Raw genomic sequence first — 48,472 nt, 5'->3', positions numbered from 1 at the left:
AATGGTCGAGGTCTAGTACGAGGACAGATTTATAACTATACCGTTCCCAAGGTGAATTAGTTTCATCAACCATGCAAGAAGGCGTTATTAGACAACGCTAGCAGCATATTCGTTAGTAAAGGACAAGGTGTAGCTGATACAAGTGGGTAAGGCGATTTAAATTTGCCTGACCCTTAATACTTAGTAATTTACCTAGAGCGCTTGCTCTGTTCTAACGCTTTCCGCTTTTCTACCGCTAGTGAAGTAATACGCGCCTCTAAGTCTGGCTCTAAGCCAAACTTAAAATAGGCTTCCGCCATTAGAAATAATGGCCCAATAAGAAATTGACTTAAATCATCAACAAAAGCTGGCTTGGCTTTTTCATAATGATGCCCTAAAAATTGAATAATCCAGCCGATAACAAATAAAGCTAGTGCTATATAAAGTACCCCTTCAACACCCTTAAGTAACTGCGCGACCAACAAGTTAACTAAAATATACACCAACATACCCAGGGCTAATAATCTGTGCAAAGCGGTATAATAAATAGCGACGCCAGCAAAAATCACCATCGCTAGGGTAAAATGCAAGGTAAATTCAACATTGAAAAAGTCATCTATGGTTATTTCAAAAGCGATTGAACTTAGCAGTAATGTGACCGCCAAAACGATTAAGGGTACCCCCACAAAGTGAGTATTAATATTTTTGGGATTTAAGTGCACACTTTTATAACGTGCTAATTGCTCTTCAATTGACTTCATTTTTTACTCTTAGTTATTATTGTGCTAATGGTTATTTTGCCAATCATGGCCACTGGGGTGCTGAAAAATACGTAAATCAAACTGTGGAGCTATGGCAAAAAGGTGGTCAAATATATCGGCTTGGATGGACTCATACTCAAGCCAATTAGTTGTATTAGCAAAACAGTATATTTCTAAAGGCAAGCCAGTTTGCGTGGCGGTAAGCTGCCTGACCATACATGTTAGATCATCGCGAACATGGCCATTTTTCTGTAAATAGTTGGTAATATAAGCCCTAAATGTGCCTATATTAGTCAGCTGTCGGCTATTTAATGAATTAAGCGATTGGCTTACTTCATTGCTATTATTACCTGACTCACTTTGTGAAAGCTCATGTTGTTTATTACTAAGGTAATCTTGTAATAAATGAGCATTAGTCAGCTGGGTTATTTGCTCAGCGCTATAAAACTCAATACTGGCAATATCGATAATAATCGTGCGCTTGATGCGTCGAGCACCCGTGTGGTACATATTACGCCAGTTTTTAAAGGAATCACTAATGAGTGCATAGGTTGGCACTGTGGTAATGGTTTTATCAAAATTCTCTATTTTTACCGTACTAAGACCAATTTCAATCACATCACCATCAGCACCGTATTTAGGTAGTTCAATCCAGTCACCTGCGACCACCATTCTATTTGCAGAAATTTGAATACTGGCAACTAAGCCTTTAATGGTGTCTTGAAAAACCAACAGCAATACCGCGGTTAAGGCACCTAAGCCACTGAGTAAATAGACCGGTGAGCGGTCAATAATGAGTGAGATGATAACAATAGCCGTTACTAAAGAGAGTACTAGCTTTATCATTTGAATAATGGCATTAAGCGGTAAGAAACGCTGTTTGGCACTTTCTTGGTAAAGACCTCTACTGACATTTAACATAGCGCTAATACAGCGAGATATCTGAAAGGTGAGGAAAATTTTACTTAATAACATCAGTGCATTAAGGGTAAGCGTATTGGTTGTCAAAATAAGTGGCGATAAAAAAAGTATTAACACTAACGGTACTAGCAAGGTCATGCGAGTGAACACGTTATGCTCAAGTAGAGTGTCATCCCAAGTGTTTTTACTTTTAATAATTACCTTATGCACTAATCTTAATATTTGATGTTTGGCTAGGTAATAACTCAAACTGGCAATAAAAAATATTAAGCCGACGCCTACCGCTATTTCAGCGCTAGCTAAATACTGAGCCTTTAGCCCTTGCTCACTTAACCAAATATTGATCAGTTCGTTCATACACTTCTCATCTTATTGTCGGTGAGTGAATTTACTTCACTAGCCAAAGCCTTAGGTTTTATCGTTCACTCTCAGTGCTATATTTTTGGATCATTTTTTCAAGACGGACATCTTTGTCATGCCAAAATTTCATTAACCACTTTTGAAAAATAATTTTATCATTGCGATCCGAGAAATTAATATGTCCCAGCTCTTTAGTAATACTTAACGAACGCACTTCAATATGCACCGTTTCTACTCGCCCGGAAACAAAATCACTAAAGTTTGGAATACCATCCGGATAATGGATGGTGACATCAACAATAGTGGTTAAGTGCTCGCCCATGGCATCAAGCACAAAAGACATACCACCGGCTTTTGGCTTTAATAAATGTTGAAAAGGGGAATTTTGTCTATCATGTTTTTTCTGAGAAAAACGCGTACCTTCGATAAAATTCATCACACTAACAGGCTTGTGCTTAAACTTAGCACAGGCTTTTTTAGTTGTTGCCAGATCTTTACCACGTAAGTGTGGATTTTTCTTTAAAAACGCTTGGCTATAACGCTTCATAAAAGGAAAATCGAGTGCCCACCACGCTAATCCCAACAAAGGCACATAGATAAGCTCCCTTTTTAAGAAAAACTTCAAAAATGGAATATTGCCATGTAAAGCACGTTGTAAAACAACAATATCAACCCAGCTTTGATGGTTTGCTAAGACTAAATACCAGTCATCAATTTTAAGCTGCTCTAATCCGGTCACCACAAGCTTCGTTTTAGTAAATATCTTTTGAATAATAGTGTTGGTAGCTACCCAATTGCTTGCCATCAAATCGAGTAAATAACTAAATACCATTTTTGAAAAACGCAATGGAATTAATGCCTTAAACATTGAAAACACTAGAATAGGCATAAGCCAAAATATGGTATTAAGAATATAAAGAGAGAATGAGATAAAGCCGATCAGTTTGGCCGGTAAAAAATTTAGCATATATTGATAATAACTAATAATAGAGAAGTGACACGGGTAGCGTTATTTAATCACGATTTAAGCCATAATTATATTTTTTATTGTCGCCACCCTAAGCAATTAATTGCAAAGTACCATTATTAGCTAAAACCTTACTGGGTAAAAAACGATCGCTTATATTTTAAAAGTCATAATTTGCACTTTTTTTGCTAAAGAAAAGGTGTAAAACGGATAGTTACACACATATACTTAATGAAACGATTGAAAGTACACTTTTACCGCTAGCAAGCTTGGTATGATTCTTTTTACTAATGAGGTCTTTTACTTTATTGCATAGTTATATAAGCCTCAACACTGGAGATGAAATGGACTTTAATAGAGCCGTAATCAAGGTCGGTAGTGCCTTAGTAGCACCTACTCGCGATGGTTGCAGCGGCCAATACCTCTTAGCCATTGCGCAATTTATTACTAAATGCCAGCAACAAGGTAAAGAGATCATTCTAGTTTCCTCTGGTGGTGTCGCCGCTGGCAGGGCTGTTATTCAACATGGTTCACCTAAACTATCTATTGCTACTAAGAAAGCCATGGCCAGTGTTGGTCAAATGCAAATGATGGCCAACTGGCAACGTTTCTTTGACATTCCATGTAGCCAAATACTTATTACCCAAAGTGATTTAGCCGATAGAGAGCGCTATATTAGTATTCAACAAACGATTCGAATTCAATTAGCCAATGGTGTGCTCCCTATCGTTAATGAGAATGATACGGTTACCACTAAAGATCTTACCATCGGCGATAATGACAATATTGCTGCCTTAGTTGCCCAAGTATGTGGCGCTGACAGTTTATTTATCTTAAGTGATATTGATGGTGTTTTTACCAAAGATCCAAAAATTCATGACGATGCGGTATTGATCCCCAATATTGATAAGATCACTGATGAAATTTACGCCATGGCTGGCACAAGTCGCAACCCCTTAGCTAGCGGCGGTATGAAAACCAAAATCCAAGCGGCAGAAAAAGCAGTTGAACACGGTATCAATACTTATATTATTAACGGCACTAAAAGTGAGGTATTTAGCTCTCTTCTAGCAAAAGTGAATCCTGGTACCCGTTTTGCCGCAGATAAAGATATTATTACCGCTAAAAAACATTGGTTAAAACATACCTTAAAAAGCCGAGGCAAGATCGAACTCGACCCAGGTGCAGTTAATGCGGTTGTTAATAAAGGCGCGTCTTTATTACCGGCAGGTATCAAGTCAGTGACCAATAGATTTAATGCAGGTGACGCCATCGATCTCATTGATGCGCAAAATAATATAGTGATCGCCAAAGGCATCACTTTATATAGTCATCATGACTTAAAAAGAATTATGGGCAAACACAGTAATGATATCACCGCCATTTTAGGGCATGACTCTGGCGATGTTGTAGTGCACCGCGATGATATGGTTATCTTATAATCCAGATCATAGCCGGCATTATCATAACCGAGAATTACTTACCCTAAGCGGAATAATGAATGACTCCGTTTAGTATTTTAAAAGACTTCAAAGGGTAGAAAAATGACAAACTTTAATATCGTCACTGTGGCAAAAAAAGCTAAACAAGCCAGTAGAGTTGCCGCTCAACTTAATAGCAGTGAAAAAAACACCCTGCTAAATGCCATTGCCACAGCAATTGAAAAAAATAGCGCTATGATTATTCACGAAAATAGTAAAGATATCACCGCAGGTCGCGAGAAAGGTTTATCGCAAGCGATGCTTGACCGACTGGTTTTAACAGAGCAAGGCATTAAAGAAATTAGTTCGGCTATTCGCGAAATTGTTGCCCTTACCGATCCTATCGGGGATATTGATAAGTTATCATTACGGCCAAATGGTATTCAAGTCGGTAAAATGCGTATTCCTCTCGGTGTTATCGCCATGATTTACGAAGCGCGCCCTAATGTTACTGCCGAAGCTGCTGCTTTGTGTATAAAATCGGGCAATGCGGTAATTTTACGTGGTGGCTCAGAGGCGATTCACTCTAATTTAGCCATCGCTCAATGTTTACATCAAGTATTAACGGCGCATGATGTTGATGTAAATATTGTTAGTGTTATTCCTGATACCAGTCGTAGTGTTATTGAAGAGTTGTTAAAGCAAAGCGATACCATTGATCTCGTCATTCCTCGTGGCGGCGAAGGTCTCATTCGCTATGTTAGCGAAAATAGCCGTATCCCCGTGATTCAACACTATAAGGGTGTCTGTCATTTATATATAGATAAATACGCTGACTTAACTAAAGCTGTCGATATTTTAGTGAATGGTAAAACCCAGAAGCCCAGTGCTTGTAATGCCTTTGAAACAGTCTTAGTGCATGGCGATATCAGTGCTGAATTTTTGCCTTTAGCCGCTAAAGCGCTTGAAGAAGCTGCACAAGTTAAAATACATGCCTGTAAAAATAGTATTGGTTATTTTATTCATGCCGAATTAGCAACCGAGCAAGATTACCAAGCCGAGTATTTAGCACAAGAAATTGCGGTTAAGGTGGTAGCTAGCTTTGATGCAGCGATTAGCCATATCAATGAATTTACCTCAGACCATACCGAAGTTATTATCAGCCAAGATATTTCGCGCAGCCACGCCTTTATTCGCCAAATAAATTCATCCGTAGTCATGGTCAATGCTTCGTCACGTTTTTCAGATGGTAACCAATTAGGTTTAGGCTCAGAAATAGGTATCTCAACAAGTAAGCTTCATGCCTATGGACCAATGGGCTTAGAAGCCTTAACTACCGAGAAGTTTGTCGTTTTTGGTGATGGTCAAGTTCGCCTCTAAAGCTGACGAATCCCCACAAATATTAATGTAAGCAATGACCAGTTATTGTTCCGCATTACTGAGTATACAAGCGAGACACGTAAACCCATCCATGGGGCTTACACAAGCATCCATGCTTGTGATACTCACTTTTATTACTTCAGCAACGCATTACCTACCAAAGTTCGGGATTGCCAATCACCTAAAAGCGCTTACATGGCTGAATGAGAAGCAGAAGAAAAAAGCACCAAATCTGCGTGATAAAACCCTGAAATGATTGAAAGTGCGCAGGTGTTTTCATCAGGGATGATGAAAAAGCGGCGTGTACACGGACGTACATCAACGCGGCTCCTTAAAGCACTTGATTGAATGCAAGATTAGGTTTTATTCGTAGCGCCGGGAGAGTCCAGAGAGGGCTCGGCGATAGCCCTCTTTGGGTGTTGTCGCCACCGCGACGCTGAAGAAACAAAAAACAGAAGCTAAAATTATAAGCACGTACTTTGTAAAAAGTTGTGGAGATCCCTCAGCCTCTAAAGCCATATGTTTACGAAATTTTCATTAAGTATTGATAGGCCTCACTTAACTCATTATATACCGCTAAGTGAGACTCGCTGTTTCAGCCTGGCAATACCACAATCCCTAAACGTTCTAATAATTGCTCTTGTTGCCAATTACAAATTTTCACCCCGTCAAGATCTACCCGCCTGATGTTGAGACCAGTTAATTCTGTATGTGTTAAGTCACAACCTTGTATTTGAAATTGCTCCCAAGCATCTGCTGAAAATTCACTTCGGCTTAAGTCTGAATTTTTGAATGAGGCACTTTGCAGGCTAGCGCCATTCCACCGATTTTCAAATAAATCGCACTTTTCAATCCGTACACCCGCAAAGTTTGCGTAAGATAAATTACAGCCGGTGATGTATGCCAAACAAAAGTATGCCTGACGTGATACTTGATTTTCGAAACTCGCTTTAGCAAAGTTTGCTCCTTGCAAATCACAACGCCTAAACTCAATGCCTAAACAATTCGCGCCGATAAAACTCGACATAGATAGTTTACAGGCTTTGAAACTAGCATCACGTAAGTTTGCATAATCAAATCGGCAACCTTCAACGCTACCTTGTTCGACAAAGCTGCATTCAAAAAATTCTACATCGGTTAAATTAGAGCGATTAAAGTTACATCGATAGAAATTACATTGTTCAAAGCGCCTGCCGTGAAGGTCTTGGTTAGAGAAATCGTGATTGATAAAGTCTTTTTTAGTTGTCGGCATGGTCGCCCTCCAAATGATAGGGCGTGAAGACTAACATCTAGATGCTTAAAACATCTAGCAATTAAACATCATATAAATCAACGAATTAAAACAAGCTAAAACAGCGATTTAAAGGGGGTAAAATGACTATTTAAGTGCTATAAAAGTGTTTTTAGAGATGCGAGGTGGATGAAAAAAGTTTACCTCCTTAAATCAAGATATAGGAGCTAAGGGTTCTCTATCTGATTACAAGCGTTACTGGGTAAGGTTTTACCCTTCGAAATCGTTTAAATCAGGCAACTAAACAGTCGACAAAATACCATAGCGATTTTTATTGTGGTTTACGTTCTACAGTAATACTTGTTATGACCCTATAGTAGGCAGCGCAGCAGTGATGATTGGCGAGCGATTAGTCGCCACTTTATCTTGTAATTTCGAAGCTGCGCATAAAGTAAGCTGGTATTCATTGAACACTGGCGTTTAGTGTACCCGTCTTGCATTCGGTTTTTGTTTTACCACGCGCAAGGCTAATCGATCAGCCCATTCACCGCGATGCTGACGCTGACAAGCTTCTTCACTATCAAAGTGCACACTTTGTTTGATGTTTTTAACAACCACGCCGATTTTCAATAATTGCTTTTGAATACTGGTGCGTAACAGCACATCTTGCTTGGCTTCTTTCATTGCGGCAAGTTCTTCATCAGTATTAAACACACAGGTAATGACTAAGCTGGCAGGAAAATTAGTGTAATTGGCTCGATGTGTTAACCAAACAAAGCCGGCCACGTCATGTAAAGATGATTCACAAGCAATAGTTAATGCCTTACAAACGTTGTTATCGATTTTTTGGTTGGTTTTAGTTAATTTCATTATGAGGGCTCTTAAGCTTTCTAGATTATTTTTGCTATTTTAACTGTGGCCAAAACCGAACACAATAAAACGATTTATATAAAATTTTTCTGCTTACTGAAAAGAGCACCTTGAAGTCACTTGGCTATAAAACAACAAAAAATAAAATTCCATGACTAATGCTTGTGATTAGCTGAGTTACTGAGTATGCTACGCGACCTTTTTCTGGTAGGCATGCTCTAGGTATTAATGATGATAGGTTTCGATTACGGTACGTCCAATTGTGGTGTCGCCACCATGCGCAATGGCCAACCCCACATTATTCCTTTACTCGGTAACAAATTAGGTGATGGGAAATACATTGCTTCAAACCTATACGCGCCAAGCCGTGATGTTATTACTAACTGGCTTGCTCAACAGTTGCCTGCCAGCCAGCATGAAAGCTATATAGTCGAGCGTAAAAATCAACTACAAAAAGGTCAATCGGCACTGCGTGAGTTAAAGTTTGACGGTATCTCAAGTGAATTACTCTTTGGTAAAGCGGCCCTAACACAATACCTTGAAGATCCAGAAGAAGGCTATTACATCAAATCGCCGAAATCATTTCTCGGTGCTAGTGGTTTAGCAAAAACACAAATTCAATTTTTTGAAGATATTGTCGCTTGCATGATGAGCAATGTGAAAAAGCTCACCGAAGAAGCATTACAAAAAGAAGTAACACAAACCGTTATTGGCCGACCGATTAACTTCCAAGGTTTACATGGTGAGGAAAGCAACCGACAAGCCATTAGCGTATTAACTAAAGCGGCAAAACGTGTTGGTTTTAAAGATGTTGAGTTTCAATATGAACCCGTGGCGGCAGGTTTTGAATTTGAAGCATCATTAAGCCAAGAAACTCGGGTATTAGTGGTAGATATTGGTGGTGGCACCAGTGATTGTTCAATGCTACTAATGAGCCCACACTTCGCGAAATATGATAATCGTAACGAACATCTGCTAGCTCATACCGGTGTTCGGGTTGCCGGTAATGACTTTGATATTCAATTAGCCTTGCAAGGCATTATGCCAAGTTTGGGCATGAATAGTTTATTAAAGACCGGTAAACCTATGCCAACCAGTAGTTTTTATCAGGCACTAGCAATTAATAACATTAATGAGCAAACCAAATTTTACAGTGCTAAAAATAGACGTGAGTTGGTGCAATTGTCTCGTGATGCCAAAGAAACCGCTATGATTGAACGCTTATTAACAGTACATGACCATAAACTGAGTTATCAACTAGTCAATGCCGCTGAGCAAGCTAAAATTGGACTGTCTGAACACCAAGAGCAAACTATCTGCCTCAATGATATTCATGACTCACTTGCAGTAAATGTCACTCGGGCAACGTTAAAACAGGCAAATATGCGAACTCTCGCTCAGATAGCGCAGTTGATGACATCGGCAGTAGCAGAAGCGCAGTGCCAGCCTGATGTTATTTTTGTTACCGGCGGTACGGCAAAATCACCGGTACTAAGTGAATTTTTACAGCAACAAATGCCTGGCATCCCACTGATTGTAGGTGATCATTTTGGTAGTGTCACCTCAGGATTAGCGCGTTGGGCTGAACGTATTTATAGATAAATTGGTAAGATGATGATCATAAAAAAACCAGGACGAATCATAAAATTCGTCCTGGTTTATAGATGCTAATTTAAATCTATTCTGGTAGTAATTAGCTAGTCAATGGGCGCAACCAGCATAGTGGTTCCCGTAACCGCAACAATAGTACATTGGCTATTATTTTCAATTACCTCAATCTCAACATCATCAGCTAAACGCGCTTGCCAATTAATACCTGAGTAACGAATACTACCACCAGCTTTGGTAATATCATCACTAACCAGTACTTGCAAGCCGATCATATCGCTAGAATCATCGGTTTTGCTACGAGAGTTTTGCATCTTCTTTAACGGCTTCCACAGCAACAAGGTAATAACAGCAGATAATACCCCAACCACCAAAACTTCATTTTGCCAACCTTCAACAATGCCTAAGCTGATAAGCACCCCGGTGATTGCACTGGCAATAGCAAAGAATAATAATGGACCACTTAAGCCCATAAGACCTAACTCAAGAATTAGGCTAAAACCTGCTATGGCATACCAAATCAGTTGATGGTTTTCTAAGAATGTCTGCATACTAATATAATTCCTTAGCGCTAATATTGAAATTTATGACTGACACTAATTAAAGCTTTAAACTACTCGATACCGCAATCGCTTGGGCAACCGTATTAGCAATATTATCACCTGTTTTACCATCGGTTAGTACAATCGTACTTTCACTCGCTATAGCTCTATGTGCCGTAATAGCATCTTGCGCTAAGGTCAAGGTTACCGCCGCTTTACCTTGTTCAGTATTGGCGGCACTACCAACTACCTCTAAGGCATTGGCATCAGCATCAGCCACTAATCGTATTGCTTCTGCTTTACCTGTTGCTTCTAAAATTTGTGACTCTTTAGTGGCTTCGGCGGCTAATACTTGCTCCGCTTTTGCAGCTTCAGCATCAAGTACCCGAGCTTGTTTTAAACCTTCAGCTTCGGTAATGGCGGAGGTTTTAACCCCTTCAGCGGTTAAAATCACTGAGCGTTTTTCTCGCTCTGCCGTCATTTGTTTTTCCATGTCTTCACGTATAGTTTGCGGCGGGGTGATGTCTTTGATTTCATAACGCGTCACCATTACACCCCAAGGTGCTGTCGCTTCAGTCATCGCACCTAAAATTTGAGCATTGATGGCATCACGATTTTGGAAACATTCATCTAATTCCATCGAACCAATAGCATTACGCATTGAGGTCATGGCAAGTTGCACAACAGACGTTTTATAATCGGTAATGTTGTTTGTCGCCGCAGCGGCATCGGTAACTTTCATAAACAAAATACCGTCTATTTCCAAGGTAATATTATCTTTGGTGATAGCGGGCTGAGAGATTATTTCTAACGATTGCTCTTTTAAATTGCGATCAGCCGCCACCGTTTGCACGTAAGGAATAAGAAAATTTAAACCCGCCGATAGGGTTTTGGTGTATTTCCCCAGGGTATAAATAACGTAACCACGGTTTTGTGGCACAAAGTAAATGCCTTTTTTCAGCGTGTATAAAATAACAATTGTCAGCCATAAAAACGGGCTAGTGAGTAAGTTTGCAACGATATTGTCCATGAATTAACTTTCCTTCTAATGATATGAATTCAATTGAGAATTATTTCTGATAACACGTTAATTGACTGTTAACGGCAAAGCAAGTAATTAGTTGTGCTCGCGGTAAAATTAAGCCAACATAACCTTTCTTTTTCACTTTGATTACACTCTACTTATATGCGTTTTACCCTTGCTAATTCCTCTTCTGGCAGCATAGAGCTAAATTTAACCGCTGGCTTGATCATAAAAGCAGATCAAGAAATTAATGTCCGGGCAAAAACCTTATTGGTATTAAAATACCTGATTAAGCACAAAGATAAGATCGTTACTAAAAAAGCATTGCTTAGCGAGATTTGGCATGACGTAGTAGTGCAAGATCAAGTGTTAGTTCAGTCCATTAAAGAAATCCGTGACTTACTTGGCAGCCATGTTATTAAAACGTACCCTCGCCAAGGTTACCAGTGGACAGCCGAACTCAACGATATCAGCAAGCAACAAACCCTCTTTGGCAAATCAATTAAAAGAACATCGCTAGTACAAATGACAGTATTAGTCTTGGCCGTATTAATCGGCATAGTCATATACCCTTTTTTAGCCAGTAATAATCCAAGCCCTAAAGCGGTCAAGTTTACTGTCGCTTTCTTGCCGGTCATTAATGATATGCCTGATGACATCCATGACTGGGTTCCTTTACAAGGCATGGACTATTTAAGTGAAAGCTTACTGAAAAACAGTCAATTACAGCTGATTTCTAAAGCACAGCTACTGCAGTCAATGGCTTTCTCTAAACAAGAAAATTTACCAAGTACACTACACTCTAAACCTCAAAAATTACGCGCGCTTGCCCAAAGATTAAAAGTAGATTTATTAGTACAAACTCGACTGCGTGGTTATCCACAAGATTTTCAGCTAGATTATAGCTTCTACCTCGACCAGCGAGTTGAACAGGGGGTAATTTTATCTGCGAGCATTAGCACGGCTTTAAATCAATTAGTGCAGAAAGTAGCACAACGTTTCGACCCGTACGCTAAAGAAATTTCCCAGCCCTATATTAGCGATTTTAGTAATGAAGCTTTTGCCCGTGGTATGGAGCTCTATTTACAAAGAGACTATCTGCAGGCAAGTACATTTTTCTCTACTGCACTGCAAAGTAACCCTGATTTATTGGCCGCTCGCCGCTTTTTAGCTGCTAGTTATATTTACAGTGGTGATACCGAACAAGGTATCGCTTTAATGAAAGAAAACATAGCCCAAGCGCGGTACAAAGAAATGCATCGCGAAGAAATCCGTAGCAATTTAATGATAGGTGTTTTACTTATTCATCGCTATGAAAAAGACTCACAAGCTAGTGATGCTTTAGCCGAAGCTGAGCTTTATATTCAGTTAACGAAAGCACTAGCAGAGCAATACCAAGATAGCCTGTTTATCGCTTACGCTCTTGAAGAATTAGCAACAATAAAACGCCTACAACAAAAGTATCATGAGGCAATTCCTTTATTAGCAGCAGCAATGCAATACCATAAAGAATTCAAAGGTAGCTATGGGCAAACCCGAGCGCTTATCGAGCTAGCTTTGATAGCCTTTGCCCAAGGAAAAGAGCAACTGGGCCAAGGCTACTTCAGCCAAGCAACTACCGTTGCTAATAAAGATGGCGTTGCTACTAATAAAGTAGCAATCTTACTCGCTCAAGCGCAAGTCGCCTTAAATGCTAAGCAGCTAGAACAAGCTCAAGCTTATGCTGAGCAAGCCAATAGCATTGCAATAACAGCAAAAAATAAAGTTTTAATGACACAGGTAAGCGCTTGGCAGGATGATAACAAAAACTACTAAGTCAATTAATGTCATTGCTAAAGAGAGAACCGATAAGCCTTTTAATTCTCGCTGAGAGGGAAGAAACTTATTTGAATTGGTATTATCAACGAACGGCTAGGATTTCATCCATAACCCAACTAGTGTGTAACGCTGAAGAGCCATTTGATGGATGTTGTTGCTTATTTATTAGCTGCTGATAGATATTACCAACATGATGTAATTGAATATTTTCCGGGTTTTCAATAACAAACTCTGCTTTATTAGCACCTTGAGTTAAAATAATAGGTATTTCATCAAAGACGGAGAAGTGCAACTGCCCTTCACTGCCTACGATAGTGACTATATCCTGTCTTGCTGCAGCACCAAAGTTCCAACTGCCGACACCGGTAATACCATTTTCATGCTGCCAACAGGCAGTAACTGCATCAAAGGCTGAATATAGACCTTGCTGATTGGTTGCTATACCCGAGACCTGCTGAAAGTCACCTAGTAGAAAAGCAAACAAATCCAAACCATGGCTAGCTAAGTCATCAAAATAACCCCCTGCAGCAATATTCTTATCAGTGCGCCAATTATATTGACCCGATAAATCTATAACATTAGCCGGCTTACTTAACTGCCAGCTAATATGACGAATATGGCCTATCGCATTACTTTCTAATAAATTTTTTACTTTATTAAATCGTGGTAAAGAGCGGCGATAATAAGCGACAAACAATGGTAGCTTGGCTTTTTTAAAAGCTTGTTCAATAACGAGACTTTCTTGATAACTAGGTGCTAATGGCTTTTCAATGCAACAAGGTTTACCGGCTTTGGCAACAAGTAACGCATAATGTTTATGGCTATCGGGCGGTGTGGCAATATATATCGCATCTATATTGTCATCATTAATAATATCAGCAGCATTATCGCTAAATTTAACCACCTTATGACGCTGAGCATAGCTCTTTGCAAGCATTAGGTCTCTACGCATTACCGCAGCTAATTCAAAGCCCGCTGTTTTTTGATAGGCAGGACCACTCTTAACTTCCGTTACCGCGCCACAACCAATAATGCCCCAACGAATAACTTTATTTTTATCTGTCATAATCTCCAACTCTACATATATAAAGTCACGGCTCCGCTGATAGCCAAACCATGATTTTTCTTTCATTATAACTAGCTTGCGATATTACAAACCACAGTAACTATCAAGTTTAGGCTGCCAATGGGGCACGGTGTCTTGCTGTTTAACATTGCTTTCCCGTAATCGAGTTACTTCTTTTAGCACGTCTTTAGGCGATAATTTTTTATCGCCATTAAAGTATACCCAGTCCACCTCTTGATGGTATTGACGCATTTCAGTGCTTGCAACTATTTGCTCTGGAATAAACCACAGATTAAAGTTTACTGACATAGCTACTTCAGGGTAAACCTCGCTGCCATGCGAGGAAAATAAATGACCATTTATATAATATTTAATCTCATTATTAAATACTTGTAATACTAGGGTATTCCAACCTTGCAGGCTTTTCGAATAAGTATCAAAGGCATTGATCTTTGTCCAAGGTTCAAGCTGAAATGTTTCCCACGAGGTAGAAAACAATACATTTTCTTTCTCGCCCCAGCCACCATTGGCAAGGTATTCAAAATCCATTTCACTGTAATTCTTATCCATTGGCGCTTCGAGCGGACTTATGGTGTAAAAAGTTTCGACAATGCCATCGCCGTCTGGACCAAAATCAGGCCGGTCATTAAAATATACTCGTGCGGCATAAGTCCCTTCTAGATATTTTCGTTGATGACAGATTTGCGTATGACGAGTATTTTCTTGGCTACCATCTGTTTTTGACGTTAAGCGCATCACGGTATTATTGGCATTGCTTTGGTCTGGATGAAAACTAATGCCTGCTGACCACCAAGTTGCATCTTTAATGCCCGGATGGCCTATTTGAGTTCGAGGCACCCAGCCATTCTTTTGCGCATCCGCTAAAGTTTTATAGCTAAAATCATCAAACATAATTTTGTCAGTATTATCTGTAAGTTTCGCTTGGCTTAATGGACTACTTATCATGGCAATACTACCAATGAATATACTGGCTAGTGTCGTAGAGAACATCATTATTATTTAATTCCTGTCTAGATAAAAATTGCTGTAGTGAGTCGTTATTATTCTGCCCACCAATGAAACATCCAACAGATAGTTTTGCTAATTAAATAATATTAAAGATATGATTTTGACTTGTTAAATTTTATTAAAGCCTGATAACGGATAGTTCACAGGCTTATTTTAATGATTAGGGGGTTTTAACTAACTTATATTAAGTACAACAATAATCTACTAAGGTTTTCGCTTTAATTTCAAAAGCACTATTAGCCTCCACTTCAAAAGACTGGCAGGCGCTGATACTTTGCCAATCACTGGCTCTGGTTATATCTCAGAAGAAAAAATGCCAGCCCTCGGCTAGTTTTATTTAAGAGAAAACTCTATGATGTAGGACATCAATAAGCCGGAACTTAATACCCATGTCAGAAATTAATAAATATTCAAAAACAATCACTTTAGACGAATCACAACCTGCTTCACAAGCCATGTTATATGCCGTTGGTTTGACCGAAGAAGACATGAAAAAAGCTCAGGTGGGTATTGTTTCTACCGGATGGGAAGGAAACCCATGCAACATGCACTTAAACGACCTGGCTAAACAGGTCAAAGCCAGCGTAAAAAAAACTGATTTAGTGGGATTAATATTTCACACCATTGGGGTCAGTGATGGAATTGCCAATGGTACTGATGGCATGAAATATTCGTTGGTTTCCCGTGACATCATTGCAGATTCTATCGAAACGGTCGCTAGCGCTCAGTATTATGATGCCATTGTGCCGGTGGTTGGCTGTGATAAAAATATGCCAGGGGCTATGATTGCTTTAGCGCGTTTAAATCGTCCGGCCATCTTAGTTTATGGCGGTACTATCAAAGCAGGAAAATGGAAAGGTGAAGACTTGAACATTGTTTCAGCTTTCGAAGCTTACGGAAAAAAATTACAGGGCGTTATCTCTGACGAAGATTATAAAGGCGTCATTCAAAATGCTATTCCGGGTGCCGGCGCCTGTGGCGGCATGTACACGGCTAATACTATGTCTTCCGCCATTGAAGCGTTAGGCATGAGTTTACCCTACTCGTCTTCCAACCCCGCGGTTAGTGATGAGAAAAAAGTTGAATTAACTAAAGTGGGTGATGCCATCAGAAACTTGATGGAAAAAGACATCAAACCAAAAGACATCATGACCAAAAAGGCCTTTGAAAATGCCTTACGCATTATCATGATTTTAGGCGGTTCTACCAACGCCACTATGCACATGATTGCCATGGCGCGTGCTTGTGGTGTTGACTTAAGCTTAGATGATTTCCAGGTTATGGCTGACAAGACCCCCTTCTTGGCCAACTTAAAGCCCTCTGGTGAATACTTGATGCAAGATTTACATGCGATTGGCGGCATTCCTGCAGTAATGAAATATTTATTGGCTGAAGGCTTATTGCACGGCGATTGTTTAACTGTTACCGGTAAAACCATCGCAGAAAATCTTGCAGATGTCCCTGGTCTGCCAGCAGGTCAAGATATCATCAGACCTATTGATAATCCCCTCAAAGCTACCGGCCACTTACAAATTCTTTATGGTAATTTGGCTGCTGAAGGTGCTGTGGCTAAAATCACCGGTAAAGAAGGCGAAATATTTGAAGGTCCGGCAAGAGTTTATGATGATGAATTTGCCGCCATTAAAGGTATTTCAACCGAAGTGCAAAAAGGTGAAGTGATCGTTATTCGTTATTCTGGACCCAAAGGTGGCCCAGGTATGCCAGAAATGCTTAAACCCACTTCCGCAGTAATGGGTGCCGGCCTTGGCAATGACGTGGCTTTAATCACCGATGGTCGTTTTTCCGGTGGTTCTCACGGTTTTGTCGTTGGCCATATTACCCCTGAAGCTTCTGAAGGCGGCTTGATTGGTTTGGTAAAAAATGGTGACATTATCCGTATTGATGCTATCTCGAACACCTTGGAACTAAAGGTAGATGAGGCTGAAATAGCTAAGCGAAAAGCGGCTTGGGTAAAACCTGCTTATCGGGCAACCAGTGGAGTATTAAGAAAATATATTGCCACAGTGAAATCGGCATCACTGGGCTGTGTTACCGATGAAATAGACTAATCAGCGGGATATGTTTGCAGCACCTGATGCTTTAACGGCTCAGGTGCTCACCCTTGTCAGTCAAAATCAACAAATGCTGCGTTGCTTTCAATCGCAATAGCCCGGTATTAACTAACTTATATAAGTACAACAATAATCCACTAAGGTTTTCGCTTTAATTTCAAAAGCGCTATTAGCCGCCACTTCAAAAGACTGACCGGCGCTGATACTTTGCCAATCACTGGCACCGGCAAGTAAAATTTCACATTCACCGGCAGTGATTTCCATTAGTTCTTGTTCATTAGTAGCAAACTTATAATCACCTGGCATCATGATACCTAACGTTTTAAAACTACCATCACTAAAGGTAATTTTACGACTGGTGACTTTGCCATCGAAATAGACATTGGCTGCTTTGCTGACGGTAACTTGTTTGAACTCTGACATAGGTTTTTTCCTTGTTAAGATGTTTTAATAATCGGTAATTAATCTCTTAATACGAATTTTTTATACGCAAACATTAGGCAATAAAAAACGGCATTGACGTTGAATTCAGCTGCCGTTTTTAGTTACTAATACCCGCTCTACTTCAAGAGGCGAGTATTATTTTGCACTAGCAATTTTCTTCATATCTTTCATGTAACCACGCAATTCTTTACCAATCACTTCAACACCATGACTGCGAATAGCTTCGTTTACTTCAATTAAACGGGCATTATCGACATTGTTCGAACTGTCTTTGAACCCTTCGCCTAATTCTTCAAGGGTTAATTTTTGCGTGAAATCGGCAAGTAACGGTACTGCTGCATGCGTAAATAAGTAGTTACCGTATTCGGCAGTATCTGAAATTACCACGTTCATTTCGTATAACTTGTTACGTGCAATACAGTTAGCAATTAATGGTGTTTCATGAAGTGACTCGTAATAAGCCGACTCTTCAACAATACCCGCAGCAACCATGGCTTCAAAAGCAAGTTCAACGCCAGCTTTGATCATAGCAATGACAAAAATGCCCTTGTCGTAATACTCTTGTTCAGTAATTTCTGTTTCGCAATCAGCCGCTAATTCAAAGGTAGATTCAGCAGTTTCTGCACGCCATGTTAATAAGTTAATATCATCATTAGCCCAATCTGCCATCATAGTTTTCGAGAAGTGACCTTCAATAATATCATCCATATGTTTTTCAAATAACGGACGTAAAATCACTTTTAATTCTTCTGACATATCAAAGGCTTTGATTTTTGCCGGGTTTGATAAACGGTCCATCATGTTAGTGATGCCGCCATGCTTAAGACCTTCAGTAGTAGTCTCTAAGCCGTATTGTAATAATTTACGCGCATAAGCTGCGTCCATGCCTTGGGCGATTAGTTGCTTGTGACCTAAAACAGCAGCCGTTTGCAACATACCACAAAGAATAGTTTGCTCACCCATTAAGTCAGACTTAACTTCAGCAATGAAAGATGACTGTAGAACACCCGCTCTATCACCTCCAGTAGCGCTAGCGTAGGCTTTAGCAATCGCTAAACCGTTACCTTGTGGATCATTTTCTGGGTGAACGGCGATAAGCGTTGGTACACCAAAACCACGTTTGTACTCTTCACGTACTTCTGTACCAGGACACTTAGGTGCAACCATAACAACTGTGATATCAGGACGAACTTGCATGCCTTCTTCAACAATATTAAAACCATGTGAGTAAGAAAGCGTAGCGCCTTGCTTCATCAACGGCATTACCGCAGTAACAGCTGAAGTATGTTGCTTATCAGGTGTTAGGTTTAATATTAAATCGGCTTGCGGAATCAATTCTGCATAGTTGCCAACAGTAAAACCATTTTCAGTAGCCCACTGCCATGATTGACGCTTTTCGCTAATTGCTGCATCACGTAGCGCATAAGAAATATTTAAACCAGAATCACGCATGTTTAAACCTTGGTTTAAACCTTGCGAGCCACAACCAACAATGACAATGTTCCAGTCTTTGATGAAGTTACAGCCATCGCTGAATTCTTCACGTTGCATAAAACGACATTGGCCTAATTGACCTAACTTTTCACGTAAGCTTAAGGTATTAAAATAATTGCTCATGGACTTTCCTATAATTTCTTGAGTATTAATCGAGTCAGCTTGCTGACTGTTCTTTTAACAATATTTTTTTCAATGTAAACACCATACCCTAGATATCACGTTGCAAAAAGTGATATATTCGCACTACTACGTTGCGTTTTTTGCAATGAATGATATTAATCTATCTGCGCGATTAAAATCCCGCCAACGGAAAAATAATGGATCAAAAAGCATTATCTATGTTTACGCATTTGAGCCAAAGTTTGCATTTTGGTAAAACCGCGCAAGCACACCACATCAGCCCATCGACACTGAGCAGAGCAATCAAACGACTTGAAGAGGAAGTTGGCGACGAGTTACTGCATCGTGACAATCGTACTGTGGTACTTACCGATGTCGGCAAAAAATTCAAAGCCTATGCTGAACAACAGCTTGAGCAGTGGCATGGTTTTAAGCAATCACTTGCTGAAAAACAAGTAGAGTTAACCGGAAAATTACATATTTACTGCTCGGTTACTGCTGCGTACAGCCATTTACCACCTTTGCTGGAACGATTTCGTGTTCGCCATCCTTTGGTAGAGATCATGTTAACCACGGGTGATGCTGCTGATGCCCTTGAACAAGTACAAAATCAAGCGGTTGATTTTGCTATCGCTGCAGCCCCCGAGCAACTACCGCGCAGTGTCTATTTTCATCACTTAGACACCATAGCCATGGCGGTAATTGCACCAACAATGACCTGCAAGGTGCAGCAACAACTGAGCCAAAAAATATTAACTTGGTCTGAAATTCCGATAATTTTGCCTGAACATGGCGCTGCACGAAAACGATTTGATCTTTGGTATCGTAAAAAACAGCAAGGTAAACCAATGATCTACGCAACAGTTTCTGGGCACGAAGCATTGGTCAGCATGGTTGCTTTAGGTTGTGGTGTAGGCATAGTTCCGCAAGTGGTGGTGGATAACAGCCCAGTTAAAGACCGAGTGAGTAATCTCGATAATATCGGTGAAATAGAGCCTTTCGAACTCGGGGTTTGTTGTTTGAATCAATCAAAGGCGCAGCCGCTCATTAAAGCCTTTTTTAACTCAATATCTTAAAACGCATCGAGTAAAATCAAACGGAAATCGCACTCGTCAAATGACGTAAAAGTCTGTCCATCGCCCGATAAGATAACGCTTCGGTTAAGTGTTTACGGAGAATTTCTGGTGATTTTTCCATATCCGCTAACGTACGAGCGATTTTTAAAATTTTATGGTGTGCTCTGGTTGATAAGCCCAATTGTTCTACCGCCAACTCTAAGAATTCATTATCATCGGTACTTAGCTGGCAATATTGTTTCAGCTCGCGACTACTGATATGGGCATTGGATTTTCCTTGTCTTTGTAACTGAATCGTCCGGCAGGCTTGCACTCGCTGTTGTATTTGGACACTTGTTTCATTTTTTTGACTGCTCTGGGCCCAAGTACCGCGAGGTAATCTGGCCACTTCAATTTGAATATCAATTCTATCCAAAAAAGGTCCTGAGAGCCGATTCAAATATCTTAGTACTTGCTCTGGGCTACTGCGCTTATCGTTATAAAAACCCGTTGGGCTAGGGTTCATCGCGGCAATCAGTTGAAAACGTGCCGGAAAACATTGTTTGTGTAAAGCTCGCGAGATAGTGACTTCTCCCGATTCCATTGGCTCACGTAGTACGTCTAATACTTTTCGTTCAAACTCAGGCAATTCATCTAAAAACAGCACGCCATTGTGCGCTAAAGTAATTTCCCCAGCTTGTGGCTGACTGCCACCGCCCACTAAAGCGGCTGACGAAGCCGTGTGATGAGGCGCCCGAAACGGTCGAGTAAACCAAGAGTTACGGGTAATATCCTGATGGCTAATCGATTGAATAGCCGCGACTTCTAGTGCCTCTTCTTCGGTCATCGGTGGTAAAATTCCGGATAATCGACTGGCTAACATGGTTTTTCCTGTGCCAGGCGGACCGATAAACAATAAATTATGACCACCACTGGCGGCCATTTCTAAAGCACGTTTTGCCAATGGCTGTCCCATAACATCACTCATATCAGACACTTGTCCAACCAACGTTTCGGCAATGGGCGGTTCAGTAACCAAGGGTAAAATTTGTTGACCGGCAAAGTGTGGAAACAACTGAGTTAAATGGCTAATGCCATGAATTTTTGCCTGCTTGACCCAACTTGCTTGCTCGGTGTTTTGTATGGGAATTATCAAGGTTCGCTGACTTTTACTACTTGCCATAGCAACAGGAATTTCACCAACAATGGCGCGTAGTTCGCCTGACAAAGCCAGTTCACCAGCAAATTCATATTGTGATAAATCAACGGGAGGTAGCTGGTCGGACGCGGCAAGAATACCCACTGCAATAGGTAAATCAAAACGTCCACCTTCTTTGGGTAAGTCTGCTGGTGCTAAATTGATGGTGATGCGCTTAGCCGGAAACTCATAACCGCAATTGATAATGGCGCTGCGTACCCTGTCCTTTGATTCTTTTACCGAGGCTTCCGGTAAGCCAACAATATTAAATGCTGGCAGTCCATTCGCTAGGTGAACTTCAACTGTAACAAGGGGAGATTCAAGACCAATTCTGGCTCGACTGTACACACAAGAAAGCGACATATAAATTCCATTTTACTTATTCCCTTTTTTCAGTGTAGTTCAAATATACTGAGCACGCGTTTATTACCGATTGTCGATTACTATACAAAAAAGCTATAACAAAAAACCTTGCACTTAGGATTAGAGCTATGGTACTAATTTAATAAGTAAGCGAGACCAAAGATTAAAAATACTAATCCGTCTACGCAAAATAAAACAAAGAAATAGATAAAATGCATAAATTTAACTCAATTATTATTAACCTTCTCGTCGTGGTGATTATTAAATCATCTCGAGGGTTTTGTTGAGCTAAAGGAAAAGCATCCAAACAAATACAAACCCTCGCTTCGCAAGAACCGAGGGTTTTCTTTTAGCACTTTTTTACTAAACTTTATTAAGCATTTTATTAAACTTTTCATTAAATATAAAACGCTGTAAATATAGACTTTAACAAGATAACAATTGGAATCATCATGACCGAGAGTAAAACGTTAACAGGCAGCTCATTATTATTTGAAGTGTTACAAGAGCATGGTATACAACATGTTTTTGGCTACCCAGGTGGCGCCATAATGCCGATTTATGACGCTTTATACGACAGTGATGTAAAACATTTTCTATGTCGTCATGAGCAAGGTGCAGCATTTTCCGCTGTTGGATATGCTCGTGCCGCTGGTACTGTTGGTGTCTGTTTCGCTACTTCTGGCCCTGGGGCAACAAACTTGATCACCGGTCTTGCCGATGCGCTAGCCGATTCCATTCCTATTGTTGCCATCACCGGACAAGTTCCTACTGCCGCAATGGGTAGCGATGCTTTTCAAGAAATTGATATTTTTGGTTTATCCCTGGCCTGTACTAAACACTCTTTCCAAGTGACCGATATTAATGAACTGGAAAAAGTATTATATCAAGCCTTTGAAATTGCTCTGGAAGGCCGTCATGGTCCGGTGCTAGTTGATATTCCAAAAGACATACAGCTAGCAGCCGTAACTCAACGTTTTGACAAGTTATCTCACTTAAGAAATAAGGTGAAATTACCGCTTGCCGATATCAGTAAAGCCCTTGAATTATTGACCCATGCCAAACAGCCTATTTTATATGTAGGCGGCGGTGTTGGTATGGCTAATGCCATAGAAGAAGTACGAGATTTTGCCAATAAAACTGGTATGCCCAGTGTATCAACGCTGAAAGGTTTGGGGGCAATTAACCCGGATAATGAAAATTACCTTGGTATGTTAGGTATGCATGGTACCAAAGCAGCCAATATTGCCGTACAGGAAAGTGATTTATTAGTCGTTGTTGGCGCTCGTTTTGATGACCGAGTGACCGGGAAACTAGATGAATTCGCCCCGAATGCCAAGGTTATTCACTTTGATATTGATACCGCTGAAATTAATAAACGCCGTACTGCAGATGCTGCCATTTTGGGTGATTTAAAAGGTAATTTACCGCTATTAACTATGCCGTTAGAAATAAAAGCATGGCAAGAGCAGTTACAGCAAATGAAAACTGATTTTGCTTGGCGATATGATCACCCTGGCGACAATATTTTTGCCCCAGCAGTACTAAAAACTGTCAGTGATTTAATGCCCAGTAATACTTGTGTAACCACAGATGTTGGTCAGCATCAAATGTGGGCGGCACAACATATGAGCTTTGACGATCCAAGTAACTTTTTAACCAGTGGCGGCATGGGAACAATGGGCTTTGGTTTACCCGCAGCAATTGGCGCCCAAATATCACGCCCTCACGATACAGTTATTGTGGTATCGGGGGATGGCTCAATTATGATGAATATCCAAGAATTAGCCACCATCAAACGCTACCAAATCCCAGTAAAAATAGTGCTAATTGATAACGCTAAATTAGGCATGGTTCGCCAGTGGCAAGATTTGTTTTTTGACGGCAGATTAAGCGAAACAGATTTATCAGATAACCCTGATTTTGTCATGTTATCGAGGGCGTTCGATATAAAATCACGGATGATCAATAAAAAGAGCGAGGTGCAAGCTGCCATTGAAGAGATGTTAGATCACGATGGTCCATACTTATTACAAGTAAAAATTGATGCCACAGAAAATGTTTGGCCGTTAGTACCGCCAAATACCGCAAACCATAAAATGATGGAGGGTGTTTAAGATGAATCCGATGACGTTAAATAAGTATCAATTAATCATTATGGCTGATGATAAACAAGTGGTCTTAGAACGGATTTTACAAGTCACTCGTTATCGCGGCTTTCTAATCAACGGCATGAATGCCGAAGTTAATACTGGTAATAATGTTGCTACTATTACTATGACTGTCAGCAGTGAACGTCCTATTTCATTGCTTGTTGATCAAATAAACAAATTGATCGACATCAAGGGTGTCAAAGTAGACAATAGTGACGTGTAAATAAAACAAGCAATGTAATTATTCAAAAAAATAAAAATTCGCTCAACTTTAATTAGCTAGACTCTGATATTTATATCGGGGTTAGCTAGTTAAGTAGCAGCAACAAAATTAGGAAAAGAAAATGGCTAAAGTAAATGCAGAATATATTTGGTTCAACGGTGAACTTATGCCGTGGAAAAACGCTACCGTACATGTAATGAGTCATGCGCTTCATTACGGCTCATCTGTTTTTGAAGGCATTCGTGCCTACAATACCCCTAAGGGTACTTGTATTTTCCGTTTGACTGAACATATTGAACGTTTGTTTGATTCAGCAAAAATTTACCGCATGAATATCCCCTACACAGTTGAAGAAGTGATTCAGGCTTGTAAAGATGCCGTCACTAAAAACAACTTAGATTCAGCTTATCTCCGCCCATTAGCCTTTTTAGGTGATATTGGCATGGGTCTTCGTCCACCTGTCGATGCTAAAGCTGACTTAATGATTGCTGCTTTTAGCTGGGAAGCATACCTAGGCGCTGATGCTATTGAAAATGGCGTTGACGTAGGTGTTTCAAGCTGGAATCGTTTAGCGCCAAATACTATGCCGACAGCGGCGAAAGCGGGTGGTAACTACTTATCTTCTCAGCTTATTTCTGCTGAAGCGCATCGCCATGGTTATACCGAAGGCATCGCCATGGATATCAATAATCAAATCAGTGAAGGCGCTGGTCAAAACTTATTTTTAGTGCGTAAAGGTATTATCTATACCCCACCTGGTGCTGCTTCAATTCTACAGGGTTTAACTCGTGATGCAGTATTCGTCTTAGCAAAAGATTTAGGTTATGAAGTACGTGAAGAAACTATCTCTCGTGAAGCCTTATATCTTGCCGATGAATTCTTTATGACAGGTACAGCTACCGAAATTGTACCAGTGAAATCTGTTGATGGCATAAAAGTAGGTACTGGCTCTCGTGGCCCTATCACTAAAGCTTTACAAGATGCTTTCTTCGGTATTTTTGATGGCACTACCGAAGATAAATGGGGCTGGTTAGAACCGGTAAAATAGTTTTTGCTCTACGTCTTTGCTATTTCGCTAAATTTCATCGTTAAAAGTACTCACTTATACTTATAAGCTGTGCACTTCCTACCTTGAAATTTAGTCGAACTAGCTACGACTTTAATATGCTTTATAGACAATAATCATCATTTTAAAAGTTCATTTGCTTTGGTAGTCATAAAAGTGAATTTTCAAAATCCTATTAGTAAAAAATTAGTTATCAAAACCTTCAATTGGCATGTACAAATCGTGCCTAAATGAAGATCTGTAACCAGTGCTGATAAAGGTGCGGTTCGAAACAGAGCATGACGACTCAAAAGTTAACTGCATAACTTCAAGTAATTGATATTAACCCCTAGGTAAATCTAATGACAGAAACACTAAAAAAAACATCACCTCAAACACCATTAGATTACTTACGCCGTATTCTACTCGCTCCTATTTATGATCTGGCTGTTGAAACTGAATTAACCACGTTAAGCAAGTTATCTTTACGATTAAATAACCAAATTTATCTCAAACGTGAAGATCAACAACCCGTGCATTCTTTTAAGTTACGTGGTGCCTATAACAAACTTAATAGTTTAACTGAAGAGCAATGTATTCATGGCGTTATCGCTGCATCTGCAGGTAATCATGCGCAAGGGTTAGCATTAGCGGCTAAGAAGCTTGGTATAAAAGCAACTATCGTAATGCCCAAGACTACGCCTGATATCAAAGTCGACAATGTTAGGCGTTTTGGTGGTGAAGTACGACTCGTAGGTAATAGTTTTAATGAGGCACAAGCCGCTGCAGTAGAATACGCAAAAGCAGAAAATAAAACCCTTATTCATCCTTTTGATGATGTTGAAGTTATTATTGGCCAAGGTACTGTCGCAAAAGAGCTTTTACAACAATTACCTCATGCGGATGTGGTTTTTATCCCTGTTGGCGGCGGTGGTTTACTGGCCGGTATGGCAGTCTATTTAAAACAACTTAGCCCAAATACTAGAATTATAGGCGTTGAAGCGGAAGATTCAGCCTGTTTAAAAGCGGCGCTTGCCGCTGGCAAACCAGTCGACTTAGAGCAAGTAGGTTTATTTGCCGATGGTGTTGCGGTTAAACGCATTGGTGAAAATACTTTCGGTTTGATTCAAGAGTTTTGTGATGAGGTAATTACGGTATCTACCGATGAAATATGTACATCAATCAAAGATATTTTTGAAGAAACCCGTGTTATCGCTGAGCCTGCTGGCGCACTTTCTTTAGCCGGTTTGCAAAAGTATACGCAAAATAGCAAAGGTAATGAGTCATTAGCGGCAATACTTTCAGGCGCTAATATGAACTTTCATACCTTGCGTTATGTCTCTGAGCGTTGTGAACTCGGCGAGAAAAAAGAAGCCATTTTAGCGGTGACTATCCCTGAAGAAAAAGGTAGTTTTAAGAATTTTTGCCAAGCCATAGGCAACCGGACCATTACCGAGTTTAACTACCGTTATTCGGGCAAGCCGAGCGCAGAAATATTCGTAGGCATTCGTTTAGGCGGTAGTGTGCAAGAGCGTCAACAGTTACTGCAAGGCTTAGTGAAATCTAATTATCAAGTACGTGACTTCACCGATAATGAGCTAGCTAAGCTGCATGTTCGCTACATGATTGGCGGTAAAAGTGCTAATTCAGTTGAAAAAAATGATGAACGTCTATTTAGTTTTGAGTTTCCCGAGCACCCAGGCGCATTAGAAAAATTCTTAGCTGCTATGGGCGAACATTGGAATATCACCCTGTTTCATTACCGCAACCATGGCGCAGCGTTTGGTCAAGTACTTGCTGGCTTCAATCTGGATAAGAGTCAGCAAGGTGAGTTTTTCCAACACCTTGAAACCCTAGGTTATCAGTGGCAAGAAGAAACCGATAACCTTGCTTATCAAACATTCTTGAATTAATACTAGCAACTAAATTCACTCCTAAGCATGTACAATAAAACAAAAGTCTTGACATAATATGTCAAGGCTTTATTGTTATTAACAGTTTAGTTACAAACATAACGTAACAACGATTAATAACAATAAAGGAAAACACATGCTGAAAAATGGAATGACAAAAACCCCAGTCGACCTTGATACCACTAAAATAACCAAGCATATTGGCAAAATTACGGTAGCGATTGTTGCTGGTATTATTTTATGGCAAGTACCCTACACTATTGACGAAGGTCATGTAGGTATCGTTAAACGTTTTGGTGAAGCAACCACGCAAGTGAATCCTGGCTTACATACCAAGATTCCTTTTGCTGACACGGTTGAAGAGATCGAAATTCGTACTCGTAAAAATACTGAAAACCTCAAAGCCTCAACTTTCGAGCAAATGCCAGTGCAAGCACAGGTTTCTGTTAACTGGACGGTAATTCGCGCAGAAGCATTTGAATTATACAAAGGTTACGGTGGTTTAGATCAATTTGAAAACCGTATTTTAGATCCCCGTTTACGCTCAGCCACTAAAGATGCCTTAGCGCGCTTTAAAGCAGAACAAATCATTCAAAATCGCGGACAAGTCATTCAAAAAATAGAAGAAACACTACTTGCGGCCATGATTGATTTTCCGGTAAAACTTGATAGTGTGCAAATTGAAAACTTAGTATTGCCGCAAAAGTACCTACAGAGTATCGAAACCAAACAAACAGAAAAAAACTTAGCCGCCGCTGAAAAACATCGCTTAGATCGTCAAAAGCTTGAAGCACAGCGAGAAGTAAATACCGCAGAAGCCAAACGAGATGCGGAAAAAGCCCGTGCCGATGGTAGCGCTTATGCCATTGAAATTGAAGCTATAGCAGAAGCTCAGGCGATAAGAGTTAAAGGACTAGCGGAAGCGGAAGCTATATTAAAGAAAGCAGAGGCGATTAAAACCAATAAAACCTTGGTTGAATACGTTAAAGCTCAGCGCTGGGACGGAAAATTACCAACCACGGTAATGGGCAGTGGCCAAGATATTTTATGGAATATGAAGGAAAAATAATTCTAATGGGTATAGTACAAAAAACTTGCACTATACCCAGCCCAATAGCTATTTTGAGAAAATAACAATAGTAGCTAAACCCAAGATATAACCCTACTGGAATAACCACATCAAGTTTATTAATAAGGCAAGGTTCAGCTGATTTAATTAGACCAATGGATACGAATTATTTTCCACTCACCCTGCTGCTTTTCTAACACCATAGTTTCCATACTTTGATAATTCTGCTCTTTGCCTTTATATGTTCCGGTAGTTTGACTACGAGACATAGAAACGGCGCTGTTACCCATCACTTTTACATTATGCTCTAAGGTTTTATTATTTACCGCGGCAAGATATTTCATATCCGACAACATATGATGGCTGGCATATTCATCAGCGGAGCGCTCTACGCCGCCGCCTTCAAATATTTGTACATCATCGGCGAGTAACAGACGGGCGGTAACTTTGTCGCTTGTCCTTAGGGCATGATGAAAACGCTTAACGACCTTAGCTGCCATAGAATCAACACCAATAAACATGCTAGATTTCGCGGCTGCTTTTTTAGTATCGTCATGAGCATAACTTGTTGGTATAAGGGTCGAAAATAGTAAGGTGAAACATAGTAATTTATAATTTTTCATTCACTTATCTCTCTTAAATAAATAGATTTTTTAATTTGTGTTTAAGTTTAATTTTGGTTTAGTGGTCAGGGCCAACAACAGTAGTCAGCCAAGTGGTTGTTAGTAAAATCAGCAAGGCTAAAACCATTTCCCATTGAATAGAACGAGCCAAGGCTTTGGTAGCCTGCTCACTTTTTATCAGCTTAGCTACCAAGTTAAATTTATGATGCGCTGCGATCAGCAATATACCCATGACTAAAGCAAGTTTGAGTAAAAAGCTTTGTCCATAACTGGTGAAAAACAAGCTGTGTATTGAGCCTATTAGTTGGTACGCTACTATTAGCCCACAAAGTATTAATAATGAAACCATATAGCTAGCATAGTAACCAAACTGCTGCATAACTTTATGTAAATCCGCTGCGGATAAAACCCCGCAAGCTTTCCAGAGCGGCCAAAGTGAGCCTAACCAGCAGAAAACCAACAGTACATGTAAATTAAGCAACAATTGGCTAGTCAAATTCATCTCTGCGGTATGTCCGATAATACTGAACGAACGCGCAAGCAATATGACACTTATCATAAAAGTAGCGGCAAAGATGTTGCGATACTGTCCAGTTGCCGTTAACTTAGTCACTGAAATTAAAGCCAACAGTAAACCAGTAAGGCGATACAAGAGTGCATCTCCCGCATTGGATTGCCACAACAAGTTGTTATAAAAGGGGTCAAAAACACCTGACAGCCCTGATTCAGCAAAAGCACCGACTTGCATAAAAAAATTCAACAGTGTGCCAACTATGCCAATAAAGAGTAGGAGCTGACAATGCTGCCGTAAATTAAATGGCTGTTCTCTTTGGATAACTAACCAATGGATGAAAACACCACCAACGGAGCCAGCTATACCAATGTATATCATTAACTTGCTGATAATAATTGCGATGTCCCAGGGTGATATTTCCATGTTAAAAGCTCCTAATGACTATGCTTGCCATTAGACGGGTTATCTTTATGCTTTTTCATGCCCTGAGTCTTAGTCTGCCCATGAACCATAAAAGCAAACTTGCCTTTCATTTTATGCGCATCTTTTCCCATAATGGTCCAATTAACTTGGTAGTTGCTGCTTGGTAATAGGGGTAAAGCTAGACTGTAATTAGCCGATGTTTTTGCCGAAGGTTTAAATTCAATCGGCATCAGAGCACCGTTTTGATCTGACACGGTAAGTTTCACTAAATGAACATCTTTAGTAAACGCTAACTGCAATAATTTTGGACTTGCCATTAACATGGCACCGTCTTTTGGTAATGAAGATTTTAAGCCTGCATGGGCTAAAACCGATGAAGAAATAAATAATAAAGTAACCGTCAATAAAATTTTAATGGTATTCATGTGTGTTCCTAAGTGTTGCTTAACAAGGTAAACGTACTGCCATAACGCGCAGTGTTATAAGTGATTTTAGTACTAATATGATTTATAGAGCAGCGTAAAGTATTACTACAAGACAAGTTAACCGGCATTGGTGACAACCAATATTGAAGAGACTAAGCAGTCAAAGTGCCTGATACAAACTATGCAGTAGACGGCCCAAATTTTGGACACATTTATGCTCTATTTAGCTTAAGTATTGGCGGTCGGTATAGGGAGATTAGACGCGGGCTAAGAGCTAGGCTAACAATGGATGGTATCTTCAACGAAGAAGTCAGATTGAGCTCTGTATTGGAAATTTTGGTCAATACGGCTAAGGTTGAGCAACCACCAATGAAACAACTACAGTCATTTACGCAACAATCCATAGTAGGATTATCGACATCACTCGCCATTTGATCAGCACTGTGAGCCATCATTGCCATATCATGAGGTTGTTCCTGCAAGTTTTCTGCATTCATACTCATCATCTGATAAGGCATAAGGGTAGACGCTATGACTTGACCGATAAAGGTCAAACACAGTAGCAGCACCAATAAGGCTTTAGTGAAAGTAGGCAACATAGTAACTCACGAAGAATAAGAATCACTTTTATGTTACACAAAAAATCACGTCATTCAAGAACATTTTATTTACAACAAGTCACTTTTACCTTAATAAACTATAATTTTGGAAGTTTAGTGCACAGCTAAAGCTAATCAAAACAAAGGTAAACACAAGGTAAACAAAAGGTAAACAATGAGAAAATGACTAAATAAAATAACATCGTTTAGACCATAAAAGTCTAGTGGTCCACCGATAAATAACTATCCTTATCTCCTTAGCCAGTTTTACCGAGAAGCATGGAGAGAATGTTAGTCAATCGATATTACTCAGCTGGAATTGCCGCATCAATTTTCTTTAATGAGCGTAAAAACAAACCTAAACCACCCATTGCCAAAACTAAGATGACAATTAAATCAAACGATGTCATCGTTCTCATGCTAAAACGAATAGAGGAAATTACGCCAAAGATAAGACCGGTAATTGCGCCTAAAGCTAATACCCAGCCAAGCGGATTTTTACTGTTATAGAAAATAATACCTACCCCAAACATAAAAGGAATCATCACCATACCGCTAGTGATACTGTAACTACCGCCCATAGCCGAGAAGCCGTATAAGCGCATACCCATACCAAAACTTGAACTAACGGTAATAGCATTGAGCAGTAAATAAAAACCACCGCACATCATTACCAAACCAATAAAAAACTGTCCTAAACCACCTGACGTACCACCTGCTCCGCGCATAAAAATCCTTACTTATAAAATAATTTAATTCAATTGAAAGGCATTGATATTACCTGAGCTAAGGTAAAAATGGCAAGATAACAAATGAACAGTTATTGATATCTTGCTTTTAATGATACTAAAATCAACATTCTTATTGCCTAGTTGTCTGTTGCTTGTGCCTACTTTTATAAATAAAACAGTAAAGTCGATATTTTGCAAGCCGTTACTCAAGGTGCCGGTCTACGCATACGCCCTATTATGATGACCGGCGGCATGGCTAGCGCGATGTTATTAACCTTGTTAGTACAACCAACATTATTTTATTTATGGCGCGCATCAGGTTTAAAGGACATTAATGCTAACTAATTAAAGTAGAGTTCATTAGCAGTAAGTGGCTCCAGTAGCCGCTTACTGCTGTCACTTGTCTGCATCACTAGCCGTTTGCCGTTACTTATAGTACTTACTATTATCACTAGCTATTTAGCTATAGAATAAGACCATGAATAAAGTCACTATCAAGCTATTGCAGCTTAGCCTCATATTTTTGTTGTCCTGGTCAAGTATTGCCATCAAGCCAACCCAAGCAAAAGCCTTAACGGTTGTCTCTGATGAGTGGTGCCCTTACGTTTGCGATGATCGTGCTTTACCTGGGTTCTTGGTTGAAATAGTCCATGAGATAGCCAGGGACAATGCCCTAAAGATACAATTTTCCTTAATGCCGTTAGCACGAGCGTTAAAGCTCGCTAAAAAGAACAAAGTCGACATACTGCTTGCTTTAACTCCGCAACATATTGCTGACTTTCAATTGCAGAAAAGTCAGTTAAGTTTTGGCGGATTATATAATGATTTTTATGTAAGGGCAGGCCACTCTTGGCGCTTTCAGAGTATGACTCACTTATCCTCGACCTTAAAAGACAATGCTATTTTAGGCACTATCAATGGTTATCATTATGGTGAACAGCTAAATCAGTTACTTAGAAGCAATACTGAACATGTATATCGCGCCAGTGGTTACTCACCCTTAAAAAAGCTGTTGAAAATGCTACAAATGAGCCGATTAGATATTTTGATAGACTCTAGGTTTACCGTGCAATACCAATTGTCAAAACTAAGCGAATCACCGATTATTTATGCAGGTACCCAAGGGGACTTTACCCCGTTATTTTTAGGCTTTTCATCTTTACTCAGCAAGGAGCAAGTCCAGCTGTTTGATAGCGGCTTAATGACACTTAGACAAAGTGGTAAGCTAGACGCTATATTAGCAAAATATGCTCTTACCGACTGGCAACAGCAAGCACCGACTGACAGCCGTAATATGTCACTCAATAGAGAACTTATTCACTAGGCTCGCACACTACTTTTAAAGGATTTACATGCATTTTTTCAAATTAACACTGCTCGCTAGCATGGCTAGTCTACTACTTTTAGCTGTCGCTCCCGCCATCGCAAACAATACTTACCCTCCCTTAGATAAACATCAATGGACTTATGATACTGACCCCTATGGCAGTGAGGCGATCATTAATGAAAAGCTCATTCGCCATGGTGGTATTTGGATTAAGTTTAAGCGGGTGCCGCGTATCGATGAAAAACGTAATTCTTGGGTTGAGTTGATTCATAAACTGCCGACAATGTCTTTGGCAGGCAATAAAAAAATACGCTTAACCTACCAGTGCGATATTCCATTGCTCATTAAACTATCACAGCAAGAATATGGTAAAAATGGCGATCAAAGTTATGCTCATTATCAAATAAAGTTACCGGCGACGAAACAATGGCGCACCACTGAGGTTGATTTAAAGGACTTCTACAGACCTGATTGGACCCCAGACAGTTCAACCGATTTTGGCTTATTACCTGAACATATAGATGCTATTTATTTAACGCCAAGTTTAACCGATAAAGACGGTGGCGAAGCTATATTACAAGTCCGCGCGATTGAGTTATTACCTTAAAATGTATACTTAATTCACTGGTTATGTTTATCACAGCTCTTAAGTAGCTTGTCTTTACACGCCACGTTGTCAGTAACATCTGGCTGGCAAGTAGGTTTTAGTGAAAATCATACCTATCTAGTTTAATTAATAGCCATGATACCAATCGGACTAATTAATTGATCACTTAGCGAGAATTAAAAGGCTTAGAGGCAAGACATTGATTGAAGAGAATGGTTATTCCCTTGTCAAAATCAATAACGCCGCATATAAGCCTTTTAAACTCGCCCTTCGGGAACTCGGTAGCAAACTGATAACGTCACAAAATGAATGAAATATAGAATAACTATGTTTAACTCATTTTGTTGGTTCTAAGCTCACTAACGTAGTTCTAAGTTGGTCAGTTAATTAATCCGTTTGGTATTACCCCCCATAAGCAATGCTCAAGGGGAAGTTAATGGCTTATTAGTCGCTAGTGCGAAGCTGCATAGGCTTCAGCGGCTTTCCATACACGCATCACGTTTCCTGAAAGAATTTTAGCAATATCTTGCTCGCTATAACCACGATCAAGCAATCCTTCAATTAAGTTAGGGTACGAAGCCACGTCTTTTAGGTTTGTTGGTAAGCTGTCACCAACACCATCATAGTCAGAGCCAATACCAACATAATCAATGCCAACTAATTTCACCACATGGTCAAAGTGATCAAGCACATCACTTAGGCTAGAAAAAGGGTATGGATTGTTAGTTTTGTATTGCTCTTTAAACGCTTTAACTTCAACACTGTTTGCTTCAACGTTGTTTTCAGCGCTAAAGGTCTTTATCGCTAGTTTACGTAACTTGCCATAATCAATAGCCTTTTGAGAGATAAAGCTTGAACCAAAGTTAATTTGGATTACGCCACCATTTTTCGCAAGCGCTATAATCATGTCATCACTCATATTACGTTCAAAACCTGGGGTAAAGTGACGCGCTGAAGAGTGAGAAGCAATTACCGGTACTTTAGTTACCGCCATAACATCATAAAAAGCGTCATCAGAGATATGAGAAACATCAACCATGACGCCAATATTATTCATCTCTGCTACTAAGGTTTTACCGAAATCAGTTAAACCGCCAGCGGGGCGATTTTCATCATAAGAAGAATCTGAAATGTGGTTCGCTTTTGAATGGGTTAAGGTGATATAGCGAATACCGCGATCATAAAAATGTTTAAGATTGGCTAAATCGCCTTCAATGGGACTGCCGTTTTCCATACCCATAGGCAATGAAATGATGCCTTTGGCAAAGTTGGCTTCAATCTCTGCCGTTGAATAAGCTAAAGCAAATTTATCGGGTGCCTCTGTGACTATCGCTTCAACCATAGTGATCAATTTATCGGCAAGCGCTTTACTACCACCACTTTGCTCAAGTCTGGCTGGAATATAAATCGACATAAAAGGTGCATCTAAACCACCCGCAACGGCTCTGGGGAAATCAAAATCGCCATGTTCAGTGTGAGCAGAAACGTTTTCAAATTTGCTTTCTAAGCGGTATGGCACATCAATATGGCCATCAGTAATAATATATTTTTTAGCTATTACTTCGGCTAATACCGCATGATTAGCAGCTGCAACTTGCTCAACGTTAGTTGAGGATGTCACGACGTTGCTACTATTTGGCGTGGCAGTTTTAGGGGCTTGGCAACCACTGACAACAACACCTAAGGATAAAACCACACCGGCCATTAACGGAGAAAGTTTAAAGGGTAAATTTTTAACACGCTTACTGCTTATTGATTTCATTATTATTATCTTTTCGCATTTAAAAAATCACTTTGCCAATGCTATGCACTAATGTCAAAGCATAAGCACCAAATAGAGATAAAATAGAGTTTCTACAAGGTGAATGGATTTTTTAGCCATGTTCAGCTCGAATCCCAGTCCACCATAATAATCACGTCAAAGCAGTTGCTACTCACTGGCCTAAAGCTATTAACCGCCAAGAAAACACCGCCTAAAAGGCTGTTCCTGTCCTTAATGCCAAGTATTTTTTATAATAACATCAACAGAGTGCTATTTAAGATCACATCTTAATACGTTATCATTCCGGCATGTAACACATGTTATATATTTAGGCGTTTATTTGAATGCCTCATTTTAAAATACAGATAGGAAAAATAATGAAAAAATTATTCCAAGGAACTTTACTTTTATCAACATTATTACTTGGCTCTCAAGTCTATGCCAATGAAGTGGAAGTTGAAGCCCCAGTAGAAAAAAACTGGAGTGTTGGCATTGGCTCTTATGCGTTCACCTTAGCAGGTGATAACAGCTCCAGCTCAGACCTAGATTTCAGTGGTTTCAACTTAGTAGCAGGTTATGCCTTTAATAATCACTTTCAAATAAGAGCTACTTATTTTTCACTAGACAATGATACTTTTGCCCTAGAAAGTTCAGGCTTTGATGTGATGGCATACGGTGGTGTCGGTTTATCAAAACGTGGTTTTAGAGGTTACGGTGGTGCCGGTTTCTTTTCTGATAAGTGGAGCGAGGCAGGTGGTAGTGAGTCTTTTACGGGTATTCAAGCGGGTGGTGGCGTAGGTTATAACTGGGGACCTGTCGCGTTAGATTTTGTATTAACACTTCGCCAAGCGGATAAGTATGACGGTTTTGTGCCTAAATCTGGCAGCTACGTTGCAATGTCAGGCAATTTAAGTGTTTCCTACTTATTTTAAATAATGACTAGATAAAATAGCAAGTATTGTGAGCCGTTGTTTAAACGGCTCATTGAATGCTAAAAGTCTTTAGTTCTATTTTTTTTAGCACTGTTATTTCTTCAGGCCGTGGACACTATACTCACCACTGACGGTCAGTTTCACTGTCACTGCTTTATCTGACTTGTTTTTCCAGTACCAGCCATGAATACCGGCAAAAGGTGTAGTAAAACTGCCCTTCATGCCAGCTAAGGTAGCAATAGCATAACTTTCATAATAGCCAGTGGTATCACCTTCAGGTTCGCCATGTAAATCAAAGAAAAGCTCGTCACCACCCGTTTGCCATTGATATTCCATTTTCTTAAATTGCGCCATAGTAAACTTATACTCAACACCACGTCCCGCAGGTACCACTACCTCGATAATATCCGTTGCATCTTTGCTCACTGTCTTTGCTTCAGCCGTTTGTTGGCCATCAATTTTAACGACACTAGCGGCAGGGTTTGCTAGCGCGGTTAAACCCATTTTAGCGCCAAGACCTGTTGGGTCGATATTGTATTCAGCCGGTAAAATAAAACTAACTAAGACTAAAACGGCAATAGCCAAAGCAATGAGGGTTGATTTGAGTAAAGCTTTAGTGGATAACGTATGTTGCATATCTATTTCTCTTCTTTTTAGTTCAGAACTCTTCAATTGAGTTATTTTTTTCATTGGATAACTAGTTAATTTAACTAGTAAAATATCCGGTTAATTGAAAGCCTATCAACATAAAACCGGCACTCATTAATAAGGTGTTACTCGCGGTTGAAAACTGCTGAAAAGAATGATGTTTTCGCCAAAAACTAATCACCAGCAATATAATTGTTAGCGCGGCAAACTGTCCTAGTTCCACCCCTAAATTAAAAGCAATTAAGTTAGCCAATAAGCCATCTTGCGGAAGTTGAAATTCTTGTAATTTTGTCGCTAAACCAAAACCGTGGAATAAGCCAAAAATCAATACGGCTACTTTAGCATTGGGGCTAAAACCTAAAGTGCGTTTAAAGCCCCCTAAGTTATCAAAGCCCTTGTAAACAACAGAAAACCCGATAATGGCATCAATGATATAAGCATTCACTTGTATGTCAGACAGCACACCAAATAATAAAGTTAAACTGTGTCCCAAGGTAAACATACTGACATACAACAGGATATCTCTACTCTTATATAAGAAAAAGATAACGCCTGCTAAAAACAGTAAGTGATCGTAACCGGTCACCATATGTTTAGCGCCAATATACATAAAAGCGAAAAATTGCACGCCGGTATTATTTAACAAAAACAACCGAGTACTCTCATCAACACCGTGGGCTACGGCATCAAAAGCGCTTAAGCCCACCAGGCACAAGACCATCACAATTACGGCTAAGCGATTACTACTAGAAAACATTTAATAACTCCGATTTTTACAGTATCAATTTAATCAATGGCACACGTGTGACAACGGCGACAGAAACTATAAGATAAAACATTGCCGACATCATGACAGTTAAATTGATACTGACAAGTCGTTAGCTTAAAATATTAAAAAGCTAGCTGGAAATATATTTAAACAAATGCTTGTGCCGCTTTAATATCGAATGGGTTAAGATGCATACGCAACCATTATTCAGGTACTTTTTCAGACCATGCGCTATAGCTTTAAAGATTTTGAATTTGACAGTGACAGTTTAGTGCTCAGACAAAATGGCCAGTCATTGGCCATTCGCCACAACGAGGCTAAGGTTCTGGCACTATTGCTTGGACAAACCGCCAAGGTATTCAGTAAAGAAGAAATTTTATCGCAAGTTTGGCAAGATAAAGTGGTTTCTGAACAAGCGGTATTTCAAAACATCAGCCATTTAAGAAGCTTATTTGGTAATGGCGCCATTAAAACTTTTCCAAAACGTGGCTATCAATGGCAATTAGCCGCTGACTCAGTATCAACTGAGACTAAGCTCACTGAAAAAAATGCGCCAACACCTACTGCGACTATCTCATCTAGCAACTTAGCGAACATTTCTCCAAGTAAAGCGCAGAGCAAAACCAAAAGTTATTGGCCCTATGCACTCCTTGCCAGCATGATGCTGATTATCATTATTTCATTCAATTTTAAAAATAAAGCCAGCACAGCAAACCAAACGGCACTGAAGAAAATTGCTTATATTCCTATTTCACACAGCCAAGATGAGCAAAAATTTTCTCTTGTCGACAATGAATTTTTTGATTTTACTGCGTTAAACAACATTACCACTGATGAGTTTCACAATAACCTGGAGTTAACCTATCCAGAGTTAGCGCAAACACACCCGTTGATATTAACCGCACAGATACGCCGCCACAAGCAACACAGTTATATCGACTTTCTGGTTAAAGGGCCATCTGGCGATTGGCAAGGGCAGTTATCCGGCGCTTCGAACGCAGCAGTACTCGAAAAACTGCAAAAACATTTACAGCAGAAAGTTATTTATAACTTACTCAATACGGCTCAAACCCCTGAGCTTAAACAAGCAAACTTATCTATTGCCCATCAACAATCTCCCAAAGATCTCATCATTTTGGGTGTATTAATCGATGTTTATATCATGACCAATGAACTGGAAAAAGCCATGGTCATGGCAGACAAGTTAGCCAAACTTTCTGAACAACAAGGCAATTGGCAGCAGCTAGGCAACGCTTTGCTTTTTCAAAGTAAAGTACTTACCCGTAAAGAACTCTATGATTTAAGCGCTCACAAGCTCACCACAGCTATTAGTTACTTTGAACAAATTGGTGATTTAAAACGCCAAGCCGATGCCTGGTATGCTCATTCATGGTTAGACCATCAAGAAGATGATTACCCTGCCATTAAAGAAAGTTTACTCAAGTCTGCAAGTCTATCGTTAAAGGCTAATGATATTCCGCGTGAACTAGAAGCCCTTACCTACCTATCAATACTGGCCTATAAACATAGTGAAGCTGACGATAAATACTTGTACTTACAGCAAGCTGAAAATAAGATGAAAAGCTATCAGCTGCCAATTTATCATTTTGCCAAAATCCCCTTTCATTATGCTTTTTTTGCCCAAACGACCTCGGATAAAGAGCCTCATTGGAAACAAGTACTTGAGTATACTCGATTAACCCCAGATCATTGGGTTGCCCAAGCGAGTCGAAAAGCACTGATGCGGCATTTTATTAAACAAAATAGACTAACTGAGGCTAATGCGCTGCTTGATAATGCCAGTACTGATAATGCCCAAAATTCGTATTTGAAAGCCTTAATAGCACAAGCGAATCAAGATAATGAACAGTTTAATCATCATGCTCAGCGTAGCTTCGAACAAGCTCGACTTGGGGGCGAAACCCGACTAAGTTTGGATATTGCCCTGCTATTATGTAGTGAAACCAGTGCTCAAGTTAATTACGATTTTTATTCTCAGTACATCAATGACAATGCCGACAGCAATTGGCGACGGGATAATAAAGAAAAGTTATTGGCACTTAACTTTTAGCTTGCTCTGCCTTTAGCAGCTCAATCATCATCTGATGCATCGCTAGGCTTGGCGTTTGCTTTTCCTGCTTGGCGTCGCGGTGGCGACAAAACATTTTAAATAGGCTCTAGCCCCGCTTATTCAATGTTCACTAATACCACATTGCTGACCTAAGGTTTTAGAACCACAAAGACTACTGTGGGGCCGTAAGCGGTCATAAATTGCTTGTTAAAATCAATCTATGAAGCAGTCACTAAGATACGAAAGCTGACGCTATGGAGTTATAGAATATGGACGTGTCTTTACGCAAATTGGAAATGAATTGTAATTTCCGCTATAACCTCAAGAACAATCATTACAGTTGGATTTGTATGGTTAACTTCGTCACTTGGAGTCGTACTAAGGTATGAATTGTTGAGCTGAATACAACTGCTTATGTCTAAAAATATCAAGTAAATATTATCTGCGTTTACAGGTCACTAGACGATTAATTATCTAGTAATTGGGATCAAATAGTTCCTGATGATTATTCCCATGAATTGCTATTATTTTTTCACTTAAAATAACTGTTTATTATCTGACTGATCTTGGCAAAACCAATGGGTTTTTGTGCTATATAAGAAAACTCATGATCATGTTTTGCTCGTTTCTCCAAGTTTTTAAAGTAACCAGTCAATAAAATCACCGGACAATTAGGTCGTATAAAACGAACATTATCGAGAATTTCTGTCCCACCTTGTAAAAAGTCCCCAATAATAAAATCAGTGATAACCACATCAAAATTATCAGGATGACCTTTTATATAGTTAATTGCTGATTTCACATCTGAATAGGATTGCACTTCGTAACCTAACTCTTGTAGCATTTCAACAATGGAAGCTTGGGTACCTAAGTCGTCTTCAATATAAAGTATACGCCCTGAACCACGTATGAGTTCAGTTGAAAACGGATGAGGGATATGCGCAACATCTTTGTGTGGAGGGGATATAGGCAAATATATTGTAAATGTCGAACCAGAGCCTACTTTTGATTCGACCTGAATAGACCCATTATGATTTTTGACTATTGTTTGACAAGAACTCAAGCCTAGTCCATGCCCCTTATCCTTTGTGGTAAAATATGGCTTAAAGATATCTTCTTTTTGATCTTCGGAAATTCCAACCCCATTATCTTTAATTGAAACGGCAAAGTAGTTACCAGAGCTTAGTCCTAAAGTTCCCGATGCCTTAATTTTGCATTTATTAACAGCTACGATTATTTTTTCATTATCTGTTGACGCCTGAGAAGCATTGATCAGTAAGTTATTCAACACTTGATGGATTTGATTAACATCAGCATAAAGAAAATCTTCGAGGTTATTAGCTTCATATCTGATGGATGCTTTAATGCTAGGCTGCACAAAAGCAATGCTTTCTTCAATCATTGAGGAGAGATTACAGACTACTTTTGTTACTTGGCCACGTTCAGAGTAATTCATAAACTTCTCTGTTAAGACTGAAGCACGCTTTGTAGCATTTTCAATATTGTCCAAGTATTTTATAATGTTACTTTCTTCAGTACTACTAGCTATTTTCATCTTTGCCATCTGACTAGAAGCGAGAATCATTGCAAGAATGTTATTGAAGTCATGTGCGAGTCCGGCAGCAAGGGTACCTAAAGAATCAAGTTTTTGAATCGCTATATTTTCATCCTCGATACGTTTTCGTTCGGTAATGTCGTGAAAGGCACCTAAAATTCCGATGATGTTGCCGTTTTTATCGGTTAAAGGGATCTTACTCGTTTCAAGCCATGCAATTCGACCATTGGCTTGCTTTTGGCTTTCAATAATATTCACTTCAGCCTTTCCAGAGTCCATAACGCGTCGGTCACATTCACGAAAAAAATCAGCCTCTTCTTCTGTCCAAGGTAAATCGTAGTCTGTTTTTCCAATGTAGTCTTTCGGAGAGTCAAGTCCTGCAATATCGGCAAGTGCTTGATTACACCCGAGCCCAACACTATTAAAGTCTTTCCAAAAGACACAAAACGGCAGCGTATCTAAAACGGATTGAAACAACTCTGTTGATGGCAGTGATGTAGGGTCGTTAGAATTCATGTAAAAGATTCCAATTGATGATAATGATAAGAAACAAGACAGTCTTTAACTATAGTTCAAAAATGAGAATCCAGATGAAGTACTTGTTTATAAAGTTTAAATTTTATTTAAAGGTCAACAACTTAAGCTGTAGTCATGACATTACATTACATTACGTTTAGCAAACATAATGAGCATAGGGCTTCATCTATTTATGTTTGCTTATATTCCTATCGTTAACCTTGTTTTTTATACCTTCGATTTATTGATTTGATCAGCTTTATTATATTAGTTAGCCATTTGAACACAGCCAAAAGGTCATCTTTTAGCGAGCAGAAGTCATAATGGTATCATCGATGCTAACGTCCGCTTTAAGCCTTGGAGCTGCCGTTAGTGAAGCAATCTCTAGAGTCAGCAAAGCGCACCAAGAAGTCATTAGCGGTAAACTATTTTTCACTATTCATTGGTTAAAAGCTAAGGCTCACTTTTACCACATACCTGCCATTAGCTTTGCTCAAGTTAATGACAAGTATAGAACTGAAAGCTGACGATAACGCCCCCATAATTCCTGGGCAATATTGGCGCACTATTTTGCAGTCTTTTTGCAAAATGTGCGCTGCCATTAGAGCAGAATAGTATTTAGAAAACAAATCAGCTTGGTTTCTGTTTTTAGATATGAGTATAAACCATAACAAAAACAACCAGTTCAAAGGTAAATTACACTTAATGGAAACATAGCTATTCTCAATTTTCATCATTACTGAATACTAACTGAGGTTTTTTATATTCAGTTCACTAAAAAACTTGTAAAAAGCTCGCCATACCTTGGTCACCATGCTCTAAAATATGACAATGATATAACCAGCCACCCGAGGTTGTTTCGGTCGGCTCTTTGCCGGAAGCGAAAATTTGTCCTTCTCTACCCTCATCACCAAAGTGAATTGCTAACCGAGTGATTGACCATGATCTACCTTCATCCATGCTTGGGATGCGAGGAATATGGATGGTGTCTTTGAGTTCTATCCTTGGTGCTGGCACAATTTTATTGTTCTCTGGCTCATCTAAATCAACATACTCGGTTTCAATTAACTGGAACATAAAGCCGTGTATATGAAAGTTATGATCCCCCATTACGGTGTTTTTAATTTCAATAATACGGGTATCGTTAACATTTACCCTGGGAGCCATTTCGGCAGTAACGTCTTTAAAGGCTATGCCCTTGTTATTGAGCATAGTGACAAAAAAGTGAACATCGCCATTTGCATCTGGCTCTTCGTGGCCAAAAATAACAGGAATGATGGGGGCATTGGTTACCACTGTTTTTTCTGTGGCACGTAATAATGCTGGTGGCTGATAATCAGGGTTAACATCAGCATTGTCAGTACCTGCCTGTACTAACGTAATTGTGGCTATGGTGATAGGGGCTTGCTGACCATCACCAGACATCATCTCCATGATAACTTCGCCTGTGTCTTTATCGATACAGGTATTGTGACGACCACGACGATAATCATGCCATTGAACATTTAAAGTTTCGCCAACATAGCCGTGGGGAACAACAATAAAGTCGGCACGTTCACCGGGAGTTAGAAAAATACCCTTGCTAAGATCAGGGTCCGATATTCGGCCATCATTCATGGTCATGCCGCCGTTCATTCCCATGTCCATACCGTTATCCATATTCATACACTGCATATCCATATCGTCCATGTCATCTAAATACTCTTGAGGTATTTTAATACGTTGAATTGATTCAGTGGTAATTGGCGCTTGTAGTAAGCCGGCATCACCGCCAATGCGGTACAGTGTATGATCGGGAATTGAGAGTCGCATGAACCGGGTATTGGCGGTATTAACTACGCGGATACGTTGCGGCTCACCAATAGGCCATTCCATTTCAGGATTAACTAAGCCGTTGATTAATAACCTATTTCCTTCTCGCCCGTTGACTTGAACTTTCGCTCGTTCAGCGGGATCTTCAGGATCTCCAACCTCAACTAATCTGCCCCTGTGCCCCAAAAGCACATCATCGATAACCCAGTGATGCTCTTTTTTAGGTAACTCTAATGCGATGTCTTCATCAGGATCATGAACCACCAGCATGCCTTGCAAGCCTAGTTCGATTTGCTCGTTACCACGCATATGCGGGTGATACCAAAAAGTAGAGGCTCTTAATAACTTAAATTTATAGGTAAACTGTTTACCCGGTTGAATGGCTTTTTGGGCAATAAAACTACCGTCCATATTGGCGGGTAATTCAACGCCATGCCAATGTACAGTTGTTGATTCAGGTAATTTATTGGTGAAATTTACAATTAAGGTATCGCCAACATTGGCATTAATCACTGGGCCGGGAACCATACCGTTGTATGACCAAATCACAGAAGTAACATCTGTTTGATATTCGATTTCACTGACTTGTGCCGTTAAATTAACTTCTACAATTTTGGGATCTGAATTGATATCTTTTAATACTTGCCCATTTATATTTTTGGAAAAACCAAAACTACTAATACCATCGGCATTAGCCTTAACGTCATTTTTATTTGTTTGCTCATCATCCTGAACACAGCCAGATAAAAGCAGCATTGTGAGCAATGCTATCTGAGATATTCTGTTCATTTGTACTTTACGTAACCTTCGTTGACCTATAGAAAGGGGCAATGTAACATACTTCGTTTTTTGTTACCTCATGGTAGCTTAATAAAAATAGTCAATATTACGCCAAAACGTATTACTAAGGGTCTGTTGGTTCGCTCTATGATGAGGGTTATTTATTTATATTCTTATCAACTCATCTTTACATTTTTCAGCACTAATTTAGTCACCTTTTAACCAGAATAATGGTCAATTGACCTGGAACAAAAATAATGAAATTAGCATTCTCCGTTATCACTTCTGTCTTGATACTAAATAGCACAATTGTTGTCGCCAATGAATTAAGTGGTTATGGAACAGCCCATGGTTCTGTTGATGCAACCCGAGTATCTGATGACGGCCGAACATCTTTATCAAGTAATTCATCACATGTGGGAGTAAAAGGGAACTATCAACTAAATAGCGATTACGTCTTGTTATTTCAATACGAACAGGGAGTCGATATTTTTCTTCAGGGGGATCTTGATGGTAATACCGACAACAACAACAACAATAACAATAACAATAAGTTACTAACAGATACACGTACCTCTTTTCTCGGTTTACGTGGTAACTTGGGTCAGATAAAAGTTGGTCATTTAGCGGCGTTAGACCAATGGACTAATGATTACAATTTATTCCGCAATCAAGTGGGTGATTTACGTAATCTCTGGGCAGATTCAGGTTTAGCAGGCCGTTCAGATAAGGTTGTTTCTTATTCGTCACCAAGGTTCAATAATATGCTTCAAGATGTCAGTGTTTCACTCAGCTATAAGTTTGAAGACGGCCATCAAGATAACAGCCACATTATTATGAAAGGGAATTACCAGCATGACCGATTAAAAGTTGGTGTGGCGCTGGCGAGCTTTGCACAGGCAGAAAACAATGCCTCTGAGCATACTCTGGTAGCGTTCACCAGTAGTTACAGTCTTGACTATTTCACTTTTGGCGGCGGCTTACAAAGTGAGTTTAATGTCAAAGGCAAAGATAATAGCGACAGAGATAGTGTGTTTTTTGGTAGTACAGTTAAATTTTCCGATAAGGGAAAATTTAAGCTACAAATCTCACGAAGCATAGGCACAGGTGTTGACCGTGATGCCATTATGTTCGCCTGGGGTTACGACTATCAATTAAACGCCAATACTTTACTGTATGCAGCCTATGCTTATACTGCCAATGAATATAATGTTGCCTTTAATGTTAATGGCAAGGGACACGGCGATAAAGTTGATCTCGAATTAGGTGAAAGTCCAGGTGCGTTTTCTATTGGCATAATCTACAACTTTGATGTCGATTTAACTGACCACTTCTAAGATGGAGGAAGTAGCGCGACCCAGAAAAACCTGAGCGGTTGGCGGCATAATAAATTAAACGCTCTTATTAAGAATGACGCGACTATTCTTATTTATCAGAGTGATGAAAAGAGCTAGCTGTTTTTTGTCCTTATTAAACAGCTAGCTCTTTATTTCTTGCAGATGATTATATAAATGCATCAGATGCGCTTTTTCATATTCATCTTTTGTTAGTTCACCATATGCAAAGTGCGGGGCAAGAGCCCCCTGATAACTATCAAACTCAATCAATGATTTTTTCAAGCGATTTAGAGCTATTATTGAGTCTAAATTTTTAGTAAGTGTTGGGGCGCTTGGAATTGGTTCATTTAACCCGTGAGTCATCTTGCCTTTAGATGAAAAAATTGAGAATGCTAATTTACCAACTGTGCTCTTAAAAAAACTCGATTTATGTTCTGGAAATTGAGACATTGAAAACTCTACACTTTGTGCGCAATGTGTAAATATTTGATACGGATCCCATTCACCCAAATTTAGAAGGTTTTCATTAGATAATTCATCTAGCTTTTTTAAAGCAAAGTCGACTGTAAGGCTATCTTTGCTTCTCTCTTCAATGAGGTGAAATGCCCCAGCACCTATTCCTATAATAGCCGCCCCACTTGCAAGTGAAGCTTTAATAAACTGCCTACGTTTCATACCACTTCCTTAAAGAGCTAACGCCCTGTTAACAAGCAAAAAATTGTTGGCTATAATGTGTAGCCGAGCGAAACTCAGCCAACTGCTGCGTGTTTGTTCTTAATGCGTTTACGTAATGATAAAAATTGCGCACCAACCCCAATAATATAAGTAATCAAGAAAAACAAATAGAAGCCTTTCAATAATGGATCTTCAATACTCGTAACGATAGGTGCATCCGTCGGTAATCGCATCAGGCCATCGGTAATTGCCGGGATCATATGAAACAATAACGTTGCCGAGTAACTCATGGCTTGAATATAAGGTGAAAACTTTGCAAACAAACGAGTGTTAGACGCAATCGTTCCAACTGCTAGAGCAAGTAAGGTTAGTATCGCCAACGCATGCGCCGCACCAAATCCACCATGTCTAAAGATAGCCAAAGCGGTAGTCGCAGCAATTAAAGTACAAATCAAATAAATTTTACCGGCCTTGTGTTCAGGTAAAATAAACTTGAATCTAACTAATGAGTAAAAGCCTGCTACCAGCGCGATTATAGCAATACCGGTGTGGAACCAGCCGAACAATGAAATTTCAGGCATAACGTTTTTTCCAATTTAAAATTGATTAGTATGCATTGTGCACAATATAATTGTCAACAATGATAATTGAAAGATTAGTCACACACAAGTATATTGTGCAAAATACAACTCGAGTAAATTGGATTGAATAATAATGACTAAAGCAACCGACTCGACCGATAACGACTCAACACCGCAGCTTTTATTAGAGAATCAAATCTGCTTTTCTTTATATAGCGCTGCCAATGCGATGATACGCGCCTATCGGCCCTTATTAGATACATTAAACCTGACGTATCCACAGTATCTGGTTATGCTGGTGCTATGGCGTAATAACGGCATTAATGTCAAAAATTTAGGCAATAAACTACGTCTGGATTCTGGCACTATTACACCTTTACTCAAACGGTTTGAAGCTAAAGGAATAATTGTTAGAAAACGAAATGATGTAGATGAACGAAGTCGCGATATGTCTTTGACTGAGGTTGGAGAAAAGCTCAAGCAGAAGCGGCACAAATACCAGAAACTATTTTTAGTAAAAGCGGCTTAAAATCAGAACAACTGTTTGCGTTAAAATCCATCTGTGATCAACTCAGCCAAAACCTAGCATCAAAGAGTTAACTAATATGGCTTACCGCTGACGTTATGCTCTTGTTGAGTGTCTTCATTAATTACGTTCCTAAGCCCTATTGATCGATAACTTAATCATTAGAAAAAGCATCTCATTTTTGAACTATTTCTGTCGTCTATACGCACCAAGAGTACACGTTACAAAGTGAACACTGAACGACCGCTGTAGTGGCGTAGATGCCAGCCAGGGTGAGTAAGATCAAGGTTGATACTTCTTAACCTGCAAGCTCATTATAGTCGTTGACATTTAATCTCTAAACAGTAACGTGGAGCCTAAAGCAGACCTTAACCCCTGCATACTTTTACAGCATCTAAATGTTTCTGTAATACTGACGTCACTACTTCAAAACGTGATGGTAGCACTCTGTTTCTCTTTTTCACCATATATAAAGTTTCTATTACTGTTTTTTTGAGGTTAAATATTTTTAAATGTTGCGGCTCTTGGAAAGTATCTACAGCACTTTTTGGTAATACGGTAAAACCTAACCCTTTTGCTACGGGTTGCAATATTTGGCTTATTTGATTGACATAACCAGTAACTGGGATCTCCTTAATACTCAAGTGAGTAAAATCTGATTCCTGACTTTGTGCTAAATAAAGCGATAAATAATGCTCTGCATCAGGGTGATCAATAAGACCAAGCTCTGTTAATAAATTTTTGCCATAAACGTCAGTTTCAACACTAGCGGGAAGCACTAAGCAAAGTTGCTCTCGGCCAAGCTCCACTACATCAAATAGGCTATGGATTGGCGCATCAGTGATGATACCAAGGTCAATTATTCCCGTTTGTATTTCATTTAATATCTGATGATTAGGCGCTGCTTTTAGTTTAACAACAAGCTGAGGGTGCTGAACTTGTAAATCCAATAACTTAGGATAAAGCATCAGAGCAAGTGCACCAGAGCAAGCTAAAGTACAATCGCCAGAAAGCGGGTCGTCGAACGCTAACAGTTCCATTAACCCTTGCTCATTTTTAACTAATTGCCCTGCATATTGATAAACTAACCTGCCCTGCTCAGTTACTTCGAAGCTCTTTTTTTCTCTGCG

General features: G+C 39.6%; 44 protein-coding genes and 1 pseudogene. 19 read left to right on the top strand and 26 right to left on the bottom strand.

The annotated features are described in order from the left end of the window. Positions 1–188: 188 nt before the first annotated feature. The 3 genes from F580_RS0121115 to F580_RS0121105 are packed head-to-tail and all read right to left on the bottom strand — an operon-like array spanning position 189 to position 2,988. The gene (locus F580_RS0121115; RefSeq protein ID WP_019029760.1) at positions 189–740 is read right to left on the bottom strand and encodes an Mpo1 family 2-hydroxy fatty acid dioxygenase; all 552 of its coding nucleotides are present in this window, start codon (positions 738–740) and stop codon (positions 189–191) included. A 24-nt stretch (positions 741–764) separates the two neighbouring features. After that, positions 765–2,018 (bottom strand): mechanosensitive ion channel family protein, encoded by a 1,254-nt coding sequence (locus F580_RS0121110; protein WP_019029759.1) that lies wholly within the window; start codon positions 2,016–2,018, stop codon positions 765–767. A gap of 58 nt (positions 2,019–2,076) precedes the next feature. Beyond that, positions 2,077–2,988, bottom strand: a complete 912-nt coding sequence (locus F580_RS0121105) for an acyltransferase (RefSeq protein WP_026301584.1) — start codon at positions 2,986–2,988, stop codon at positions 2,077–2,079. A gap of 344 nt (positions 2,989–3,332) precedes the next feature. Here F580_RS0121105 and proB point away from each other — a divergent pair, with 344 nt between their 5' ends. Continuing rightward, on the top strand, positions 3,333–4,430 hold the full coding sequence (gene proB, locus F580_RS0121100) for a glutamate 5-kinase (RefSeq protein WP_019029757.1): 1,098 nt from the start codon (positions 3,333–3,335) through the stop codon (positions 4,428–4,430). A gap of 102 nt (positions 4,431–4,532) precedes the next feature. Further along, positions 4,533–5,789 (top strand): glutamate-5-semialdehyde dehydrogenase, encoded by a 1,257-nt coding sequence (locus F580_RS0121095; protein ID WP_019029756.1) that lies wholly within the window; start codon positions 4,533–4,535, stop codon positions 5,787–5,789. A gap of 595 nt (positions 5,790–6,384) precedes the next feature. Here the strand turns inward: F580_RS0121095 and F580_RS0121085 are convergent. Together F580_RS0121085 and F580_RS0121075 are read right to left on the bottom strand one after the other, a co-directional pair. Next, positions 6,385–7,041 carry a Qnr family pentapeptide repeat protein gene (locus F580_RS0121085; protein ID WP_019029754.1) on the bottom strand — a complete coding sequence of 219 codons (657 nt, stop codon included), beginning with the start codon at positions 7,039–7,041 and terminating at the stop codon, positions 6,385–6,387. Between the two features lie 459 nt (positions 7,042–7,500). Next, the gene (locus F580_RS0121075; protein WP_019029752.1) at positions 7,501–7,890 is read right to left on the bottom strand and encodes a hypothetical protein; all 390 of its coding nucleotides are present in this window, start codon (positions 7,888–7,890) and stop codon (positions 7,501–7,503) included. Positions 7,891–8,118: 228 nt separating this feature from the next. On the opposite strand from F580_RS0121075, the gene yegD reads away from it, so the two are divergent. Then, positions 8,119–9,492 (top strand): molecular chaperone, encoded by a 1,374-nt coding sequence (yegD, locus tag F580_RS0121070; protein WP_026301583.1) that lies wholly within the window; start codon positions 8,119–8,121, stop codon positions 9,490–9,492. A 95-nt stretch (positions 9,493–9,587) separates the two neighbouring features. On the opposite strand, the gene F580_RS0121065 is transcribed toward yegD, so the two are convergent. Beyond that, positions 9,588–10,049, bottom strand: coding sequence for an NfeD family protein (locus F580_RS0121065; RefSeq protein ID WP_019029750.1), 462 nt, complete (start codon positions 10,047–10,049; stop codon positions 9,588–9,590). A 49-nt stretch (positions 10,050–10,098) separates the two neighbouring features. Next, positions 10,099–11,070: an SPFH domain-containing protein gene (locus F580_RS0121060; protein WP_019029749.1), complete on the bottom strand. Its 972-nt coding sequence runs from the start codon at positions 11,068–11,070 to the stop codon at positions 10,099–10,101. A 156-nt stretch (positions 11,071–11,226) separates the two neighbouring features. On the opposite strand from F580_RS0121060, the gene F580_RS0121055 reads away from it, so the two are divergent. Next, on the top strand, positions 11,227–12,879 hold the full coding sequence (locus F580_RS0121055; RefSeq protein WP_019029748.1) for a winged helix-turn-helix domain-containing protein: 1,653 nt from the start codon (positions 11,227–11,229) through the stop codon (positions 12,877–12,879). Positions 12,880–12,964: 85 nt separating this feature from the next. Here F580_RS0121055 and F580_RS0121050 read toward each other — a convergent pair whose 3' ends face one another. The 3 genes from F580_RS0121050 to F580_RS27185 all read right to left on the bottom strand — a co-directional run bounded on the left by F580_RS0121050 (position 12,965) and on the right by F580_RS27185 (position 15,275). Then, positions 12,965–14,014 carry a Gfo/Idh/MocA family protein gene (locus tag F580_RS0121050; RefSeq protein WP_019029747.1) on the bottom strand — a complete coding sequence of 350 codons (1,050 nt, stop codon included), beginning with the start codon at positions 14,012–14,014 and terminating at the stop codon, positions 12,965–12,967. 18 nt (positions 14,015–14,032) lie between these two features. Further along, positions 14,033–14,962 carry a glycoside hydrolase family 16 protein gene (locus F580_RS0121045; protein WP_019029746.1) on the bottom strand — a complete coding sequence of 310 codons (930 nt, stop codon included), beginning with the start codon at positions 14,960–14,962 and terminating at the stop codon, positions 14,033–14,035. Between the two features lie 199 nt (positions 14,963–15,161). Continuing rightward, the gene (locus tag F580_RS27185; RefSeq protein ID WP_083927035.1) at positions 15,162–15,275 is read right to left on the bottom strand and encodes a pyrimidine/purine nucleoside phosphorylase; all 114 of its coding nucleotides are present in this window, start codon (positions 15,273–15,275) and stop codon (positions 15,162–15,164) included. A 91-nt stretch (positions 15,276–15,366) separates the two neighbouring features. Between F580_RS27185 and ilvD the strand changes: the two genes are divergently transcribed. Beyond that, positions 15,367–17,046 carry a dihydroxy-acid dehydratase gene (ilvD, locus tag F580_RS0121040; protein WP_019029745.1) on the top strand — a complete coding sequence of 560 codons (1,680 nt, stop codon included), beginning with the start codon at positions 15,367–15,369 and terminating at the stop codon, positions 17,044–17,046. A 111-nt stretch (positions 17,047–17,157) separates the two neighbouring features. Here ilvD and ppnP read toward each other — a convergent pair whose 3' ends face one another. Both ppnP and ilvC read right to left on the bottom strand, forming a co-directional pair. Next, positions 17,158–17,472 carry a pyrimidine/purine nucleoside phosphorylase gene (ppnP, locus tag F580_RS0121035; protein WP_019029744.1) on the bottom strand — a complete coding sequence of 105 codons (315 nt, stop codon included), beginning with the start codon at positions 17,470–17,472 and terminating at the stop codon, positions 17,158–17,160. A 156-nt stretch (positions 17,473–17,628) separates the two neighbouring features. Next, the gene (ilvC, locus tag F580_RS0121030) at positions 17,629–19,110 is read right to left on the bottom strand and encodes a ketol-acid reductoisomerase (protein ID WP_019029743.1); all 1,482 of its coding nucleotides are present in this window, start codon (positions 19,108–19,110) and stop codon (positions 17,629–17,631) included. Between the two features lie 197 nt (positions 19,111–19,307). On the opposite strand from ilvC, the gene ilvY reads away from it, so the two are divergent. Beyond that, on the top strand, positions 19,308–20,186 hold the full coding sequence (gene ilvY, locus F580_RS0121025) for an HTH-type transcriptional activator IlvY (protein ID WP_019029742.1): 879 nt from the start codon (positions 19,308–19,310) through the stop codon (positions 20,184–20,186). A 16-nt stretch (positions 20,187–20,202) separates the two neighbouring features. Here ilvY and F580_RS0121020 read toward each other — a convergent pair whose 3' ends face one another. Continuing rightward, entirely contained in the window at positions 20,203–21,726 is a 1,524-nt protein-coding gene (locus tag F580_RS0121020; protein ID WP_019029741.1) for a YifB family Mg chelatase-like AAA ATPase, read from the bottom strand. 452 nt (positions 21,727–22,178) lie between these two features. On the opposite strand from F580_RS0121020, the gene ilvG reads away from it, so the two are divergent. From ilvG to F580_RS0120995, 5 genes are all read left to right on the top strand, one after another. After that, positions 22,179–23,843, top strand: a complete 1,665-nt coding sequence (gene ilvG, locus F580_RS0121015) for an acetolactate synthase 2 catalytic subunit (protein ID WP_019029740.1) — start codon at positions 22,179–22,181, stop codon at positions 23,841–23,843. 1 nt (position 23,844) lies between these two features. Continuing rightward, entirely contained in the window at positions 23,845–24,102 is a 258-nt protein-coding gene (ilvM, locus tag F580_RS0121010) for an acetolactate synthase 2 small subunit (RefSeq protein WP_019029739.1), read from the top strand. Between the two features lie 121 nt (positions 24,103–24,223). Next, positions 24,224–25,150: a branched-chain amino acid transaminase gene (locus F580_RS0121005; RefSeq protein WP_019029738.1), complete on the top strand. Its 927-nt coding sequence runs from the start codon at positions 24,224–24,226 to the stop codon at positions 25,148–25,150. A 359-nt stretch (positions 25,151–25,509) separates the two neighbouring features. Then, entirely contained in the window at positions 25,510–27,060 is a 1,551-nt protein-coding gene (ilvA, locus tag F580_RS0121000; protein ID WP_019029737.1) for a threonine ammonia-lyase, biosynthetic, read from the top strand. 136 nt (positions 27,061–27,196) lie between these two features. Next, positions 27,197–28,129 (top strand): prohibitin family protein, encoded by a 933-nt coding sequence (locus F580_RS0120995; RefSeq protein WP_019029736.1) that lies wholly within the window; start codon positions 27,197–27,199, stop codon positions 28,127–28,129. A gap of 143 nt (positions 28,130–28,272) precedes the next feature. Here the strand turns inward: F580_RS0120995 and F580_RS0120990 are convergent, their stop codons facing one another. The 5 genes from F580_RS0120990 to F580_RS0120970 all read right to left on the bottom strand — a co-directional run bounded on the left by F580_RS0120990 (position 28,273) and on the right by F580_RS0120970 (position 31,441). Then, entirely contained in the window at positions 28,273–28,752 is a 480-nt protein-coding gene (locus tag F580_RS0120990) for a nuclear transport factor 2 family protein (protein WP_019029735.1), read from the bottom strand. Between the two features lie 58 nt (positions 28,753–28,810). Further along, on the bottom strand, positions 28,811–29,689 hold the full coding sequence (locus F580_RS0120985; RefSeq protein ID WP_019029734.1) for a copper resistance D family protein: 879 nt from the start codon (positions 29,687–29,689) through the stop codon (positions 28,811–28,813). Positions 29,690–29,700: 11 nt separating this feature from the next. Continuing rightward, on the bottom strand, positions 29,701–30,114 hold the full coding sequence (locus F580_RS0120980; RefSeq protein WP_019029733.1) for a copper resistance CopC family protein: 414 nt from the start codon (positions 30,112–30,114) through the stop codon (positions 29,701–29,703). 212 nt (positions 30,115–30,326) lie between these two features. Next, the gene (locus F580_RS26130; RefSeq protein ID WP_245560665.1) at positions 30,327–30,713 is read right to left on the bottom strand and encodes a hypothetical protein; all 387 of its coding nucleotides are present in this window, start codon (positions 30,711–30,713) and stop codon (positions 30,327–30,329) included. 305 nt (positions 30,714–31,018) lie between these two features. Then, the gene (locus F580_RS0120970; protein ID WP_019029731.1) at positions 31,019–31,441 is read right to left on the bottom strand and encodes a hypothetical protein; all 423 of its coding nucleotides are present in this window, start codon (positions 31,439–31,441) and stop codon (positions 31,019–31,021) included. A gap of 195 nt (positions 31,442–31,636) precedes the next feature. On the opposite strand from F580_RS0120970, the gene F580_RS26505 reads away from it, so the two are divergent. From F580_RS26505 to F580_RS0120955, 3 genes are all read left to right on the top strand, one after another. Then, positions 31,637–31,789, top strand: a complete 153-nt coding sequence (locus tag F580_RS26505; RefSeq protein ID WP_019029730.1) for a hypothetical protein — start codon at positions 31,637–31,639, stop codon at positions 31,787–31,789. A gap of 133 nt (positions 31,790–31,922) precedes the next feature. Beyond that, a complete protein-coding gene (locus F580_RS0120960) occupies positions 31,923–32,768 on the top strand; it encodes a substrate-binding periplasmic protein (RefSeq protein WP_019029729.1) in 846 nt (281 codons plus the stop codon). A 28-nt stretch (positions 32,769–32,796) separates the two neighbouring features. Then, complete coding sequence (locus tag F580_RS0120955) at positions 32,797–33,378, top strand: hypothetical protein (protein ID WP_019029728.1); 582 nt, start codon at positions 32,797–32,799, stop codon at positions 33,376–33,378. A gap of 451 nt (positions 33,379–33,829) precedes the next feature. On the opposite strand, the gene F580_RS0120950 is transcribed toward F580_RS0120955, so the two are convergent. Beyond that, entirely contained in the window at positions 33,830–35,140 is a 1,311-nt protein-coding gene (locus F580_RS0120950) for a dipeptidase (RefSeq protein WP_019029727.1), read from the bottom strand. A 377-nt stretch (positions 35,141–35,517) separates the two neighbouring features. Between F580_RS0120950 and F580_RS0120945 the strand changes: the two genes are divergently transcribed. Next, positions 35,518–36,072: a hypothetical protein gene (locus tag F580_RS0120945; RefSeq protein ID WP_019029726.1), complete on the top strand. Its 555-nt coding sequence runs from the start codon at positions 35,518–35,520 to the stop codon at positions 36,070–36,072. Positions 36,073–36,165: 93 nt separating this feature from the next. Here the strand turns inward: F580_RS0120945 and F580_RS0120940 are convergent, their stop codons facing one another. After that, positions 36,166–36,708, bottom strand: coding sequence for a hypothetical protein (locus F580_RS0120940; protein ID WP_019029725.1), 543 nt, complete (start codon positions 36,706–36,708; stop codon positions 36,166–36,168). A gap of 70 nt (positions 36,709–36,778) precedes the next feature. After that, the gene (locus tag F580_RS0120935) at positions 36,779–37,477 is read right to left on the bottom strand and encodes a HupE/UreJ family protein (protein WP_019029724.1); all 699 of its coding nucleotides are present in this window, start codon (positions 37,475–37,477) and stop codon (positions 36,779–36,781) included. A 238-nt stretch (positions 37,478–37,715) separates the two neighbouring features. Here F580_RS0120935 and F580_RS0120930 point away from each other — a divergent pair, with 238 nt between their 5' ends. Then, positions 37,716–39,560, top strand: coding sequence for a transcriptional regulator (locus tag F580_RS0120930; protein ID WP_019029723.1), 1,845 nt, complete (start codon positions 37,716–37,718; stop codon positions 39,558–39,560). Positions 39,561–40,092: 532 nt separating this feature from the next. Here F580_RS0120930 and F580_RS0120920 read toward each other — a convergent pair. Beyond that, positions 40,093–41,631, bottom strand: coding sequence for an ATP-binding protein (locus F580_RS0120920; protein ID WP_019029721.1), 1,539 nt, complete (start codon positions 41,629–41,631; stop codon positions 40,093–40,095). 335 nt (positions 41,632–41,966) lie between these two features. On the opposite strand from F580_RS0120920, the gene F580_RS0120915 reads away from it, so the two are divergent. Beyond that, on the top strand, positions 41,967–42,158 hold the full coding sequence (locus tag F580_RS0120915) for a hypothetical protein (RefSeq protein WP_157443202.1): 192 nt from the start codon (positions 41,967–41,969) through the stop codon (positions 42,156–42,158). A gap of 247 nt (positions 42,159–42,405) precedes the next feature. Here the strand turns inward: F580_RS0120915 and F580_RS25740 are convergent, their stop codons facing one another. Then, positions 42,406–44,232 (bottom strand): multicopper oxidase family protein, encoded by a 1,827-nt coding sequence (locus tag F580_RS25740; RefSeq protein ID WP_083927033.1) that lies wholly within the window; start codon positions 44,230–44,232, stop codon positions 42,406–42,408. Between the two features lie 248 nt (positions 44,233–44,480). On the opposite strand from F580_RS25740, the gene F580_RS0120905 reads away from it, so the two are divergent. Further along, positions 44,481–45,560, top strand: coding sequence for a porin (locus F580_RS0120905; RefSeq protein ID WP_019029718.1), 1,080 nt, complete (start codon positions 44,481–44,483; stop codon positions 45,558–45,560). Between the two features lie 141 nt (positions 45,561–45,701). Here the strand turns inward: F580_RS0120905 and F580_RS0120900 are convergent, their stop codons facing one another. Then, positions 45,702–46,235 (bottom strand): DUF1569 domain-containing protein, encoded by a 534-nt coding sequence (locus F580_RS0120900; RefSeq protein ID WP_019029717.1) that lies wholly within the window; start codon positions 46,233–46,235, stop codon positions 45,702–45,704. A gap of 74 nt (positions 46,236–46,309) precedes the next feature. Next, positions 46,310–46,816: a hypothetical protein gene (locus tag F580_RS0120895; RefSeq protein ID WP_019029716.1), complete on the bottom strand. Its 507-nt coding sequence runs from the start codon at positions 46,814–46,816 to the stop codon at positions 46,310–46,312. 133 nt (positions 46,817–46,949) lie between these two features. Between F580_RS0120895 and ohrR the strand changes: the two are divergent. Further along, positions 46,950–47,416, top strand: a pseudogene (ohrR, locus tag F580_RS25130) (transcriptional regulator OhrR). Positions 47,417–47,710: 294 nt separating this feature from the next. On the opposite strand, the gene F580_RS0120885 reads toward ohrR, so the two are convergent. Beyond that, positions 47,711–48,472 (bottom strand): LysR family transcriptional regulator (locus tag F580_RS0120885; protein WP_019029714.1); only part of this gene is annotated, 762 nt, incomplete at its 5' end.

It is taken from the genome of Colwellia piezophila ATCC BAA-637, from assembly GCF_000378625.1.
Taxonomy (GTDB): domain Bacteria; phylum Pseudomonadota; class Gammaproteobacteria; order Enterobacterales; family Alteromonadaceae; genus Colwellia; species Colwellia piezophila.
The sequence above is the reverse complement of the archived record's forward strand: the minus strand, read 5'-3'. Positions and strand labels throughout refer to the sequence as shown.

What these genes read in the sequence shown, in the direction of transcription:
- F580_RS0121115 (WP_019029760.1), bottom strand. Translation starts at nt 740, where the DNA reads ATGAAGTCAATTGAAGAGCAATTAGCACGTTATAAAAGTGTGCACTTA.
- F580_RS0121110 (WP_019029759.1), bottom strand. Translation starts at nt 2,018, where the DNA reads ATGAACGAACTGATCAATATTTGGTTAAGTGAGCAAGGGCTAAAGGCT.
- F580_RS0121105 (WP_026301584.1), bottom strand. Translation starts at nt 2,988, where the DNA reads ATGCTAAATTTTTTACCGGCCAAACTGATCGGCTTTATCTCATTCTCT.
- proB (WP_019029757.1), top strand. Translation starts at nt 3,333, where the DNA reads ATGGACTTTAATAGAGCCGTAATCAAGGTCGGTAGTGCCTTAGTAGCA.
- F580_RS0121095 (WP_019029756.1), top strand. Translation starts at nt 4,533, where the DNA reads ATGACAAACTTTAATATCGTCACTGTGGCAAAAAAAGCTAAACAAGCC.
- F580_RS0121085 (WP_019029754.1), bottom strand. Translation starts at nt 7,041, where the DNA reads ATGCCGACAACTAAAAAAGACTTTATCAATCACGATTTCTCTAACCAA.
- F580_RS0121075 (WP_019029752.1), bottom strand. Translation starts at nt 7,890, where the DNA reads ATGAAATTAACTAAAACCAACCAAAAAATCGATAACAACGTTTGTAAG.
- yegD (WP_026301583.1), top strand. Translation starts at nt 8,119, where the DNA reads ATGATGATAGGTTTCGATTACGGTACGTCCAATTGTGGTGTCGCCACC.
- F580_RS0121065 (WP_019029750.1), bottom strand. Translation starts at nt 10,049, where the DNA reads ATGCAGACATTCTTAGAAAACCATCAACTGATTTGGTATGCCATAGCA.
- F580_RS0121060 (WP_019029749.1), bottom strand. Translation starts at nt 11,070, where the DNA reads ATGGACAATATCGTTGCAAACTTACTCACTAGCCCGTTTTTATGGCTG.
- F580_RS0121055 (WP_019029748.1), top strand. Translation starts at nt 11,227, where the DNA reads ATGCGTTTTACCCTTGCTAATTCCTCTTCTGGCAGCATAGAGCTAAAT.
- F580_RS0121050 (WP_019029747.1), bottom strand. Translation starts at nt 14,014, where the DNA reads ATGAAAGAAAAATCATGGTTTGGCTATCAGCGGAGCCGTGACTTTATA.
- F580_RS0121045 (WP_019029746.1), bottom strand. Translation starts at nt 14,962, where the DNA reads ATGATGTTCTCTACGACACTAGCCAGTATATTCATTGGTAGTATTGCC.
- ilvD (WP_019029745.1), top strand. Translation starts at nt 15,367, where the DNA reads ATGTCAGAAATTAATAAATATTCAAAAACAATCACTTTAGACGAATCA.
- ppnP (WP_019029744.1), bottom strand. Translation starts at nt 17,472, where the DNA reads ATGTCAGAGTTCAAACAAGTTACCGTCAGCAAAGCAGCCAATGTCTAT.
- ilvC (WP_019029743.1), bottom strand. Translation starts at nt 19,110, where the DNA reads ATGAGCAATTATTTTAATACCTTAAGCTTACGTGAAAAGTTAGGTCAA.
- ilvY (WP_019029742.1), top strand. Translation starts at nt 19,308, where the DNA reads ATGGATCAAAAAGCATTATCTATGTTTACGCATTTGAGCCAAAGTTTG.
- F580_RS0121020 (WP_019029741.1), bottom strand. Translation starts at nt 21,726, where the DNA reads ATGTCGCTTTCTTGTGTGTACAGTCGAGCCAGAATTGGTCTTGAATCT.
- ilvG (WP_019029740.1), top strand. Translation starts at nt 22,179, where the DNA reads ATGACCGAGAGTAAAACGTTAACAGGCAGCTCATTATTATTTGAAGTG.
- ilvM (WP_019029739.1), top strand. Translation starts at nt 23,845, where the DNA reads ATGAATCCGATGACGTTAAATAAGTATCAATTAATCATTATGGCTGAT.
- F580_RS0121005 (WP_019029738.1), top strand. Translation starts at nt 24,224, where the DNA reads ATGGCTAAAGTAAATGCAGAATATATTTGGTTCAACGGTGAACTTATG.
- ilvA (WP_019029737.1), top strand. Translation starts at nt 25,510, where the DNA reads ATGACAGAAACACTAAAAAAAACATCACCTCAAACACCATTAGATTAC.
- F580_RS0120995 (WP_019029736.1), top strand. Translation starts at nt 27,197, where the DNA reads ATGCTGAAAAATGGAATGACAAAAACCCCAGTCGACCTTGATACCACT.
- F580_RS0120990 (WP_019029735.1), bottom strand. Translation starts at nt 28,752, where the DNA reads ATGAAAAATTATAAATTACTATGTTTCACCTTACTATTTTCGACCCTT.
- F580_RS0120985 (WP_019029734.1), bottom strand. Translation starts at nt 29,689, where the DNA reads ATGGAAATATCACCCTGGGACATCGCAATTATTATCAGCAAGTTAATG.
- F580_RS0120980 (WP_019029733.1), bottom strand. Translation starts at nt 30,114, where the DNA reads ATGAATACCATTAAAATTTTATTGACGGTTACTTTATTATTTATTTCT.
- F580_RS26130 (WP_245560665.1), bottom strand. Translation starts at nt 30,713, where the DNA reads ATGTTGCCTACTTTCACTAAAGCCTTATTGGTGCTGCTACTGTGTTTG.
- F580_RS0120970 (WP_019029731.1), bottom strand. Translation starts at nt 31,441, where the DNA reads ATGCGCGGAGCAGGTGGTACGTCAGGTGGTTTAGGACAGTTTTTTATT.
- F580_RS0120960 (WP_019029729.1), top strand. Translation starts at nt 31,923, where the DNA reads ATGAATAAAGTCACTATCAAGCTATTGCAGCTTAGCCTCATATTTTTG.
- F580_RS0120955 (WP_019029728.1), top strand. Translation starts at nt 32,797, where the DNA reads ATGCATTTTTTCAAATTAACACTGCTCGCTAGCATGGCTAGTCTACTA.
- F580_RS0120950 (WP_019029727.1), bottom strand. Translation starts at nt 35,140, where the DNA reads ATGAAATCAATAAGCAGTAAGCGTGTTAAAAATTTACCCTTTAAACTT.
- F580_RS0120945 (WP_019029726.1), top strand. Translation starts at nt 35,518, where the DNA reads ATGAAAAAATTATTCCAAGGAACTTTACTTTTATCAACATTATTACTT.
- F580_RS0120940 (WP_019029725.1), bottom strand. Translation starts at nt 36,708, where the DNA reads ATGCAACATACGTTATCCACTAAAGCTTTACTCAAATCAACCCTCATT.
- F580_RS0120935 (WP_019029724.1), bottom strand. Translation starts at nt 37,477, where the DNA reads ATGTTTTCTAGTAGTAATCGCTTAGCCGTAATTGTGATGGTCTTGTGC.
- F580_RS0120930 (WP_019029723.1), top strand. Translation starts at nt 37,716, where the DNA reads ATGCGCTATAGCTTTAAAGATTTTGAATTTGACAGTGACAGTTTAGTG.
- F580_RS0120920 (WP_019029721.1), bottom strand. Translation starts at nt 41,631, where the DNA reads ATGAATTCTAACGACCCTACATCACTGCCATCAACAGAGTTGTTTCAA.
- F580_RS0120915 (WP_157443202.1), top strand. Translation starts at nt 41,967, where the DNA reads ATGCTAACGTCCGCTTTAAGCCTTGGAGCTGCCGTTAGTGAAGCAATC.
- F580_RS25740 (WP_083927033.1), bottom strand. Translation starts at nt 44,232, where the DNA reads ATGAACAGAATATCTCAGATAGCATTGCTCACAATGCTGCTTTTATCT.
- F580_RS0120905 (WP_019029718.1), top strand. Translation starts at nt 44,481, where the DNA reads ATGAAATTAGCATTCTCCGTTATCACTTCTGTCTTGATACTAAATAGC.
- F580_RS0120900 (WP_019029717.1), bottom strand. Translation starts at nt 46,235, where the DNA reads ATGAAACGTAGGCAGTTTATTAAAGCTTCACTTGCAAGTGGGGCGGCT.
- F580_RS0120895 (WP_019029716.1), bottom strand. Translation starts at nt 46,816, where the DNA reads ATGCCTGAAATTTCATTGTTCGGCTGGTTCCACACCGGTATTGCTATA.